Source organism: Accumulibacter sp., from assembly GCF_036625275.1.
In the GTDB taxonomy this organism is placed as follows: domain Bacteria; phylum Pseudomonadota; class Gammaproteobacteria; order Burkholderiales; family Rhodocyclaceae; genus Accumulibacter.
The window spans coordinates 1-55,760 of record NZ_JAZKUD010000014.1; the positions used below are offsets into that span (position 1 = coordinate 1).

At 59.5% G+C, this 55,760-nt stretch carries 59 protein-coding genes, 4 tRNA genes and 1 pseudogene (1 of these 64 running past the window's edge); 58 read left to right on the top strand and 6 right to left on the bottom strand.

The genetic code is table 11. The features are described from left to right. From V5B39_RS07530 to V5B39_RS07540, 3 genes and pseudogenes are all read right to left on the bottom strand, one after another. A pseudogene (locus V5B39_RS07530) lies at positions 1 to 547 on the bottom strand (hypothetical protein); the annotation flags it as partial. 39 nt (positions 548 to 586) lie between these two features. Further along, positions 587 to 934 (bottom strand): IS66 family insertion sequence element accessory protein TnpB, encoded by a 348-nt coding sequence (gene tnpB / locus V5B39_RS07535; RefSeq protein ID WP_332342300.1) that lies wholly within the window; start codon positions 932 to 934, stop codon positions 587 to 589. Further along, entirely contained in the window at positions 931 to 1,344 is a 414-nt protein-coding gene (locus tag V5B39_RS07540) for a hypothetical protein (RefSeq protein ID WP_332342301.1), read from the bottom strand. Before V5B39_RS07540 ends, tnpB begins: the two co-directional genes overlap by 4 nt. Before the next feature lie 158 nt (positions 1,345 to 1,502). Here V5B39_RS07540 and V5B39_RS07545 point away from each other — a divergent pair, with 158 nt between their 5' ends. The 4 genes from V5B39_RS07545 (at position 1,503) to V5B39_RS07560 (ending at position 4,945) form a co-directional block, all read left to right on the top strand. After that, positions 1,503 to 1,958 (top strand): Fur family transcriptional regulator, encoded by a 456-nt coding sequence (locus V5B39_RS07545; RefSeq protein WP_332342302.1) that lies wholly within the window; start codon positions 1,503 to 1,505, stop codon positions 1,956 to 1,958. 19 nt (positions 1,959 to 1,977) lie between these two features. After that, the gene (locus V5B39_RS07550) at positions 1,978 to 2,559 is read left to right on the top strand and encodes a DOMON-like domain-containing protein (RefSeq protein WP_332342303.1); all 582 of its coding nucleotides are present in this window, start codon (positions 1,978 to 1,980) and stop codon (positions 2,557 to 2,559) included. Positions 2,560 to 2,570: 11 nt separating this feature from the next. Further along, positions 2,571 to 3,782, top strand: a complete 1,212-nt coding sequence (locus tag V5B39_RS07555) for an exo-beta-N-acetylmuramidase NamZ family protein (protein WP_332342304.1) — start codon at positions 2,571 to 2,573, stop codon at positions 3,780 to 3,782. A gap of 365 nt (positions 3,783 to 4,147) precedes the next feature. Beyond that, positions 4,148 to 4,945, top strand: coding sequence for a PEP-CTERM sorting domain-containing protein (locus V5B39_RS07560; RefSeq protein ID WP_332342305.1), 798 nt, complete (start codon positions 4,148 to 4,150; stop codon positions 4,943 to 4,945). Between the two features lie 172 nt (positions 4,946 to 5,117). Here V5B39_RS07560 and V5B39_RS07565 read toward each other — a convergent pair whose 3' ends face one another. Further along, the gene (locus V5B39_RS07565; RefSeq protein ID WP_332342306.1) at positions 5,118 to 6,197 is read right to left on the bottom strand and encodes a DUF2914 domain-containing protein; all 1,080 of its coding nucleotides are present in this window, start codon (positions 6,195 to 6,197) and stop codon (positions 5,118 to 5,120) included. 79 nt (positions 6,198 to 6,276) lie between these two features. Next, entirely contained in the window at positions 6,277 to 7,950 is a 1,674-nt protein-coding gene (locus tag V5B39_RS07570; protein WP_332342307.1) for a methyl-accepting chemotaxis protein, read from the bottom strand. Positions 7,951 to 8,410: 460 nt separating this feature from the next. On the opposite strand from V5B39_RS07570, the gene V5B39_RS07575 reads away from it, so the two are divergent. The 50 genes from V5B39_RS07575 (at position 8,411) to rplQ (ending at position 48,624) form a co-directional block, all read left to right on the top strand. Beyond that, positions 8,411 to 10,123 carry an autotransporter assembly complex protein TamA gene (locus V5B39_RS07575; RefSeq protein WP_332342308.1) on the top strand — a complete coding sequence of 571 codons (1,713 nt, stop codon included), beginning with the start codon at positions 8,411 to 8,413 and terminating at the stop codon, positions 10,121 to 10,123. 26 nt (positions 10,124 to 10,149) lie between these two features. Continuing rightward, positions 10,150 to 14,178 carry a translocation/assembly module TamB domain-containing protein gene (locus V5B39_RS07580; protein WP_332342309.1) on the top strand — a complete coding sequence of 1,343 codons (4,029 nt, stop codon included), beginning with the start codon at positions 10,150 to 10,152 and terminating at the stop codon, positions 14,176 to 14,178. Positions 14,179 to 14,521: 343 nt separating this feature from the next. Continuing rightward, positions 14,522 to 15,319, top strand: a complete 798-nt coding sequence (locus V5B39_RS07585) for a lytic transglycosylase domain-containing protein (protein WP_332342310.1) — start codon at positions 14,522 to 14,524, stop codon at positions 15,317 to 15,319. 87 nt (positions 15,320 to 15,406) lie between these two features. Then, on the top strand, positions 15,407 to 15,910 hold the full coding sequence (locus V5B39_RS07590) for an inorganic diphosphatase (RefSeq protein ID WP_332342311.1): 504 nt from the start codon (positions 15,407 to 15,409) through the stop codon (positions 15,908 to 15,910). A 212-nt stretch (positions 15,911 to 16,122) separates the two neighbouring features. Further along, positions 16,123 to 16,204: transfer RNA gene (locus V5B39_RS07595), tRNA-Tyr, on the top strand. A gap of 53 nt (positions 16,205 to 16,257) precedes the next feature. Next, positions 16,258 to 16,331: transfer RNA gene (locus tag V5B39_RS07600), tRNA-Gly, on the top strand. 39 nt (positions 16,332 to 16,370) lie between these two features. Next, a tRNA-Thr gene (locus V5B39_RS07605) sits at positions 16,371 to 16,445 on the top strand. A 48-nt stretch (positions 16,446 to 16,493) separates the two neighbouring features. Next, complete coding sequence (gene tuf / locus V5B39_RS07610; RefSeq protein WP_332342312.1) at positions 16,494 to 17,684, top strand: elongation factor Tu; 1,191 nt, start codon at positions 16,494 to 16,496, stop codon at positions 17,682 to 17,684. A gap of 52 nt (positions 17,685 to 17,736) precedes the next feature. After that, positions 17,737 to 17,812 (top strand) — tRNA-Trp (locus tag V5B39_RS07615). Positions 17,813 to 17,835: 23 nt separating this feature from the next. Beyond that, positions 17,836 to 18,189: a preprotein translocase subunit SecE gene (gene secE / locus V5B39_RS07620; RefSeq protein WP_332342313.1), complete on the top strand. Its 354-nt coding sequence runs from the start codon at positions 17,836 to 17,838 to the stop codon at positions 18,187 to 18,189. Next, entirely contained in the window at positions 18,186 to 18,719 is a 534-nt protein-coding gene (nusG, locus tag V5B39_RS07625; RefSeq protein ID WP_034923868.1) for a transcription termination/antitermination protein NusG, read from the top strand. The genes secE and nusG overlap by 4 nt, the downstream gene beginning before the upstream one ends. 129 nt (positions 18,720 to 18,848) lie before the next feature. Beyond that, the gene (gene rplK, locus V5B39_RS07630) at positions 18,849 to 19,280 is read left to right on the top strand and encodes a 50S ribosomal protein L11 (RefSeq protein WP_332342314.1); all 432 of its coding nucleotides are present in this window, start codon (positions 18,849 to 18,851) and stop codon (positions 19,278 to 19,280) included. 1 nt (position 19,281) lies between these two features. Beyond that, positions 19,282 to 19,971, top strand: coding sequence for a 50S ribosomal protein L1 (gene rplA, locus V5B39_RS07635; protein WP_332342315.1), 690 nt, complete (start codon positions 19,282 to 19,284; stop codon positions 19,969 to 19,971). Positions 19,972 to 20,250: 279 nt separating this feature from the next. Then, positions 20,251 to 20,748 carry a 50S ribosomal protein L10 gene (gene rplJ / locus V5B39_RS07640; protein WP_332342316.1) on the top strand — a complete coding sequence of 166 codons (498 nt, stop codon included), beginning with the start codon at positions 20,251 to 20,253 and terminating at the stop codon, positions 20,746 to 20,748. Between the two features lie 41 nt (positions 20,749 to 20,789). Continuing rightward, on the top strand, positions 20,790 to 21,158 hold the full coding sequence (rplL, locus tag V5B39_RS07645) for a 50S ribosomal protein L7/L12 (RefSeq protein ID WP_034951968.1): 369 nt from the start codon (positions 20,790 to 20,792) through the stop codon (positions 21,156 to 21,158). Between the two features lie 287 nt (positions 21,159 to 21,445). Continuing rightward, a complete protein-coding gene (rpoB, locus tag V5B39_RS07650) occupies positions 21,446 to 25,729 on the top strand; it encodes a DNA-directed RNA polymerase subunit beta (protein ID WP_332342317.1) in 4,284 nt (1,427 codons plus the stop codon). 87 nt (positions 25,730 to 25,816) lie between these two features. Next, the gene (gene rpoC, locus V5B39_RS07655; protein ID WP_332342318.1) at positions 25,817 to 30,040 is read left to right on the top strand and encodes a DNA-directed RNA polymerase subunit beta'; all 4,224 of its coding nucleotides are present in this window, start codon (positions 25,817 to 25,819) and stop codon (positions 30,038 to 30,040) included. A 164-nt stretch (positions 30,041 to 30,204) separates the two neighbouring features. Continuing rightward, entirely contained in the window at positions 30,205 to 30,582 is a 378-nt protein-coding gene (gene rpsL / locus V5B39_RS07660) for a 30S ribosomal protein S12 (protein WP_034923848.1), read from the top strand. Positions 30,583 to 30,678: 96 nt separating this feature from the next. Continuing rightward, the gene (rpsG, locus tag V5B39_RS07665; protein ID WP_034923845.1) at positions 30,679 to 31,149 is read left to right on the top strand and encodes a 30S ribosomal protein S7; all 471 of its coding nucleotides are present in this window, start codon (positions 30,679 to 30,681) and stop codon (positions 31,147 to 31,149) included. 59 nt (positions 31,150 to 31,208) lie between these two features. Continuing rightward, on the top strand, positions 31,209 to 33,302 hold the full coding sequence (gene fusA / locus V5B39_RS07670; protein WP_332342347.1) for an elongation factor G: 2,094 nt from the start codon (positions 31,209 to 31,211) through the stop codon (positions 33,300 to 33,302). Positions 33,303 to 33,327: 25 nt separating this feature from the next. Further along, positions 33,328 to 34,518 carry an elongation factor Tu gene (gene tuf, locus V5B39_RS07675; RefSeq protein ID WP_332342312.1) on the top strand — a complete coding sequence of 397 codons (1,191 nt, stop codon included), beginning with the start codon at positions 33,328 to 33,330 and terminating at the stop codon, positions 34,516 to 34,518. Between the two features lie 59 nt (positions 34,519 to 34,577). Further along, positions 34,578 to 34,889, top strand: coding sequence for a 30S ribosomal protein S10 (rpsJ, locus tag V5B39_RS07680; RefSeq protein ID WP_034923830.1), 312 nt, complete (start codon positions 34,578 to 34,580; stop codon positions 34,887 to 34,889). A gap of 113 nt (positions 34,890 to 35,002) precedes the next feature. Next, positions 35,003 to 35,647, top strand: a complete 645-nt coding sequence (gene rplC / locus V5B39_RS07685) for a 50S ribosomal protein L3 (RefSeq protein ID WP_332342319.1) — start codon at positions 35,003 to 35,005, stop codon at positions 35,645 to 35,647. Beyond that, positions 35,648 to 36,268 (top strand): 50S ribosomal protein L4, encoded by a 621-nt coding sequence (rplD, locus tag V5B39_RS07690; RefSeq protein WP_332342320.1) that lies wholly within the window; start codon positions 35,648 to 35,650, stop codon positions 36,266 to 36,268. It abuts the gene before it with no gap. Continuing rightward, a complete protein-coding gene (gene rplW / locus V5B39_RS07695; protein WP_332342321.1) occupies positions 36,265 to 36,567 on the top strand; it encodes a 50S ribosomal protein L23 in 303 nt (100 codons plus the stop codon). Before rplD ends, rplW begins: the two co-directional genes overlap by 4 nt. Beyond that, on the top strand, positions 36,567 to 37,394 hold the full coding sequence (gene rplB / locus V5B39_RS07700) for a 50S ribosomal protein L2 (RefSeq protein WP_332342322.1): 828 nt from the start codon (positions 36,567 to 36,569) through the stop codon (positions 37,392 to 37,394). The genes rplW and rplB overlap by 1 nt, the downstream gene beginning before the upstream one ends. Positions 37,395 to 37,407: 13 nt before the next feature. Beyond that, entirely contained in the window at positions 37,408 to 37,683 is a 276-nt protein-coding gene (gene rpsS, locus V5B39_RS07705; RefSeq protein ID WP_332342323.1) for a 30S ribosomal protein S19, read from the top strand. A gap of 10 nt (positions 37,684 to 37,693) precedes the next feature. Next, positions 37,694 to 38,023, top strand: coding sequence for a 50S ribosomal protein L22 (rplV, locus tag V5B39_RS07710; RefSeq protein ID WP_332342324.1), 330 nt, complete (start codon positions 37,694 to 37,696; stop codon positions 38,021 to 38,023). Between the two features lie 9 nt (positions 38,024 to 38,032). Then, positions 38,033 to 38,881, top strand: a complete 849-nt coding sequence (gene rpsC, locus V5B39_RS07715) for a 30S ribosomal protein S3 (RefSeq protein ID WP_332342325.1) — start codon at positions 38,033 to 38,035, stop codon at positions 38,879 to 38,881. Further along, positions 38,865 to 39,278, top strand: coding sequence for a 50S ribosomal protein L16 (gene rplP / locus V5B39_RS07720; protein ID WP_034923808.1), 414 nt, complete (start codon positions 38,865 to 38,867; stop codon positions 39,276 to 39,278). The genes rpsC and rplP overlap by 17 nt, the downstream gene beginning before the upstream one ends. 2 nt (positions 39,279 to 39,280) lie before the next feature. Beyond that, the gene (gene rpmC, locus V5B39_RS07725) at positions 39,281 to 39,475 is read left to right on the top strand and encodes a 50S ribosomal protein L29 (RefSeq protein ID WP_332342326.1); all 195 of its coding nucleotides are present in this window, start codon (positions 39,281 to 39,283) and stop codon (positions 39,473 to 39,475) included. Then, on the top strand, positions 39,472 to 39,738 hold the full coding sequence (gene rpsQ / locus V5B39_RS07730) for a 30S ribosomal protein S17 (RefSeq protein WP_332342327.1): 267 nt from the start codon (positions 39,472 to 39,474) through the stop codon (positions 39,736 to 39,738). Before rpmC ends, rpsQ begins: the two co-directional genes overlap by 4 nt. A gap of 129 nt (positions 39,739 to 39,867) precedes the next feature. Beyond that, entirely contained in the window at positions 39,868 to 40,236 is a 369-nt protein-coding gene (rplN, locus tag V5B39_RS07735; protein ID WP_034914334.1) for a 50S ribosomal protein L14, read from the top strand. A 10-nt stretch (positions 40,237 to 40,246) separates the two neighbouring features. Next, positions 40,247 to 40,564, top strand: a complete 318-nt coding sequence (gene rplX / locus V5B39_RS07740) for a 50S ribosomal protein L24 (protein WP_332342328.1) — start codon at positions 40,247 to 40,249, stop codon at positions 40,562 to 40,564. Between the two features lie 9 nt (positions 40,565 to 40,573). After that, positions 40,574 to 41,113, top strand: coding sequence for a 50S ribosomal protein L5 (gene rplE / locus V5B39_RS07745; RefSeq protein WP_332342329.1), 540 nt, complete (start codon positions 40,574 to 40,576; stop codon positions 41,111 to 41,113). 6 nt (positions 41,114 to 41,119) lie between these two features. After that, the gene (gene rpsN / locus V5B39_RS07750) at positions 41,120 to 41,425 is read left to right on the top strand and encodes a 30S ribosomal protein S14 (protein WP_332342330.1); all 306 of its coding nucleotides are present in this window, start codon (positions 41,120 to 41,122) and stop codon (positions 41,423 to 41,425) included. A 15-nt stretch (positions 41,426 to 41,440) separates the two neighbouring features. Next, the gene (rpsH, locus tag V5B39_RS07755; protein WP_034944384.1) at positions 41,441 to 41,836 is read left to right on the top strand and encodes a 30S ribosomal protein S8; all 396 of its coding nucleotides are present in this window, start codon (positions 41,441 to 41,443) and stop codon (positions 41,834 to 41,836) included. Positions 41,837 to 41,845: 9 nt separating this feature from the next. After that, complete coding sequence (gene rplF, locus V5B39_RS07760) at positions 41,846 to 42,382, top strand: 50S ribosomal protein L6 (protein WP_332342331.1); 537 nt, start codon at positions 41,846 to 41,848, stop codon at positions 42,380 to 42,382. Positions 42,383 to 42,395: 13 nt separating this feature from the next. After that, positions 42,396 to 42,749, top strand: a complete 354-nt coding sequence (rplR, locus tag V5B39_RS07765; protein ID WP_332342348.1) for a 50S ribosomal protein L18 — start codon at positions 42,396 to 42,398, stop codon at positions 42,747 to 42,749. 27 nt (positions 42,750 to 42,776) lie between these two features. Next, entirely contained in the window at positions 42,777 to 43,301 is a 525-nt protein-coding gene (rpsE, locus tag V5B39_RS07770) for a 30S ribosomal protein S5 (RefSeq protein ID WP_332342332.1), read from the top strand. 3 nt (positions 43,302 to 43,304) lie between these two features. Next, complete coding sequence (rpmD, locus tag V5B39_RS07775; protein WP_034923777.1) at positions 43,305 to 43,487, top strand: 50S ribosomal protein L30; 183 nt, start codon at positions 43,305 to 43,307, stop codon at positions 43,485 to 43,487. Position 43,488: 1 nt separating this feature from the next. Next, on the top strand, positions 43,489 to 43,923 hold the full coding sequence (gene rplO / locus V5B39_RS07780; RefSeq protein ID WP_332342333.1) for a 50S ribosomal protein L15: 435 nt from the start codon (positions 43,489 to 43,491) through the stop codon (positions 43,921 to 43,923). A gap of 24 nt (positions 43,924 to 43,947) precedes the next feature. Next, positions 43,948 to 45,267 carry a preprotein translocase subunit SecY gene (gene secY / locus V5B39_RS07785; protein WP_332342334.1) on the top strand — a complete coding sequence of 440 codons (1,320 nt, stop codon included), beginning with the start codon at positions 43,948 to 43,950 and terminating at the stop codon, positions 45,265 to 45,267. Between the two features lies 1 nt (position 45,268). Next, the gene (gene infA, locus V5B39_RS07790) at positions 45,269 to 45,487 is read left to right on the top strand and encodes a translation initiation factor IF-1 (RefSeq protein ID WP_015767904.1); all 219 of its coding nucleotides are present in this window, start codon (positions 45,269 to 45,271) and stop codon (positions 45,485 to 45,487) included. Between the two features lie 101 nt (positions 45,488 to 45,588). Continuing rightward, positions 45,589 to 45,702, top strand: coding sequence for a 50S ribosomal protein L36 (gene rpmJ / locus V5B39_RS07795; protein WP_034923764.1), 114 nt, complete (start codon positions 45,589 to 45,591; stop codon positions 45,700 to 45,702). Between the two features lie 76 nt (positions 45,703 to 45,778). Then, positions 45,779 to 46,141, top strand: a complete 363-nt coding sequence (rpsM, locus tag V5B39_RS07800; protein ID WP_034923761.1) for a 30S ribosomal protein S13 — start codon at positions 45,779 to 45,781, stop codon at positions 46,139 to 46,141. 20 nt (positions 46,142 to 46,161) lie between these two features. After that, on the top strand, positions 46,162 to 46,557 hold the full coding sequence (gene rpsK / locus V5B39_RS07805; protein WP_034910014.1) for a 30S ribosomal protein S11: 396 nt from the start codon (positions 46,162 to 46,164) through the stop codon (positions 46,555 to 46,557). An 11-nt stretch (positions 46,558 to 46,568) separates the two neighbouring features. Continuing rightward, complete coding sequence (gene rpsD, locus V5B39_RS07810) at positions 46,569 to 47,198, top strand: 30S ribosomal protein S4 (protein WP_332342335.1); 630 nt, start codon at positions 46,569 to 46,571, stop codon at positions 47,196 to 47,198. A 40-nt stretch (positions 47,199 to 47,238) separates the two neighbouring features. Beyond that, positions 47,239 to 48,213 (top strand): DNA-directed RNA polymerase subunit alpha, encoded by a 975-nt coding sequence (locus tag V5B39_RS07815; protein WP_332342336.1) that lies wholly within the window; start codon positions 47,239 to 47,241, stop codon positions 48,211 to 48,213. 30 nt (positions 48,214 to 48,243) lie between these two features. Then, entirely contained in the window at positions 48,244 to 48,624 is a 381-nt protein-coding gene (gene rplQ / locus V5B39_RS07820; protein WP_034923752.1) for a 50S ribosomal protein L17, read from the top strand. A 64-nt stretch (positions 48,625 to 48,688) separates the two neighbouring features. Here rplQ and V5B39_RS07825 read toward each other — a convergent pair whose 3' ends face one another. Continuing rightward, positions 48,689 to 50,527 (bottom strand): ABCB family ABC transporter ATP-binding protein/permease, encoded by a 1,839-nt coding sequence (locus V5B39_RS07825; RefSeq protein ID WP_332342337.1) that lies wholly within the window; start codon positions 50,525 to 50,527, stop codon positions 48,689 to 48,691. Between the two features lie 204 nt (positions 50,528 to 50,731). Here V5B39_RS07825 and V5B39_RS07830 point away from each other — a divergent pair, with 204 nt between their 5' ends. The 4 genes from V5B39_RS07830 to V5B39_RS07845 all read left to right on the top strand — a co-directional run. Continuing rightward, complete coding sequence (locus V5B39_RS07830) at positions 50,732 to 51,466, top strand: TetR/AcrR family transcriptional regulator (protein ID WP_332342338.1); 735 nt, start codon at positions 50,732 to 50,734, stop codon at positions 51,464 to 51,466. A gap of 83 nt (positions 51,467 to 51,549) precedes the next feature. Beyond that, positions 51,550 to 53,889 carry an acyl-CoA dehydrogenase gene (locus V5B39_RS07835; RefSeq protein ID WP_434735666.1) on the top strand — a complete coding sequence of 780 codons (2,340 nt, stop codon included), beginning with the start codon at positions 51,550 to 51,552 and terminating at the stop codon, positions 53,887 to 53,889. A 74-nt stretch (positions 53,890 to 53,963) separates the two neighbouring features. Then, a complete protein-coding gene (locus tag V5B39_RS07840) occupies positions 53,964 to 55,280 on the top strand; it encodes an acetyl-CoA C-acetyltransferase (RefSeq protein ID WP_332342340.1) in 1,317 nt (438 codons plus the stop codon). Next, on the top strand, positions 55,277 to 55,760 hold the start of the coding sequence (locus V5B39_RS07845) for a 3-hydroxyacyl-CoA dehydrogenase NAD-binding domain-containing protein (protein WP_332342341.1). Its footprint extends 1,439 nt past the window's final position; 484 of the gene's 1,923 nt are visible here — the first part of the coding sequence; it begins with the start codon at positions 55,277 to 55,279; the stop codon falls past the right edge of the window. Before V5B39_RS07840 ends, V5B39_RS07845 begins: the two co-directional genes overlap by 4 nt.

The following is a 55,760-nucleotide window of genomic DNA, read 5'->3' on the forward strand; positions in this document are numbered from 1 at the left end:
CTTGGCTTACCAACACCCTGGAGAAACTCCCCTCTTGGCCGTATAGCCGCATCGACGAGTTGTTGCCTCTCAAAAAACCAGAGTGATTGTGCGCACCCAGAGGTGGGTGCGCTGAACGCTTACGCTCACCGACGCCCTGCATCGGGCCAAGGTCATGGGAGTCGGCGATCAGGTGGTCGAAGAGTCTCTCCAGCGGGGTGCGGCGAACCGCCAGTAGTTCAACCGGGCGCAGGGCGCCGAGACGGCATTCCAGCGGCGTGCTGTCCACCTCTACCGCCATCGGTCGGCGCCGGGCGATGGCGTTGTTCGGCGGCCGGTGGCGCACCGCGGGCAGTCGGATGGGCTCGGCCCGGTGCAGGGCGAGCAGCAGGCTGCGGCAGACCCTGTCGCGCAACGCGCCATGGGACTGGCGCCAGTCCCCGTGTTCGCACAGGCGTTGCGAGAACGCCCGACGACTGGCTTCGGGATGCGCTTCGAGCAGGGCACGGATGGTTTCCAGGTCGTCGGTGGTGACCGTACGGCCGCGGTCGCAAAGGATGGTGGGCACGCAAACCCTGATACCGGCTCCGGGTTTGGAACGTAAGCGTCAAGCGATTGCCCGCCACTGCGGCATCCCCCCGGCCGCCGCGTAGTCGCCTCCCGAGAGCAGCACCGCCCAGGCGTGCGGCGCGAGGACCTGTCCCGGCGACTCGTTGGGCCAGAAGCGGAAGCGGCCCTGCGACAGGCGCTTCTGACACAGCCAGAAGCCTTGACCCTCATCAACCAGGAGTTTGACCGCCGTGCGCCGGCGGTTGCGAAAGACGAACAGCGCACCGCTAAACGGGTCTTCGGTCAGTATCTGACGCACGCGTCGAGCGAGACCGTCGATGCCGCAGCGAAAGTCGGCCGGCTCGGCGGCGACCCAGACGCGCAGGCGCGGGGTCAGCGCGATCACGGCCGCGTCTGCCAGAGGCTGCGCGCGACCTCGGTGATGTCACGGCTGGCCGCACGCGGCAGCTCGATCCGCAGCGCCCGGCCGTGTCGGTCAGAGAGAACCATGACGCAAGCGGGCGTGGCAAGCGGCAAACCAAAGTTCAGTTCAACGAAGGCCGGTGACTGCGGCGATGTCCGCTCGCCTTCGGTCGGTCTCTGGGCCGTGGCGGTCAGCCGGCGCTTCAGGCTGGTGTAGTCGAGCTTCAGGGCACCAGCGACTTTGGCGACGCCGTGCCGCTCGGCAAGTTCGGTCGCTCGCGACCACAGGTCTTCCGGGATGCGAGAACTGCGAGGAAGGGTGCTCCGCCATTCGGCAAGAGCGGCCGCGGCATCGGCCAGCTGCGGGTCGGCGAAGGGAAGGGACTGCGGCATCGGGAGGCCTCTCGATCAGCAAACACGGGCCTACCACGCTACCAGACCGGCGCAGCGATTTCATGCAGCTTTGCCGAAAGGACACAGATTACTTGTTCCCTACACGACATTTGCAACGGTGTAGCCTCGATGGGCAGGCTGTGATTAAATTCGTAGCCATGATGCTTCCCCATGCCACCCCTGTCGAGACTGCGACAGAAGCAGAAACCGCCGTCCTGCTGATTCGCCGCACGGGCGCGCGCGCCACCCCGGCGCGGGTGCGGGTCCTGCGGCTGCTGCGCTCTGCGCCGGCGGCGCTGACCCACCACCAGATCGAGCAGGCGCTCGGCGATCTGGCCATCGATCGGGTGACGCTCTATCGGGTACTCGACTGGCTGGTCGAGAGCGGACTCGCGCACCGCACGACCGATGCACAGCGGACCTTCCGCTATTCGCTCGCCGCTGGCGGTGAGCATGCCGCCCATACCCATTTCCGTTGCGAAGACTGCGGGCGGGTATTCTGCCTCGACGCGGCTCCGCCGGTGCCGCCCAGTCTGCCGGAAGGCTTCTGTCTGTCGCGCATCGAACTCGATCTGTGTGGCCGCTGTGCCGAGTGTGCCGGCGAACGCCGATGAACCCTGTCGCCTCCCTTCGATGTTTCCAGGCGAATTCACGCTGACCCTGCGTCGCCATCCGGCAACCCCTGCTCCGGTGGTGCGCACGATCGAAGTGCATGCGGCGCGTACTGCCGATGGAGGCATTGCCCTGGCCTACTGCCTGCGCGGTGACCTGGCTCGCCTGCGGATTCCGGTGCCACAGCCTTCCGAACCTGTCGATGGACTGTGGGAGCACACCTGTTTCGAGGCCTTCGTCGGCGTCCTTGGCGAGACCGGCTACCACGAATTCAACTTTTCGCCGTCGGGTCAATGGGTGGCGTACGCGTTTTCCGGCTACCGCCAGCGCGACGACAGTCGGACCCTGCTGGTGCCGCCGCAGATCACCGCCAGGCTGTTCGCCGGCCGCCTGGAACTCGAAGCCGTCATTGCTGCTGCCGTGCTGCCGCCGCGAGCCGCCACGGCAACGCTTCAGATCGGTCTGTCCGCCGTGGTCGAAGCCGCCGACATCATCGACGGCAGTCATAGCTACTGGGCTTTGCATCATCCGGCGGCCTTGCCCGATTTTCACCACCGCGACGGCTTTGCTCTCGAGCTGGCGCCGCCGCACGAGTCAAGCTGAAGGAATCCAAAATGCCCGCCCTGCAATTCGGACTCGATCGCCTGCTCACCGACCCGGTCTTGCGCCGGCCCCTGCACGGCCGTCGTTTGGCCCTGCTGGCGCATCCGGCGTCGGTCAGCGCCGATCTGAGGCATGCCCTCGACGCCCTGGCCGCCTTGCCCGATCTGCAGCTTACCGCAGCCTTCGGCCCCCAGCATGGCTTGCGCGGCGACAAGCAGGACAACATGGTCGAGTCGCCCGAGTTTCTCGACCCGCTGCACCACATTCCGGTGTTCAGCCTGTACGGCGCCGTGCGGCGGCCGACGCCGGCGATGATGGCGACTTTCGACGTGCTGCTGGTCGACCTGCAGGACCTCGGCTGCCGCATCTACACCTTCATCACCACCTTGCGCTACGTTCTCGAAGCCGCTACCGAGCACGGCAAGGCGGTATGGATCCTTGATCGCCCCAACCCGGCAGGACGTCCGTTGGAGGGACTGCTGCTGCGTCCCGGCTGGGAGAGCTTCGTCGGCGCCGGGCCACTGCCGATGCGGCACGGTCTGACGATGGGCGAACTCGCCGGCTGGTTCATCCGCCGCCTTGCGCTCGACCTGGACTGCACGGTGATCACCATGCAGGGCTGGTGCCCCGATGCGGCGCCCGGTTATGGCTGGCCGCTCGGCGGTCGATGCTGGATCAACCCCAGCCCGAACGCCCCGAACCTGTCGATGGCGCGTTGTTATGCCGGCACGGTGATGCTCGAAGGCAGCACGCTCTCCGAAGGCCGGGGTACGACGCGTCCGCTGGAGCTTTTTGGCGCACCGGACATCGACGCGCGCCAACTGCTGCTGACCATGGAGTCGCTCGCAGGGCACTGGCTGCACGGCTGCCGACTGCGCGAATGCTGGTTCGAACCGACTTTCCACAAACACGCCGGGCAACTCTGCCACGGCGTGCAGATCCATGTCGACGATGGCGGCTACCAACACGCCAGTTTTCGCCCCTGGCGCCTGCAGAGCCTGGCTTTCAAGGCACTGCGGCAACTCCAGCCGGACTATCCACTGTGGCGCGATTTTGCCTACGAATACGAATTCGATCGCCTGGCCATTGACCTGATCAACGGTTCGCCCTTGCTGCGCGAGTGGGTTGATGACCCGGCCGCGACGCCAGCCGACCTCGACGCCCTGTGCCGCAGCGACGAGGAGTCCTGGGCGCAGACGCGTCAGGAATTCCTGCGGTATTGAACCGGATCGCTGGCCAACGTACAGTCTGCAGATCTGCCCAGCTCTGGCCCGTTACGCCATGAACGGCTTTTATCCGATCGACAACAACCCGGTCGAGAACGCGATTCCTCCGATTGACTCATGATGGCCTGATGCCAGCCGGGTGTCGGGATTTTTTACAGATCACCCGATGCTGCGTTGCACATGACCGTGATTCTTTATGGCAGGCAGACCCTAAGTACCTGCATTAAAGAACACGCAGAATAATTTTGTGAAAATGGCACAGTTCGTGCTTGACGGTTGATAGGACGGGGGAGCAGGTGCTTCTCTTGCCAATCGTCGCCAAGCGCGGCAGCATCTCAAACCAATACCGACGGAGATATTCCATGACATTCAATTTCGCGAACCTGATGCGCTGGACCGCGGTCGCTCTGACTGCAGGCACATGGGGACAAGCTGTGTTCGCAGCCCCTGTAATGCCTGACTTCGCCACGGCACCCACTGGTTGGGTGACAGACCGATACGCACCGGCAAGCTTTGGCAATGTCGGCACCTATCAGGGCCGCAGCAATGTGCTCGGCATCGGTATTGACAGCAGCGGTGATCTGAACAACCGTGCCGGTACGGGGCAGAACAGCACTTTCTACAACACGCAAGGCAAACAGACTGCAATCGCCGGTGGCGCGGGATCGGTCCTGAGCGCTGACCTATTCATCAACGCCAGTTGGCTCAACAGCCTCAATGGCTACGTGCGTACAGACATGTGGGCTGTCGGTTCTGACAGTGGAGGTGTGACGGACTACGGCATCATTGGATTCACCAATTATGGAAACAGCGCACGCCTGCGCGTTTGGGACGCTGATGCTGGTGGATGGGTCGACCTCGTCAACACGATCGCCCCTGACGCCTGGACCTCATTCGACATCGAGATGACCGCCACATCACTCCTCTACCGCGTGAACGGCGCCCAGGTCTACGAAGACACCACCATCGACGCCGATCACTTTTCGGCCACCATCATGCAGGCCTACAACTTTGCTGACCCCGCTCTAGGCAGCCCGACCCCGACAACCGTGCCGTACGTCGCCCACTGGTCAAACGCCCAAGTTCCTGAACCGGCGTCACTGGCACTGGTCGCAATAACACTGGCAGGGCTGGGCGTCATCCGACGCAAGGCCCACTAGGCTCCTTTCAGCCTGGATCGTAGCAAGCGGCCCGAGGGCCGCTTTTTGATGACCTGGATCGGGTTGCAGCACGTCATGAACTGCGTCTTCGGTCTCCAGTTCATCCGTCAGGCGGCTCCAGGGTAAATTGTGTATAAGGGTATGGGCTGATCTGCCGCCGGTCGGCGCAGATTCAGTTGAAATCCCGGATACGTACTTCTTCGCGAGGCGGCGCACCGCGCTCGACCGTCACGCGCAGAATGTCGATCGTCCGGCCATCCTGGGTGGCGACGATGAAACGCCAGTCGCCGGGCGGAGGGTTGAGTACCCATGAGTAGCCACGAAAGCCGCGATCACGGCCGCCCGTGCTCTGGAAAGGCCGGCGGTAGACCAGCCGCCAGCCCGTGGCGGCATGGACTTCCCAGCGGTGTTCGAGGTCTGCCGTCACGCCGAGTGGAGCGAACACCGCCGATACGCCGTACAGACGGCCGCCTTCCGGCACATGCACGGTGCTCGCCTGATCGCGCCACCCTTGCCACCACGCCGCCCGTTCGATTTGCAGCGTGTAACGGCCGTCCGCCTGTACGAACTCCTGTCCGACCGCCATCTGCCGCTTGACCAGCGGCACCGGCGCGATCATGTCGAGGCTGAAGGCCAGCGTCAACAGCGCAGCCAGGCTCCAGGCCGGGCCGCTGCGTCCCGGTCGTCCTGGCGCCAGCCAGCGCAGGAGCAGCGTCAGGATCAAGCCGGCGGCCGTCGATGCGTAGAACCAGAGGGGGTCCAGGCTGCCCAGGGCATGCGGCAGTGCGAAATTGAAGAGCAGGATCGCGTTCAGCGCAAACAAGGCCCAAGTCAGCGTGAAGCGCTGCCCGTAGTGGTCGCCGGCAAACTCGTTGCCGATTAGAAGGGCGCCGAGAAAGGCCGCGGTGAGCCAGGTGCCGAGGTGTCCGGAACTCTTGAAGTAGAGAATGAAAAGCGCCGAGAAAATCCCCCCGAAAAAGAACTGCAGCAGGAGATAGGGCGCCTGCCAGACGAGCGAGCGGCAGCGGCCGCGCAGCGACTGATCGGCCATCGGCGCCGCGACCCCGCGTGCTCCCCGGCGCGCCAGCCAGAGCGTCAGCAATGCGGCGCCGAGCAGAAAGGCTCCCAGACGCCAGAAATCGACGACCCGGATGCGCTGGCCGATGGTCAGCGCATCCCAGACGAAACCGCCGAGAAAGGCGGCCACCGGATAGAGTTGCCGCAGAAAAGTCCAGACCTGGATCGAATTCATGGGACCCCTGGCCCACCGGCGGGCCGGCAATGGTCACCACCCTGCCCGGTCAATCGCTGCTCCACGTGCCTGGCGTCGCCTACCTGACCCGGAAATAGGCAATCTGAGCGCGCAAGTCGCTGGCCATGGCGTCAAGTTCGGCGGCGCTGTCGGCATTGACGTGCATGGTGGCCGTCGTCTTTCCGGCCATCTGCGATACCTGCTCGACGTTGCAAGCGATGTCGTTGGCGGCAATCGCCTGCTCGCGGGTCGCGTTTGCGACTTCGCTGGCACGGCTGCGCGACTCGGCGGCTTCCCCGCTGATCGACTGGAGCATGTCGGCGACCGCATGGACTTTGGCGAGGGCACGGTCGATCTTCGGCGCCACTTCCTGCATGCCATCGACCGTCTGTCGGGTTTCCCCCTGGATCTGTTCGATCACGCGGGCGATTTCATACGTCGCTTTGGCGGTACGTTCGGCCAGCTTGCGCACCTCGTCGGCGACCACCGCGAAACCCCGGCCTTGCTCGCCGGCCCGCGCTGCTTCGATGGCTGCGTTGAGCGCCAGCAGATTGGTCTGGTCGGCAATCTCGCGGATCACGCTGGCGATGCCGCCCACTTCTTCCGAACGCTTGAGCAGTCCGCCCACCTGCTGCGACGAGGAAGCAACGGCCGCTGACATGGCGTCGATCTCGGTTTCCGCCTCGCCGATCGCGGCGACGCTCTGGCTGCTCAGCGTCGCCGTACGTTCCGAACCGGTTTCGGTCTGACTGGCCAGGGCCGACACTTCGTTGATGCTGACCGTAACTTCTTCCAGCGCCGCTGCCGACGCTGAAGTGGCCTGCGCCTGCGCTTCGGCGGCGCGGCCGATTTCGGCGGCCGCGCTGGACAGGGCGGTGGCGTTGCGCGACAGACCCACCGCGGCCTGGTCGAGCTGGCCGAAAACCTGCGCCAGCCGGCCCTGCATTTCGGCCAGCGAGGCCAGCAGGCTGGCCCCTCCGCGGCTTTCCAGGGTCACCTCCTGCGTCAGATCGCCGGCAGCAATGCGGCGCGTCACCTCGGCGGCGTAGCTGGGCTCGCCGCCGAGTTGCCGCAGGATGCTGCGACTGATCCGCCACGACAGCAGCCCGAGCATCAGCAGCAACGCCAGTGCAATGCCACCCAGCAGCATCGCACTGCGACGGTACGCGACATCGATGTCATCGATGTAAATACCTGTGCCGAGTACCCAGTTCCACGGCGCGAACAAGGTTACATAGGAGAGTTTCGGCTCGGCCACCTGCGACCCGGCCTTGGGGAACCAATAGTCCACGAAGCCGCCACCCGCGACCGCCGCCTTCACTAGTTCCTGAATCAGCAGCTTGCCGTGCGCATCCTTGAGATCGGCCTTGTTCTGGCCCTCGAATTCAGGTTTGGTCGGCAACAGATAATAAACGTGCTGGGTGTCAAAGCCAAAGTAATAGTCATTGCCGCCATAACGCAAACCTCGCAGCGTGGCGATCGCAGCGGCCTTGGCTTCGGCCTCGCTCAACTTCCCGGCCTGCGTCTGCTGCTGGAAATGCGTCAGCACGCCCACCCCGACTTCGACCAGATTCCTGGTCTTCTGCTTGCGGTCTTCCAGCATGCTGTCCTTGAGGTGCAGCAGCGCCACCAGGCAGAGCAGCAGCAGACCGAACAAGGTCAGCGCCGAGAGAATCTGCATGCGCGTGCGGACGCGTAGCGAATTGAAGCCACCCATGGTGGACGAATCCGGAGGATTGGACGGACCATTCATTTTTTTCTCTCCCTCGAACAGTGGCCAAATCTCGTTCGATCCCGAAAGGGAGATCGGCATTCGTGCGTCGGGCCACCAGCGTGCGCACAATCGTCAGATTGCCCGAATCTTAGGCGATTTTCATGCATAGAGATACCGTCATACCGTCTGCCGACCATTGCCAGGTCCCGTCATTCCCACGTCAGCGGGAATCTACAGAAACAGGGAATCGCGAGGAACGAATGGATTCCCGCTTTCGCCGGAATGACGCAAGCCGGGCGGCGCTGGCCGTCAGTGCCCGTCTTGCCCGAATCGTCTCGTGGAATCTCCGTAGTTGAACAATAGATGACGGCAGTCGTATGGTAGGTTTATCCTATGCCGATTGCGGTTGCAGCTTTCGGCTGCTCGGGCGGTGTCGCCTCCGCCCTCCGGCACCCTGACGAAAAGGCCGGGAGGCGGCCAGTCTGTATCTGATCAAGCGATGCATAAACCCCTTTCCCCCGTTGTACCCCTTTGCCTTGCCGCCATCTCGCCTGCCGCCGCCGTGGTGCCGCAGTTGCAGGCGCCTGCAGAAGTGCGCGAAGTGTTGAGCAGCTACCTGGAAATCGGTGATGTCGCCGACGTCCCGGCGCAGGCGGCGTTCGAGCGTCGGATGCAGCGCGAGGTCGCCAGGCTGCTGGCGACCGAAGGCTATTTCTCGCCGCGCGTCGTGCTACGCTCGCACGACGACAAGCTGCTGCTGGTGGTCGATCCCGGCCAGCGCTCGCTGATCGGCAGCGTACACATCGAGATCGTCGGCGATCTCGACCCCGAGAGGCAAAGGTCGTTGCAGCGAACCTGGAAACTGCCCGCTGGCCAGCCCTTCCGGCAAGCCGACTGGGACGAGGCCAAACAAGCCTTGCTGGCCGAGCTGCTGGCGGTCGATTACGCGGCTGCGCGCTTGCAGGACAGCCGTGCCGAGGTCGATCCCGAAGCGCACCGGGTCGAACTGACGGTCGTGGCAGCAAGTGGTCCACGCTACCGCTTCGGCGAACTGCAGATCAGCGGTCTCAAGCGCTACCCGGAGGAGTTGGTCGGGCGCTTTAATCGCAGCGTCAAGCCTGGCGAACCCTACCGTGAGGACAAACTGCTGGCTTTGCAAGCGGCCTTGCAGAGTACACCCTACTTCTCGTCGGTCAGCGTCACCCTCGAACGCGGTAGCAATGCCGCTGCGATGTCTGCAGATGGCCGGGTCAGCGCGCCGGTGCATGTGCACCTGCGCGAGCGTGCGCCTTACCAGTTGAGCTTGGGTGCTGGTTACAGCACCAACACCGGTGCTCGTGTCGAAGCCGCTTATCGGAGCAGTGATCTTTTCGGTCGCGCTTGGGAGTTGCATACCGGCATCCGTATCGAACAATTGCGTCAGACGGCCTACACCGACGTTTTCCTGCCGCCGGATGAAGAGCAGCGTCGTGACGGTGTCGGTACGGCAGTCGAGCACTCCGACATCGAGAACCTGGGCATTCGCCGTTTCGCCGTCGGGGCTACGCGACTGCAACAGTACGGCAGCGTCGAGCAGCGTCTGGGAATCAACTGGCAGGAGGAACAACAATCGCCGCAGGGTGCGCCGTCCACCACTGCGCGTGCACTGACCGCACAGCTCGGCTGGACCTGGCGGCACGCGAGGGATCCGCTCGATCCCGCCGAGGGTGTCTCCCTGCAGTTTCAGTGGGGTGGCGGGAGCAAGTCACTGCTTTCCGATCAGGACTTTGTCCGGACCTATCTGCGCTATAGCCAGGGAATTCCGCTCGGCACCAACGACGCGCTGCTCTTTCGCGGTGAGCTGGGGGTCACTTTTGCGTCATCCGTACAGGGCATCCCGCAGGATTTCCTTTTTCGTGCCGGTGGCAGCAACTCGGTACGCGGCTACGCCTATCAGAGCCTGGGCGTCAAACAGGGCAACGCGACTGTCGGCGGACGTTACCTGGCGACGATCAGCGGCGAATACACGCACTGGATCAACCCGACCTGGGGCGCGGCGGTTTTTGTCGATGCCGGCAACGCGGTCGACAATCGTCAGGCGATCGATCTCGCGGTCGGTTATGGTGTCGGCGCACGCTGGCGAAGTCCAGCCGGACCGCTCGGCATAGACCTCGCCTATGGCCAGCGCGAGGGCAAGCTGCGGCTGGATTTCTCGCTGGCGATTCCCTTTTGAACGACCTGGGAGAGATGAGCGAAGGAATGACTGCCACACCGCCCGTCGCGCCGCAGGAATCGCCGCCACGCTGCTCCAGGCGCTGCTGGCGGGCCGTGTTGTCGGCCTTGCTGGCGCTATTGGCCGGTACCGTCTGGCTGCTCGGCAGCGAGGGGGGGATGCGCGTCATCTGCCGGATGATCGAAGGGCTGGCTGCTGGCCAGCTCACGCTGATCGAGCCGGCAGGCACGCTGCGCGGGCCACTTTCCCTGCAGTCACTGCGCTGGCGGGATGAGACGCTGGATATCCAGGTGCAGGGCCTGCAGGTCGATTGGCACCCGGCCGAGCTGTTGCGCGGCCGTCTGGCGATGGGTCTTCTCAGGGTCACGAGCCTGCGGATAGCCCATGTCAGCAGCAGCGAAGCCACGCGGCTGCCCGATAACCTGGCATGGCCGCTGTCGGTCGAAGTCGGGCAATGGAGTGTCGGGCGCATCGAAGTCGGCGAGCACGCCCATCCGGACGGGAAAGCGGTGACAATTGCCGAAGCGATCGAGGCGCAACTGTCGAGCGATGGTCTGCTGCACCGACTGCCCCATTTGCAGGCGCGTATTGGCGGCCTGAGGGTCGTTGCCGAAGCATCGCTGGCCGCCAAGCCACCCTTCGCACTGACCGCCAAAGCCGGCATCGAAGGCGATGCAGCCGGGCGAGCGCTTGCTTTCGATTTGACTGCCGAGGGGCGGCTTGAGGACTTTGTCCTGCAAGGCCGTGCGCGTGCAGGCGTGACTCAGGCGAGTGAAAACTTCGCTGGCGAAATTGCCGCGCGGATCACGCCGCTTTCGCCACAGCCTTTTCTGGGTGCGGTGATCCAGCTTTCGGCCGTCGACCCTGCGGCCTGGATCGACGGTGCTCCACAGGCTGCGCTCGATCTGCGTGCCGAACTGCAGCCGCAGGGCAATGCCTCGGCGGGTCTGGGCGGGCGGCTGACAGTGGTCAATCGACGTCCGGGACCCGTAGATCGGCAGCGCCTGCCGGTGGCATTGCTGCAGGCCGACCTCGCTCTCGAGGAAAACGGGTGGCGTCTGGCGAATCTCGATGCCCGCGTGTCCGGTGGTGGGCGTCTGCAGGGTAGCGGCCGCCTGCATGCGGACGAACTGGCACTGCGTCTGGCGGTGACTTCGCTGGACGCCAGTGCGCTGTACAGCAGTCTGCGCCGTACGCAACTCGCCGGCCCGCTGCACGCCACGCTGGGTTTGCACAGCCAGCGACTCGAAACCGAATTGCACGATGCGCATTTCTCGATCCACAGCAAACTGGCGGTTCATCCCGACGCAATCACCGTCGAGACACTGCAGTTGCTCGCCGGCGACGCCCGCTTGCTTGCCAGCGGCCAGGTCGCGCTGTCGGAGAGTGGCAGGTTTGCCGTACAGGGAAGCTTGCAGAATTTCGATCCCAGTCGTTTCGCCAGGCTACCAGTAGCGCATCTCAATGCCGAGTTTGCCGGGCAGGGCAGCCGCCACCCACAGCTCGCGCTGGCACTCGGTTTTCAATTGAAGAACAGTCGCCTGGGAAAGGCAGCACAGTTGGCCGGCCACGGCGAAATCGATCTCGCCGGGCAACGCCTGCGCAAGGCGGATGTCGAGTTGACTGCAGCCGGCAACCGACTGTCGGCAAAAGGCACATTCGGCGCCGTCGGCGATCAACTGACCGTGCTGGTCGCCGCCCCCAAGCTCGACCCGTTGGGTGTCGCCGGCGAGCTCAACGGCCGCTTCGTTCTGAGCGGCAGCATGCAGGTGCCGGAAGTCTCGGCCGATCTGCAATCGGCGCACCTGGCACTGCCGGGCTTCGGACAGCTACGCGGGCTGACGCTCAACGCCCGCCTTGGCAACGGCCATCAGGGCGAGCTGTCTGGCATGCTGCGCCTGGTGGGGCTGGAGCTGTCGAACGGGGAAAGTGTCGTGCGCGACGTGCTGGTCGACGCTGAAGGCGTGCGCAGCCAGCACCGCCTGCACACACAGCTCAGCCTGCCGGTGCAAGGCCATCGACGCGAACTGCGCTTGTTGCTGGCCGGTGGTTTTACAGCGCAGCCTGTCGGCATGACCTGGGCCGGTACGTTGAACGAGTTGACGCTTTCTTCCCTGGTCGACAAGCATGCTCCCTTCCTCCGTCTGGCTGCCGCGCTGCCGTTGCAGTTGACCAGCGACAGCTTCCGTGCTGGCCCGGGCGAATTCATCGGCGCCGGCTGGTCCTTGCAACTCGATCGCCTGCGTTACCAGCAGTCGCACTGGCAGAGTGCCGGCAGTCTGCGCGCCTTGCCGGTGGGTGCGGTGCTGGCCGAGTTCCCGGAATGGTCCGAAGCGCTGGTCGTGCGGGGCAATGGTGAGTCGCTGCGTCTCAACGGCGAATGGGAGATCGGTGCTGGCGAAGCTGCCGGCAGCTCGTCTGCGACCTCACGAACGATCCTGCCGGTAACGCGTATCCGGTTGTGGCGAGATCGCGGTGATCTGACGATTGGCAACTTGCCGTTGGGTCTCGAAGAGGGCACCTTGAGTCTGCTGGCCAGTGGCGGTCGTTACGAAGGCCAGATCAAGCTGCGCGGCCAGCGGCTCGGCGAAATCGCCGTCGACTTCAGCGCCGCCAGTTCACCCGATGCCTGGCTCGACCGGCAGGCGCCATGGCGTGGAGAGCTGCGACTGAATGCCCCGGATCTAACCTGGGCCGGCCCGCTGGTTGGTGACGGCTGGCAACTCGGCGGTCGTCTGTCGGGCAGCATGCGGCTCGCCGGGACCCCGGCGCAGCCGCGCCTCAACGGCGAATGGCGTGGCGATGGGCTGGTTGTGCGCGCACTCGACCAGGGGATGCGCCTTGAGCGCGGCAAGCTGCTGCTGCAGTTGCGCAGTGAGGCCGCCGCGGATGTTCGCCTGCTGCTCAAGGAGCTCTCATTCGAGAGTGAGTTGCAGCCACTGCCGCGCGCCTTGCTGCTCGATTCCGGGATCGATGCCGGCAAGCTGCGCGCCGGACCCGGTCGCATCGAGGCCAGCGGCGAGTTGCGCGCAGGACATTCGGAGGGGGTTCTGCAACTGCATGCGGAACGTCTGGGCGTGCTGCAGCGCCCGGATCAGTGGGTGGTCGTCTCCGGAGATGCCGAGCTGAAACTCGGCGAGCGGGTGCTCGACGTCATCGGACGCTTGCAGCTCGACGCAGCTTACTGGGAGCTGGCCAGGAGCGGTACGCCGCAATTGTCGGACGACGTGCTGATCAAGCGTCAGGGTTCCGGCCAGGCGAAGGCTTCGGTGCCGGCGCGGCTGGTGTCGCTGAACCTCGAAGCCGACCTCGGGCGTCACTTTCACTTCCGCGGCGCCGGCGTCGAAAGCCGTCTGGTGGGCGCCCTGAAGGTTCGTTCCGAAGGCAGCGGGATGCCGCGCGCGACCGGTTCGATCCGTACCGAGGAGGGTCGTTTCGATGCCTATGGCCAGAAACTCGACATCGAGCGCGGCATTCTCAACTTCCAGGGTCTGCTCGATAACCCCGGTCTCAATATCCGCGCCATGCGCAGCAATCTGCCGGTCGAGGCCGGCGTCGAGGTGACCGGGACAGCCAGGCGGCCAGTCGTACGGCTGGTTTCCGACCCCGATGTGCCGGATGCCGAAAAACTGTCCTGGCTGGTCCTGGGGCATGCTCCCGATCAACAGCGCGGGCAGGACACGTCGGTATTGCTGGCCGCCGCGCAAACCCTTCTCGGCGGCCAGGATGGCGGGCCGCTGAAGGCCGTGCAGCGGGGTTTGGGAATCGACGAGTTCGGCATCAGCAGAGGCCGGCTCGACGGATCGGGACAGCGGCAGACCAGTCGGATTGCCAGCACGACCGGCTTTGGCGCCAGTGACACCACCACCGAACAGATTGTCAGCGTCGGCAAGCGCCTGTCGTCGAACATGTTGATCAGCTACGAACAGTCACTCACCACGGCTGGCAGCATCGTCAAACTGACTGTCAACCTGAGCCGGAACCTCTCGTTCGCCGGCTATACCGGTTCCGCGACCGGACTGGACCTGCTCTGGAGTTACCAGTTCGGGCGCTGATCGAAAAGGTTGCGTCAGCGACTTGCAGCTCCCTGCTTCGGCAGTCAGGAGAGGGTCAAGGGATGAAGGTGCGAAATCGCGATTGACAGCGACCGCCCGGACTGGGCATACTCGCCCGCTCGCCTGGATATTTCTGGAGATATCCTTTCCCTATTGGAAGCAATGCTGTCTCCTTTCCTCGCGCTGCACGGAGCGGAACGTCCGGGAAAGGGCTTGACGGTCATGACGCAGCGCTTTTTTCCAGGTACTCCCCGATCATGAAAAGTGATGACCGTTTCTCTCCCTTGCACGTCGGAATGATCGCCGGAATGGTGTATTCCGGCTGGCATGCCGAAATCGCCCGATGGGTACGGAGCTGATGCAACAACTGATGCAAATTTCCGGTTTCCTCCTCACGCTTGGCCTGGGCCTCGCTTCGGTGGGGGCTCACGCCAATATTTATGGCTATATTGACGAGCAGGGGGCAGCGCATTTTGCCGCCGAAAAGATTGATGCGCGTTATCAGTTGTTCATGCGCGGCCAACAGTTTGATGCGGTTGACTCTCCGGCGACTGGTCCGGCAAAGCCCGAGCTGTTGCGCTATCTGTCGAAACATCCCAACCTGAAGAAATTCGAGCCATTGCTGAAAGTGACCAGCAATGAATTTTCGATCGAGCCCGCCCTGCTCAAGGCCATCATGGCGGCCGAATCGGGTTTCAATCCCGGCGCGATTTCCCCCAGAGGGGCTGTTGGCCTGATGCAGGTCATGCCGGCAACAGCCGAGCGCTATGGCTTGCAAGGCGACAAGAACAAGACCATCGAGCAGAAATTGGCCGAACCGGAAACCAATATTCGTTTGGGCGCGCGTTATCTGCGAGACCTTCAGCGCATGTTCCCCAATCAGCAGGAATTGGTGCTGGCTGCCTACAATGCCGGCGAAGGCGCCGTGCAACAATACAGGAACAAGATTCCGCCTTACCCGGAAACACGCAACTACGTCCAGCTGGTTACCCAGATTTATCAACTGTATCAGGACAGACCCGCAACCAGAAAGGTCGAAGCGACCGTATTGGCCGGTTCCGGGTACAACGCTAAACGAATCTACCTGACGATTCCGGGGCGTCGCAACTTGCTGGCATCGGCAACCGTATCTACGGAGTGATCCGTTGTCCCGTAGACAAGGCCGGTGCGCGTTCCGGAAGTCGTCGCCGCCACCTGCCGGACCTGGATTTGCCGAGGGAACTGCCCAATGAATGTGAAGTACCTCCAGCCACCCGGCAGCGAAGATGAAGTGCCGGAAGTCGAGGTGGTAATCGAGGTTCCGCGTGGCAGTTTCCTCAAGCGCGGATCGAGCGGGTGCGTCGATTTCGTCTCGCCGCTGCCCTGCCCGTATAACTACGGGTCGGTGCCGAATTACCTGGGCCTCGAGGGAGACTTGCTCGACGCGCTGGTACTTGGGCCACGCCTGCCTTTCGGCACACGCCTCCGGGTTCGCGCGTGGGGAGCCGTGACCCTCACCGACCGTGGCATGAGCGACGACAAGCTCATCTGCAGCACCCACTCGCTGACTTTGGCCGAGCGCCGGAGAGTGCTGTGTTTCTTCCACTTCTACGCACGTTGCAAGGCGTTCCTGAACATCTGGCGCCGTCGCCCGGGTCGTAATGCTTGCGAGGGCTGGTGTGCAGCAACGCTGGCAATCGCCCGTGCAGAGCCATTGCAAGAAAATTGGCCAGGGCCACGGATCAGTTTCTGATCAGCAAGTGCATGCGCCGATCGGCCGGCCACTGCGAGAGACAGGATCGAGCGTCAATGGCATCCCGCGCTGTCCTCCGGGCCACGCCGCAAGACTCGCGCCGGTGTTTGATGGGGCGCCACAAAAGTCCTGGAAGGGGTATAATCTTTCTTTGCTCGAAAAATTTGTTTGACAGATGTCTAATCTGGCGTCAGAATTATGGGTTGTTAGTTGGAGGGATACCCAAGTGGCCAACGGGATCAGACTGTAAATCTGACGGCTCCGCCTTCGAAGGTTCGAATCCTTCTCCCTCCACAAAAATGCCGCTGTCGGTGATGTTGTCAAATCGTGCTTCGAGCAATGCTTTTGCGGGTGTAGCTCAATGGTAGAGCTGAAGCCTTCCAAGCTTATGACGAGGGTTCGATTCCCTTCACCCGCTCCAGGTTGGCCGCAGAAATTTGCTTTAAGCTTCTCGAGCGATGCCCATGTAGCTCAGCGGTAGAGCACTCCCTTGGTAAGGGAGAGGTCGACAGTTCAATTCTGTCCATGGGCACCACCGTTTGGTGCTGTAGATTATTAACTTCTATGTCTTGGGGACCGGTAAATGGCCAAGGGAAAATTTGAGCGTACGAAGCCGCACGTCAATGTCGGCACGATTGGGCACGTCGATCACGGGAAGACGACGCTGACGGCGGCGATCACGACGATTCTGGCGAAGAAATTTGGCGGAGTGGCGAAGGCTTACGACCAGATTGACGCGGCGCCGGAGGAAAAGGCGCGTGGGATCACGATCAACACCGCGCACGTCGAGTACGAGACAGCCAAGCGCCATTATGCGCATGTGGATTGCCCGGGGCACGCCGACTACATCAAGAACATGATTACCGGTGCGGCGCAGATGGACGGCGCGATTCTGGTGGTTTCGGCGGCGGATGGGCCGATGCCGCAGACGCGCGAGCACATTCTGCTGGCGCGACAGGTGGGTGTGCCGTACGTGGTTGTTTACCTGAACAAATGCGACATGGTTGACGACGCCGAGTTGCTGGAACTGGTCGACATGGAAGTGCGCGAGCTGCTGTCCAAGTACGATTTTCCGGGTGACGACACGCCGATCGTCCAGGGTTCGGCGCTGAAGGCGCTGGAAGGTGATACGGGTCCGCTGGGCGAGCAGTCGGTGATGGCGCTGGCGGATGCCCTGGATGCCTACATTCCGGCGCCGCAGCGGGCGATCGACAAGCCATTTCTGCTGCCGATCGAAGACGTATTCTCGATTTCCGGACGGGGCACGGTCGTCACGGGTCGTGTTGAGCGGGGAGTCATCAAGGTGGGTGAAGAAGTCGAGATTGTCGGCATTCGGCCGACCGTCAAGACGATCTGCACCGGCGTTGAAATGTTCCGCAAATTGCTCGATCAGGGTCAGGCCGGCGACAACGTGGGCATCCTGCTGCGTGGCACCAAGCGCGACGACGTCGAGCGCGGGCAGGTGTTGGCGAAGCCCGGTTCGATCAAGCCGCACACGCATTTCACCGGCGAGGTGTACTGCCTGTCGAAGGAAGAAGGAGGGCGCCATACGCCGTTCTTCAACAACTATCGCCCGCAGTTCTATTTCCGCACGACCGACGTGACGGGGGCCATCGCCATGCCGGAAGGGGTCGAGATGGTGATGCCGGGTGACAACGTGCAGATGACGGTCAAGCTGATTTCTCCGATCGCCATGGAAGAGGGCCTGCGCTTCGCGATCCGCGAAGGGGGTCGTACCGTCGGCGCCGGTGTGGTGGCGAAAATCATCGAATAAAGTCCAGCCAAGGTGCAGCGGTGGCTTTTCGGAGCTGCCGCAGTTCTGCCGCAGGGGCATAGCTCAACTGGCAGAGCGTCGGTCTCCAAAACCGAAGGTTGGGGGTTCGATTCCCTCTGCCCCTGCCATCCATGTAACCGAAGCGGACTCAATGGCCGATAAATTCAAGTTTGCGTTGGCAGTATTGCTGCTTGTAGCCGGCATCGCCGGCTTTTACCTGCTTGCCAACCAAGCGATGATCCTGCGTGTGCTCGCTGTCCTGGCCGGGACTGGGCTTGCCGCCGGAGTCGCCTGGAAAACGGAGCCGGGTCGCCTTTTTTTCGACTTTGCCAAAGAGTCGACGAATGAGGCAAAAAAGGTCGTTTGGCCTTCGCGCAAGGAAACCATGCAGACCACCGGGCTGGTATTCGCATTCGTAGTGGTGATGGCTCTCTTTCTCTGGTTGACCGACAAGAGCCTGGAGTGGCTCCTGTACGATATGGTTCTTGGGTGGAGAAAAGTATGAGCATGCGCTGGTATGTGGTGCACGCCTATTCCGGGTTCGAGAAGAGCGTGCAGCGGGCGTTGCTCGAGCGTATCCAGCGGCAGGCCATGCAGCATGCGTTTGGCCGTATTCTGGTGCCGGTGGAGGAAGTGGTCGAACTCAAGATGGGCCAGAAAAGCATTTCCGAGAGGAAGTTTTTCCCCGGCTATGTGCTGGTGGAAATGGAAATGAACGACGACTCCTGGCACCTCGTGAAAAGCACGCCGAAAGTGACTGGCTTCGTTGGTGGAACGGCCAACAAACCGACGCCGATCTCCGAAAAGGAAGTCGAAAAAATCATGCAGCAAATGCAGGACGGCGTCGACAAGCCGCGCCCGAAGGTTCTCTTCGAGCCAGGTGAGGTAGTTCGCGTTAAGGATGGACCCTTTACCGATTTCCATGGCGCAGTCGAGCAGGTCAATTACGAGAAAAACCGTTTGCGTGTCTCGGTGACGATCTTTGGTCGTCCAACGCCGGTAGAACTGGAGTTTGGGCAAGTCGAGAAGGCCTGATCCGGCGAGCATCAGTTGCGGCGCGGGAGAGTTTTCGACGTGCCGCAGTAGTGCGGCTACAAGGCCGCGTTTGTCGTTTGGGGAGCGCTGTTGCAAGGCGCGCTTGAACCCGCATAAAGGAGTCCCACCGTGGCAAAGAAAATCATCGGCTATATCAAGCTTCAAGTGCCGGCGGGGAAGGCTAATCCGTCTCCCCCGATCGGTCCGGCGCTGGGTCAGCGTGGTCTGAACATCATGGAATTCTGCAAGAGCTTCAACGCCCAGACGCAGGGCCTGGAGCCAGGCTTGCCCATTCCCGTGGTGATTACCGCTTTCGCGGACAAGAGCTTCACCTTCATCATGAAGACACCGCCGGCGACGGTGTTGATCAAGAAAGCCATCGGTATTCCAAAGGGTAGCCCAAAGCCCCATACCGCGAAGGTAGGTACGCTGACGCGCGCGCAATGCGAAGCCATTGCAACGCAGAAGATGCCCGACCTGACGGCCGCCGACATGGATGCAGCGGTGCGGACGATCGCTGGCAGTGCCCGTACGATGGGCGTTACCGTGGAGGGTGTCTGAAATGGCAACGCTGAGCAAACGTCAAAAAGCTCTCAAGGGCAAGATTGACCCGAGCAAGCTCTATCCCGCCAGTGAAGCGCTGAAGTTGAGCAAGGAATTCGCAGCAGCGAAGTTCGACGAATCGATTGATGTCGCGGTTTGTCTCGGAGTCGATCCTCGCAAGTCGGATCAGATCGTGCGCGGCTCGGTCGTCTTGCCGGCCGGGACCGGCAAGACGATTCGCATTGCCGTTTTTGCCCAGGGCGAAAAAGCCGCTGCTGCCAAGGCGGCTGGCGCCGATGTCGTCGGTTTCGAAGATCTGGCCGCCGAGATCAAGGCTGGCGTGATCAACTTTGATCGGGTCATTGCCACACCGGACGCCATGCGCGTGGTTGGCCAACTGGGTCAGATCCTGGGTCCGCGTGGCCTGATGCCCAATCCGAAGGTCGGCACGGTCACCATGGACGTGGTGACTGCCGTACAGAATGCCAAGGCCGGACAGGTCCAGTACCGTACCGACAAGGGTGGCATCATTCACAGTACGATCGGGCGAGCGTCCTTTGAAGCCGACAGACTGGCAATCAACCTCAAGGCGCTGCTTGACGCGCTGATCAAGGCCAAGCCGGCCACCTCAAGAGGGCAGTATGTCCGGAGGGTCGCGGTGTCGAGCACGATGGGGCCGGGTATCCGCGTGGATGCGTCTACGATTTAGAAATTCAGCGGATTACCTGGCGTGGTCCGCTCATGAACTTTGTTGGGTGATCGGCGGTGCATCCGCAGTGCCGATCGATCGTCAAAGACCGCAGGTGCTGGAGGCGTTTGCCGATGGCTTAAGTGTTGTGTTCGCGGCCTGCGTAGACGGTGTACTCCGAAAAGGATGGTCAGAGATGGGCTGCACGCCCCTCATTGCAACCCCTGATCAAGGTCGCCGTGGGTGCGGTGCATTCGACAGGATGTGCCGTTTGTTGACTTGATGGGAGGAGAAGGGCCTGTGGGTCTCAATCTTGATGAAAAGAAGGTCGTCGTCGCCGAGGTCTCGGCCAAGATGGCTAGTGCCCAGACGGTTGTGCTGGCCGAGTACAGCGGATTGCCGGTGGCTCATCTGACGCGTCTGCGAGCGCAGGCGCGTGCCTCGGGTGTCTATCTGCGGGTACTGAAAAACACCCTGGTACGGCGCGCGGTGCAGGGTACCCTGTTTGCCAGCCTCGCCGAGCAGATGACCGGGCCGCTGATCTATAGCGTCTCGGAGGATCCGGTCGCAGCAGCGAAGGTGCTCAACGACTTTGCAAAAACCAATGACAAGCTGATTTTACGAAGCGGCAGTTTTGCCGGCGAGCTTCTGGACAAGGCAGGCGTGCAAGCGCTCGCGTCGATTCCGAGTCGCAACGAACTGCTTGCCCAGCTGCTTGGCGTCATGCAGGCACCGGTCACCGGTTTTGCCTGTGCGCTTTCTGCTTTGGCCAAGCAACGTGAAGAGGCGGTTTCCTGATCGTACTGTTTTTGTCCACTCAGATTTAGGAGTTTTTAATTATGTCTATTACCCACGAAGACATTCTCGAAGCCGTTGGCGCGATGACTGTCATGGAACTGAACAGCCTGGTCAAGGCGTTCGAAGAAAAATTTGGTGTTTCAGCGGCGTCGATGGCCGTCGCTGCGCCGGGTGCGGCTGCACCAGTGGTTGAAGAGCAGACCGAGTTTACCGTCATCCTCGCGAGTTTTGGTGAGAAGAAGGTTGAAGTGATCAAGGTCGTTCGCGCAGCTACGGGTCTGGGGCTGAAGGAAGCCAAGGACCTGGTTGACGGCGCGCCGAAGGCCGTCAAGGAGTCGATTTCGAAAGCTGATGCCGAAGCTCTCAAGAAACTTCTCGAGGATGCCGGAGCGAAGGTCGAGATCAAATAGTATCGGTCGAGCACGCTGGGCTGACAGCCTTGCGGTTGTCAGCCCTTTTCTGCTTTTCCGGAAACAGCTTTGCGTAGCCCCATTGGGATATGGGTGGCACCTGTACTCCATGATCAGGGCAAGGCTGTGCAGCGCGCAAACGCAAGTACGAGTAGCGAAGACAGGGCAGGGCATCGCTCTCCTCTCTGTGTTGAGCTGGTCATTTTGCGTTTGTCCGTTGCGGACCGGCGGGTGTTGCGACCCTCGCCGGGGCGCTAGAGGATTTGCCTTCTGAGTTCGGAGCGACCATGACCTACTCCTACACCGAGAAAAAGCGTATCCGCAAGAGTTTTGCCAAGCGCTCTACCGTGCTTGACGTACCGTTCTTGCTGGCCACCCAGTTGGAGTCGTTCTCTGCCTTCCTGCAGGCAGGAGTGCCGCCGGCACAGCGCAAAAACCAGGGTTTACAGGCTGCCTTTTCCTCGATTTTCCCGATCGTCAGTCACAGCGGCAATGCACGGCTGGAGTTTGTCAGCTTTACGCTTTCCGACCCGGCTTTCGACGTTACGGAATGCCAGCAGCGTGGCCTGACTTTCGCGTCGGCCTTGCGGGCGAAGGTGCGCCTGGTCATTCTCGACCGCGAGGCGCCGGACACCATCAAGGAGGTCAAGGAGCAGGAAGTCTATATGGGCGAAATCCCGCTCATGACGACAACCGGTTCCTTTGTCATCAATGGTACCGAACGGGTCATTGTCTCGCAGCTTCACCGCTCACCGGGGGTATTCTTCGAGCACGACCGTGGGAAGACGCACAGTTCTGGCAAACTGCTCTTTTCTGCACGCGTCATTCCCTACCGCGGATCATGGCTGGATTTCGAGTTCGATCCCAAGGATCTCCTGTTTTTTCGCGTTGACCGTCGCCGGAAGATGCCGGTCACCACGTTGTTGAAAGCGATCGGTCTGACACCACAGCGCATCCTGCGCGAATTCTTCGAGTTTGATACCTTTTATCTGGGCAGGCGGATCGTCGAGTTTGCGCTCGTTCCGGAGCGTCTGCGTGGGGAAGTCGCGCGTTTCGACTTTAACGATCCGTCTGGAAAGTTGATCATCGGCAAGGACAAACGGATTACTGCCAAACACATTCGTGAACTCGATCAGGCTGGGATCAAGCAGGTCGCTGTTCCTGATGACTTTCTGATTGGCCGAGTGATTGCCGAGGACATCATTGACCAGAGTAGTGGCGAGATCCTGGCCAATGCCAATGACGAAATCACCGAGAGCCTGTTGGCAAAACTCTCCGAATCTGGGGTCGAATCGCTGCATACCCTGTATATCAACGACCTCGATCGCGGTGGCTTCATTTCGCAGACTTTGCGCACCGATGAAACCATCTCTCGGCAAGCCGCCCGCATTGCCATTTACCGAATGATGCGGCCCGGCGAACCACCCACCGAAGAAGCCGTCGAGATACTTTTTAACGGCCTGTTCTACTCGGACGACCGCTACGATCTGTCAGGGGTTGGCCGGATGAAGTTCAATCGCCGGGTTGCCCGGAAGGCGGTCATCGAATACAAGGTCATGGTCAAGCACGTGCCCTCCAAACGCGATGCGATCATCAAACTGATCAACGACCAGGTGGGTGATTCGGTCGCCAATGTCGAACAGATGATTGCCGAATTGAGCCATGGTCCGCGTGCGGTGGCGGAGAACCTGACTCAGGAAGCTGCGGTGACCTTGTTTGAGCAGTTGAAGGCGCTGGGGGTTTCTGGTGAGGTGCGCGAACAGCTGACGCTGTCGCCGCGTGATATCGTTGAAGTCATCAAACTGCTCGTCGAGCTGCGCAATGGTCGCGGAGAGATCGATGACATCGACCATCTGGGTAATCGCCGGGTTCGTTCGGTCGGCGAACTGGCCGAAAATCAGTTCCGCGCTGGGCTGGTGCGCGTCGAACGTGCCGTGAAAGAGCGTTTGTCACAGGCCGAATCCGACAATTTGATGCCGCACGATCTGATCAACGCCAAGCCGATCAGCGCTGCAGTCCGCGAGTTCTTCGGTTCCAGCCAGTTATCGCAGTTCATGGACCAGACCAACCCGCTTTCCGAGATTACCCACAAGCGTCGCGTCTCGGCACTCGGCCCAGGTGGTTTGACGCGCGAGCGAGCCGGTTTTGAAGTGCGGGACGTTCATCCGACCCATTACGGCCGCGTCTGCCCGATCGAAACACCGGAAGGCCCGAATATCGGACTGATCAATTCGCTGGCGCTGTATGCCCGTACCAATGAGTATGGTTTCCTGGAAACCCCCTACCGCAAGGTGGTCGACGGTCGGGTCACCGATCAGATCGAGTATCTTTCAGCCATCGAAGAGGGCGCCTATATCATCGCTCAGGCCAATTCCGATCTGGGTGATGGCGGCGTGTTGACCGATCAGTTGGTGACTTGTCGTGAGAAGGGTGAAACCATTCTCGCCGAGCCGGCGCGCGTTCAGTATATGGACGTGGCACCGAGCCAGATCGTCTCGGTTGCGGCGTCGCTGATTCCCTTCCTTGAGCACGATGATGCCAATCGTGCGCTGATGGGCGCCAACATGCAGCGTCAGGCGGTTCCTTGCCTGCGTCCGGAAAAGCCCTTGGTGGGAACGGGGATCGAGCGAACGGTGGCGGTGGATTCGGGTACTGCGGTACAGGCGCTGCGCGGGGGCCTGGTCGATTACGTCGATGCCTCGCGCGTCGTGGTGCGGGTCAATGACGACGAAACCGGGCCAGGCGAAGTCGGTGTGGACATCTACAACCTGGTGAAGTACACGCGCTCCAACCAGAACACCAATATCAATCAGCGGCCGCTGGTTCGCGTCGGTGATCACATTGCCAGGGGCGACGTGGTGGCCGACGGGGCATCGACCGACAAGGGAGAACTGGCGCTTGGCCAGAACATGCTGGTCGCCTTCATGCCCTGGAATGGTTACAACTTCGAGGACTCCATTCTGATCTCGGAGCGCGTGGTTGCCGAAGACCGCTTTACCTCGATTCACATTGAGGAACTGACCGTCGTCGCGCGTGACACCAAGCTCGGCCCCGAGGAAATTACCCGTGACATTGCCTCTCTGGGTGAATCACAGCTCTCCCGCCTCGACGAATCGGGAATCGTCCATATTGGTGCCGAGGTTGAAGCAGGCGATGTGCTGGTTGGCAAGGTGACGCCGAAGGGTGAAACACAGCTCACTCCAGAAGAGAAGCTGCTGCGCGCAATTTTTGGCGAGAAGGCGTCTGACGTGAAAGACACCTCGCTACGCGTTCAATCGGGTATTTCCGGGACGGTCATCGACGTGCAGGTGTTTACCCGTGAGGGGATCGAGCGCGACAAGCGGGCACAGTCGATCATCGACGATCAATTGCGAAGCTACAAACTGGACCTTGCCGATCAACTGCGCATCGTCGAACGCGACGCCTTCGCACGTGCCGCGCGAATGATCGTCGGCAAACCGGCGAATGGCGGACCGAAAAGGCTGGCCAAGGGCACGCTGGTCACCCAGGAATACCTCGACGGCATCGACCCGCATCACTGGTTCGATATCCGGATGGCCGATGAGGACGTCGCGCAGCAACTCGAATCGCTACGCGAGGGTCTCGAACAGACTCGCAAGGAATTCGACATCGCCTTTGAGGAAAAGCGCAAGAAACTCACCCAGGGTGACGAATTGCCACCGGGCGTGCAGAAGATGGTCAAGGTGTACGTTGCCGTCAAGCGCCGACTACAGGCTGGCGACAAGATGGCCGGACGGCATGGCAACAAGGGGGTGGTTTCGCGCATCGTACCGGTTGAGGATATGCCTTACATGGCTGATGGTCATCCCGTCGACATCGTGCTCAACCCGCTCGGCGTGCCTTCACGGATGAACGTTGGCCAGATTCTCGAGGTCCACCTCGGGCTTGCCGCCAAGGGTCTGGGCCATAAAATTGGTGACATGCTGCGCCGGCAGTCGACTGCCAGAGAGATGCGTGCCTTCCTCGACCGAATCTACAACAGCACCGGCAAATCTGAGGACCTCGATCAACTGACTGATAACGAGATTCTTGAAATGGCAGGTAACCTTGAAGCTGGAGTGCCTTTTGCGACACCGGTTTTCGACGGTGCCAAGGAGTCCGAAATCAAGTCCGTCCTGGCACTGGCGGGCATGCCGCAATCGGCCCAGATGACGTTGTACGACGGGCGTACCGGCGAGCAGTTCGAGCGCCAGGTCACCGTTGGTTACATGCATGTCCTGAAGCTGCATCATCTGGTCGATGACAAGATGCACGCGCGTTCGACCGGACCGTACTCTCTGGTGACCCAGCAGCCACTCGGAGGCAAGGCGCAGTTCGGTGGGCAGCGCTTCGGAGAGATGGAAGTATGGGCGCTTGAGGCCTACGGTGCATCCTACGTGCTGCAGGAAATGCTCACCGTCAAGTCCGACGACGTCAATGGCCGAACCAAGGTATACGAGAACATTGTCAAGGGTGACCACAAAATCGATGCCGGCATGCCGGAATCGTTCAACGTTCTGGTCAAGGAAATCCGTTCACTGGCGATCGATATCGATCTCGAACGCTTCTGATAGCTATGCGGCGAGCGAGGGGCAAGGTCAATTCTCCCGTCGCATGGTCCTTGACCCCTGACAGCGCACTCCTCACAGGAGCAAAAGATGAAAGCATTGCTGGATTTGTTTAGGCAGGTGACGCAGGAAGAGCAGTTCGATGCGATCACCATCGGTCTGGCTTCGCCGGACAAGATTCGTTCATGGTCTTACGGTGAAGTCAAGAAGCCCGAGACGATCAACTACCGTACCTTCAAGCCCGAGCGTGATGGGCTGTTCTGCGCCAAGATTTTTGGTCCGATCAAGGACTACGAGTGTCTTTGCGGCAAGTACAAGCGGCTCAAGCATCGGGGTGTCATCTGTGAGAAATGCGGCGTTGAAGTGACGCTGGCCAAGGTGCGACGCGAGCGTATGGCACACATCGAGCTGGCCAGCCCGGTCGCCCACATCTGGTTCCTGAAGAGCTTGCCGAGCCGTCTCGGCATGGTGCTTGACATGACGCTGCGTGACATCGAACGGGTACTGTACTTCGAAGCGTTCGTGGTCTTCGAGCCGGGCATGACGCCTCTGGCGCGCGGCCAGTTGCTGACCGAGGATGATTACACGGCCAAGGTCGAGGAGTACGGAGACGACTTCGAAGCCAAAATGGGTGCTGAAGGCATCCGCGAGTTGTTACGTTCGATCGATCTGGCGCGTGAAGTCGAAATGTTGCGTAGCGAACTGGAAACCACCACCTCGGAAACCAAGAGCAAGAAGTTCTCCAAGCGGCTGAAGATTCTTGAGGGCTTTCAGAAATCGGGCATCAAGCCGGAATGGATGGTGCTCGAAGTGCTGCCCGTACTGCCGCCGGATCTCCGCCCATTGGTGCCGCTTGACGGTGGGCGCTTTGCGACATCGGATCTCAACGATCTCTACCGTCGCGTCATCAACCGCAACAATCGTCTGAAGCGCCTGCTCGAACTGAAGGCGCCTGAAATCATCGTGCGCAATGAAAAACGCATGCTTCAGGAAGCGGTCGACTCGCTGCTTGACAACGGGCGTCGCGGCAAGGCGATGACCGGTGCCAACAAGCGTCCGCTGAAGTCGCTGGCTGACATGATCAAGGGCAAGGGGGGGCGTTTCCGTCAGAACCTGCTCGGCAAGCGCGTTGACTACTCGGGTCGTTCGGTGATCGTCGTCGGGCCACAGCTCAAGCTGCACCAGTGCGGTTTGCCGAAACTGATGGCGCTCGAATTGTTCAAGCCTTTCATCTTTAACCGTCTCGAAGTGATGGGTCTGGCGACCACCATCAAGCAGGCGAAGAAGATGGTCGAGACCCAGGAGGCGGTGGTCTGGGACATCCTCGAAGAAGTGATTCGCGAGCATCCGATCATGCTCAACCGCGCGCCGACGCTACACCGTCTCGGCATTCAGGCTTTCGAGCCGACACTGATCGAAGGCAAGGCGATCCAGTTGCATCCACTGGTGTGTGCGGCCTTCAACGCTGACTTCGACGGCGACCAAATGGCGGTGCATGTGCCCTTGTCGCTGGAAGCCCAGATGGAAGCCCGGACCCTGATGCTGGCGAGCAACAATGTCCTGTCGCCGGCAAATGGTGAGCCGATCATCGTGCCATCGCAGGATATCGTTCTCGGTCTCTACTACGCCACACGTGAGCGGATCAACGCCAAGGGGGAGGGAATGATGTTCCCCGACCTGGCAGAGGTGACACGCGCCATGCAGGCCGGCGAACTCGACATTCACGCGCGTATTGCGGTGCGCATTACCGAATACGAGAGTGACGGTGAGAACGGCTGGCAGGAGAAGATCACCCGTTACCACACCACTGCAGGGCGTGCGCTGCTTTCCGAGATTCTGCCGAAGGGTCTGCCATTCAGCCTGATCGACAAGAGTCTCAAGAAAAAGGAAATCTCGAAGCTGATCAATGCCGCCTTCCGCCGCTGCGGCCTCAAGGAAACCGTGGTCTTTGCCGACAAGCTGATGCAGAACGGCTATCGTTTGGCGACCCGCGCCGGTATTTCGATCTGTTCCGACGACATGCTGGTGCCGGCACAGAAGCGCGAGATCATCGCTGCTGCTGAGGCGGAAGTGAAGGAAATCGAGAACCAGTACACCAACGGTCTGGTCACCAATGGTGAGCGCTATAACAAGGTGGTCGATATCTGGGGCCGTACCGGTGACCAGGTTGCCAAGGTGATGATGGATCAGCTTGGTCACGTTGAGGTGAAGAATCGCCGCGGGGAGATGGAAAAACAGGAATCGTTCAACTCCATTTTCATGATGGCCGATTCTGGCGCTCGCGGTTCGGCAGCGCAGATTCGCCAGTTGGCGGGCATGCGCGGCCTGATGGCCAAACCGGACGGATCGATCATTGAAACGCCAATCACAACCAATTTCCGAGAGGGACTGAACGTCCTTCAGTACTTCATCTCGACTCACGGTGCGCGCAAGGGCCTTGCAGATACAGCCTTGAAAACCGCCAACTCGGGTTACCTGACGCGGCGACTGGTCGACGTGACCCAGGATCTGGTAGTCATCGAGGACGACTGTGGAACCAGTAACGGGGTGACGATGAAGGCGTTGATCGAAGGTGGAGAGGTCATCGAGGCCTTGCGCGAGCGTATCCTCGGTCGGGTCACGGCCTCCGAAGTCGTGCATCCGGACACGCAGGAGACGGTCATCGAGCCAGGGACGCTGATCGGTGAGGATCATTGTGACCTGATCGATCAGTTAGGTATCGATGAAGTCAAGGCACGTACGCCACTGACCTGCGAAACCCGTTACGGACTGTGTGCCAAGTGTTATGGCCGTGATCTCGGTCGTGGTACGCCGGTCAATGTTGGTGAGGCGGTCGGCGTTATCGCCGCACAATCGATCGGCGAGCCGGGGACGCAGTTGACCATGCGGACCTTTCACGTCGGGGGGGCTGCGTCACGTGCTGCCGTGGCGAGCCAGGTCGAGACGCGAAGCACTGGCGTGGTGCGCTTCACCGTGAGCATGCGCTATGTCACCAGCGCCAAGGGCGAGAAGATTGTCATTACCCGTTCCGGTGAGATACTGATCACCGACGATAACGGGCGGGAACGTGAAAAGCACAAGGTGCCCTACGGCGCGACACTGCAGGTCGCTGACGGTCAAGCCGTCAGGGCAGGTGCCCGGCTGGCCAGCTGGGATCCGCACACGCGCCCGATCATTGCTGAGTACTCGGGTCTCGTAAAGTTCGAGAATGTCGAGGAAGGGGTCACTGTCGCCAAACAGATCGATGAGGTCACTGGGCTTTCAACACTGGTGGTGATCGATCCGAAGCGCGGCGGCAAGGCGCCCAGCAAAGGCCTGCGCCCGCAGGTCAGGTTGTTCGAGCCCGATGGCCAGGAAGTCAAGATGCACGGCAGCGATCACCCGGTCACCATCACTTTCCAGGTCGGGGCGATCATCAATGTTCTCGATGGGCAACCGATTTCAGTAGGTGACGTACTCGCTCGCTTGCCGCAGGAATCGGCCAAGACGCGTGACATTACCGGCGGTCTGCCACGGGTTGCCGAACTTTTCGAAGCACGCACGCCCAAGGATGCCGGAATGCTTGCAGAATATACTGGCACGATGTCCTTCGGCAAGGATACCAAGGGCAAGCAGCGGCTGGTGATTACCGACCTTGACGGGGCCACCCACGAATATCTGATTCTCAAGGACAAGCATGTCCTGGTACATGACGGGCAAGTGGTGAACAAGGGTGAATCAATTGTCGATGGGGCGCCGGATCCGCATGACATTCTGCGGCTGCTGGGGGTCGAGGCGCTGGCCATCTATATCACCGATGAGGTGCAGGACGTTTATCGCCTGCAGGGCGTCAAGATCAACGACAAACATATCGAAGTGATTGTTCGCCAGATGTTGCGCCGGGTCAATGTGCTGGACCCGGGTGATACCAAGTTCATCAAGGGAGAGCAGGTGGAGCGTGCGCATCTGCTCGACGAGAATGACCGGATGATCGCCGAGGGCAGGCTGCCGGCGACCTATGAGCATGTGCTCCTGGGCATCACCAAGGCCTCCTTGTCCACCGATTCGTTCATTTCGGCGGCGTCCTTCCAGGAAACGACGCGGGTGTTGACCGAAGCGGCGATCATGGGCAAGCGGGATGAGTTGCGCGGACTCAAGGAGAATGTCATTGTTGGCCGTCTAATTCCGGCGGGTACGGGCCTTGCCTATCACAGTACGCGCAGGAAGAACGCTGCTGGCGAGGATATCGCTGGCGGGGGGGAGCTACAGACCGACGATGAGGCATCGCGTAGCGAAGAGAGTTCCGAGAATGCCCAAAATGCTTCGGTAGCTTGACTTGAAATGTAATAGACCCTAAAATCGCCGGTCTTTGTCGCCGATGCCTGCAGCGCTTCGGTTAATCATCATTATTGCCAGGGCGGCCTTTGGTCCGCCTTGGTTTTTTGGCAGAAGCCCTGTGCTTGCACGGCGCTTGCTGAACTGAACATAGGGGTAGAAACATGCCGACCATTAACCAACTGGTGCGCAAGCCTCGCGAGGCGATACGCAGCAAAAGCAAAGTCCCGGCGCTGAGTAATTGCCCTCAGAAACGGGGCGTGTGCACCCGTGTCTATACCACCACGCCGAAGAAGCCGAACTCGGCGCTGCGGAAAGTCTGCAAGGTGCGACTGACGAATGGCTTCGAGGTCATTTCGTACATTGGCGGTGAAGGCCACAATCTGCAGGAACACTCCGTGGTTCTGATCCGGGGTGGTCGCGTCAAGGACTTGCCGGGCGTCCGTTACCACACCATTCGCGGCTCGCTTGACACACAGGGCGTCAAGAAGCGCAAGCAGGGCCGTTCCAAGTACGGTACCAAGCGCCCGAAAGCTGCTTGAGTTCCGTCCGAGTAAGGGCTGCTCCTGATGGGTGGCCGGGAAGGTCGGGTCTTTTGCCCTGACTCTTCGACTGAATTGTGACTATGAGAGGTTGCTATGCCCCGTCGTCGTGAAGTGCCGAAGCGCGATATTCTGCCGGACCCAAAGTTCGGCAATGTCGAAGTGTCGAAGTTCGTGAATACGATCATGAAGAGTGGCAAGAAATCCGTTGCCGAACGAATTGTCTATGGTGCTTTTGACCAGATTGTCAGCAAGACCGGCAAAGATCCGCTGGAGGTGTTCGGCTTGGCTTTGGGAAATATCAAGCCCCTGGTCGAAGTGAAAAGCCGTCGTGTCGGTGGCGCCAATTACCAGGTCCCGGTTGAGGTCCGACCGAGTCGCCGTATGGCGCTAGCCATGCGCTGGCTGCGCGAGTCGGCGCGCAAACGTTCTGAAAAGTCGATGGGTCAACGCCTGGCAGCAGAAATGCTGGAAGCGTCGGAGAGTCGCGGCGGTGCGGTCAAAAGGCGTGACGAAGTGCACCGTATGGCCGAAGCCAACAAGGCATTCGCTCACTTCCGGTTCTAAGATGCACCACCGGCGCCAACGGTGCTGGAGATCGTTCTTTATTAGTGAAGGTTTATACTGTGGCACGCAAAACTCCCATTGAGCGTTACCGGAACATCGGCATCAGCGCTCACATCGATGCCGGTAAGACGACGGCGACCGAGCGTATCCTGTTCTATACGGGTATCAACCACAAAATCGGTGAAGTGCATGACGGCGCCGCGACCATGGACTGGATGGCGCAAGAGCAGGAGCGTGGCATCACCATTACTTCGGCGGCCACGACCTGCTTCTGGAAAGGGATGCAGTTTGATCGCCCGGAGCATCGGATCAATATCATCGATACACCCGGTCACGTTGACTTCACGATTGAGGTTGAGCGCTCAATGCGGGTTCTCGATGGTGCGTGCATGATTTATTGCGCAGTCGGTGGTGTGCAACCGCAGTCAGAGACCGTTTGGCGGCAGGCAACAAAATACAAAGTGCCTCGCCTGGCCTTCATCAACAAGATGGATCGCCAGGGTGCGGATTTTCTCAAGGTCGTCGATCAAATGCGGACCCGTCTCAAGGCTAATCCGATCCCGATCGTCATCCCGATTGGCAAGGAGGACTACTTTGAAGGCGTCGTCGACCTGATCAAGATGAAGGCGATCTATTGGGATGAAGCCTCTCTGGGGATGAAGTTCGACTATCGCGAGATCCCTGCCGCATTGCAAGCCGAGGCCGATGAGTGGCGTAGCAAGATGGTTGAAGCTGCTGCCGAGTCCTCCGAGGAATTGATGGACAAGTATCTTGACGCGGGGGATCTGACCGAGGCCGAGGTCATCAGGGGTCTGCGTGAGCGTACGATTGCCTGCGAGATTCAACCGGCACTTTGTGGCACGGCTTTCAAGAACAAGGGTGTGCAGCGCATGCTTGATGCGGTGATTGATCTCTTGCCGTCGCCGGTCGATATTCCGCCGGTGACCGGGGAAGATGACAATGGTGAGCCGGATGTGCGTGAGGCTTCCGATACTGCCAAGTTTTCCGCGCTCGCCTTCAAACTGATGACCGACCCCTACGTCGGCCAGTTGACCTTTATCCGGGTCTATTCAGGTATCCTGAAGTCCGGTGACACTATCTACAACCCGATCAAGGGTCGTCGCGAACGCATCGGGCGGGTTTTACAGATGCACGCCAACAATCGCGAAGAGCTCAAGGAAGTTCTTGCCGGCGACATCGCTGCTTGCGTAGGCCTCAAGGATGTCACTACTGGCGAAACGCTCTGCGATCCCTCGGCGGTCATCACCCTCGAGCGCATGGTTTTCCCGGAGCCTGTGATTCACGTGGCTGTTGAGCCGAAGACCAAGCAGGATCAGGAAAAGATGGGCATCGCTCTCGGCCGCCTGGCGCAGGAGGATCCTTCTTTCCGCGTGCGCACCGATGAGGAGTCGGGGCAGACGATCATCTCGGGAATGGGTGAGCTGCATCTTGAGATTATCGTTGACCGCCTAAAGCGCGAGTTCGGTGTGGACGCCAATGTTGGAGCGCCGCAAGTCGCGTATCGCGAGTGCATCAAGAAATCGGTCGAACAGGAAGGAAAGTTCGTCAAACAATCGGGTGGGCGCGGTCAGTATGGCCATGTCTGGTTGAAAATCGAGCCCAACGAGCCAGGCAAGGGCTACGAATTCATCGACGCCATCAAGGGCGGTACGGTGCCTCGCGAGTACATTCCTGCGGTCGACAAGGGGCTGCAGGATGCTGTCACCAGTGGCGTGCTCGCCGGATTCCCGGTGGTTGACATCAGGTTCACCCTGTTCGAAGGCTCCTACCACGACGTCGACTCCAACGAGAATGCCTTCCGTCAGGCTGCAGCCATTGCCTTCAAGGAAGGCATGCGGCGGGCGTCGCCGACTTTGCTGGAGCCGATGATGGCGGTCGATGTCGAGACTCCGGAGGACTACATGGGCAACGTGATGGGCGACCTCTCGAGTCGGCGTGGCATGATTCAGGGGATGGAGGATCTGCCGGGCAACATCAAGGCGATCAAGGCAGAGGTGCCGCTGGCCGAGATGTTTGGTTACTCGACTACTCTTCGCTCACTGAGTCAGGGCCGCGCGACCTATTCAATGGAATTCAAGCACTATGCCGAGGCGCCAAAGAATGTCGCCGAAGCGGTCATCAACAAGAAATGACTGATCGAGGATATAAGGTAAAGGTATGGCCAAGGGAAAATTTGAGCGTACGAAGCCGCACGTCAATGTCGGCACGATTGGGCACGTCGATCACGGGAAGACGACGCTGACGGCGGCGATCACGACGATTCTGGCGAAGAAATTTGGCGGAGTGGCGAAGGCTTACGACCAGATTGACGCGGCGCCGGAGGAAAAGGCGCGTGGGATCACGATCAACACCGCGCACGTCGAGTACGAGACAGCCAAGCGCCATTATGCGCATGTGGATTGCCCGGGGCACGCCGACTACATCAAGAACATGATTACCGGTGCGGCGCAGATGGACGGCGCGATTCTGGTGGTTTCGGCGGCGGATGGGCCGATGCCGCAGACGCGCGAGCACATTCTGCTGGCGCGACAGGTGGGTGTGCCGTACGTGGTTGTTTACCTGAACAAATGCGACATGGTTGACGACGCCGAGTTGCTGGAACTGGTCGACATGGAAGTGCGCGAGCTGCTGTCCAAGTACGATTTTCCGGGTGACGACACGCCGATCGTCCAGGGTTCGGCGCTGAAGGCGCTGGAAGGTGATACGGGTCCGCTGGGCGAGCAGTCGGTGATGGCGCTGGCGGATGCCCTGGATGCCTACATTCCGGCGCCGCAGCGGGCGATCGACAAGCCATTTCTGCTGCCGATCGAAGACGTATTCTCGATTTCCGGACGGGGCACGGTCGTCACGGGTCGTGTTGAGCGGGGAGTCATCAAGGTGGGTGAAGAAGTCGAGATTGTCGGCATTCGGCCGACCGTCAAGACGATCTGCACCGGCGTTGAAATGTTCCGCAAATTGCTCGATCAGGGTCAGGCCGGCGACAACGTGGGCATCCTGCTGCGTGGCACCAAGCGCGACGACGTCGAGCGCGGGCAGGTGTTGGCGAAGCCCGGTTCGATCAAGCCGCACACGCATTTCACCGGCGAGGTGTACTGCCTGTCGAAGGAAGAAGGAGGGCGCCATACGCCGTTCTTCAACAACTATCGCCCGCAGTTCTATTTCCGCACGACCGACGTGACGGGGGCCATCGCCATGCCGGAAGGGGTCGAGATGGTGATGCCGGGTGACAACGTGCAGATGACGGTCAAGCTGATTTCTCCGATCGCCATGGAAGAGGGCCTGCGCTTCGCGATCCGCGAAGGGGGTCGTACCGTCGGCGCCGGTGTGGTGGCGAAAATCATCGAGTAGTCGGGCACACACTTCTGGTGGGGCTGCTACGGCCCCACCGATCGCTCTTTGGAAAAAAAATGCACAGCCAGAAAATTCGTATTCGCCTGAAAGCCTTTGACTATCGCCTGATCGATCAGTCCGCACAGGAAATTGTTGAAACCGCCAAGCGCACCGGCGCCGTTGTCCGCGGTCCGGTGCCGTTACCGACCCGCACCGAGCGTTTTGATATTCTGCGTTCGCCGCATGTAGACAAGACCTCGCGCGACCAGTTTGAAATCCGTACTCACCTGCGCTTGATGGATATCATCGATCCCACCGACAAGACCGTCGATGCCTTGATGAAACTCGATCTTCCCGCCGGTGTTGACGTCGAAATTAAGTTGCAGTAAGCACCTGCGAGCGGCTATAATCGCCGCCTTTCGTCGGGCAGTCGCGTAGTGATACTGCCTGTTTTTTAAGCAGCGCTCGCCGGCCAATCGTAGCCGGTCAGAGGAGAATAAACATGAGTCTAGGCCTTGTTGGGCGCAAGGTCGGCATGACGCGCATCTTTACCGAGGATGGTGTGAGTGTTCCGGTAACCGTGCTCGATGTGTCGAACAATCGCGTTGCCCAGATCAAAACGCCGGAGAAAGACGGCTATTCAGTCGTGCAGGTGGCTTTCGGCAAGCGCCGCGCCTCGCGCGTGAATAAGCCCCTCGCGGGGCATCTTGCCAAGGCGGGTGTCGAAGCCGGTCACGTCTTGAAGGAGTTTCCCGTTTCCGTCGCCGACCTCGCTGCACTGCAGCCTGGCGATCAGATCAGTGTAAGCATCTTCGCGGTCGGGCAGAAGGTTGATGTCACTGGTCAGACCATCGGCAAGGGCTTTTCGGGTGGAATCAAACGGCATCAATTCAGGTCTCAGGGTGCTGCTCACGGCAATTCGGTCTCGCATCAGGCCCTCGGTTCAACCGGAATGGCACAGGATCCGGGTCGTGTTTTTCCGGGCAAGAAAATGGCGGGTCATCTGGGTGCTGTCAAACGTACTCAGCAAAACCTTGAAGTCGTTCGCGTTGATGCTGAACGCCAGTTGCTGTTGCTCAAGGGTGCGGTCCCCGGTTCCAAAGGGTCGGACGTAATCGTGCGTCCTGCAGTCAAGGCGGGGGCATAAATGGAACTCAAACTGATCAATGAACAAGGCCTGGAAGCGAGTCGCCTGGAAGCTTCCGACACTCTGTTTGGCCGCGAATACAATGAAGCGCTGGTGCATCAGGTGTTGGTTGCCTACCAGGCCAATGGTCGTAGCGGCAACCGCGCCCAGAAAAGCCGGCATGATGTCCGGCATACCACCAAGAAGCCGTGGCGCCAGAAGGGTACTGGTCGCGCCCGCGCTGGCATGTCTTCTTCACCAATCTGGCGAGGCGGTGGCCAGGTCTTCCCAAGTTCCCCGGATGAGAACTTCGCCCATAAACTGAATCGCAAGATGTATCGCGCCGGGATGGCCTCGATCCTCTCGCAGCTTGCTCGCGAGGATCGTCTGGCGGTGGTCGACAGTTTTACCATCGAAGCTCCGAAAACGAAGATTTTTGCGTCCAAGATCAAAGGGATGGGCTACGATTCGGTGCTCCTGATCACGGATGATCTCGACGAAAACGTATTCTTGGCAGCACGCAATCTGCCGAACATTCTGGTTGTCGAGGTTCAGCAAGCAGACCCGGTGTCACTGGTCCGGTTCCGGAAGGTGCTGATGACCAAAGGGGCGCTCGCCAAGTTTGAGGAGATCCTGGGATGAATCAAGAACGTCTGATGCAAGTGTTGCTCGCTCCTCAGATCTCCGAAAAGGCCACTTTTGTTGCCGACAAACACGAGCAGGTGATCTTTCGTGTGGCATCCGATGCAACCAAGCCTGAGATCAAGGGGGCTGTTGAGTTGCTGTTCAAGGTCTCGGTGAAGTCGGTACAGATTGCGAACGTGAAGGGCAAGCACAAGAAATTCGGCCGTAGGATGGGTCGCCGAAACAACTGGAAAAAGGCCTACGTCTGCCTGCAGCCGGGCCAGGAGATTAATTTTGTCGATGGAGGAGGCGTCTGATGGCACTCGTCAAAGTCAAACCGACCTCGCCGGGTCGCCGTGCCGTCATCCGGGTCGTGAGCACCGACCTGCACAAGGGCGAGCCTGTTGCTGCATTGCTTGAACCACAATCCAAGAACGCTGGTCGCAATAACAACGGTCATGTCACGACCCGGCACCAGGGTGGTGGGCATAAGCAGCACTATCGGCTGATTGATTTCAAGCGCAACAAGGATGGAGTTCCGGCAAAGGTCGAACGTCTCGAGTACGATCCGAACCGGACTGCAAACATTGCCCTGCTTTGTTACGCTGATGGTGAACGCCGCTACATCATTGCCCCGAAAGGCCTGACCGTTGGTCAACAGGTCTCGAGTGGTTCTGAAGCACCGATCAAGACGGGCAATTCTTTGCCGATCCGTAATATTCCGGTCGGTACGACAATCCATTGCGTCGAGATGGTGCCGGGAAAGGGTGCGCAGTTGGCACGATCCGCCGGGACCTCGGTACAGTTGCTGGCCCGTGAAGGTGTGCATGCGCAGCTTCGCCTACGTTCCGGCGAGATTCGTCGAGTGCATGTCGAGTGCCGTGCGACCGTCGGCGAGGTGGGTAACGAAGAACATAGCCTGCGTTCCATAGGCAAAGCCGGCGGCAATCGTTGGCGTGGTATTCGACCGACTGTTCGGGGCGTCGCGATGAATCCGATCGACCACCCGCACGGTGGCGGTGAAGGCAAGACAGCAGCAGGGATGCATCCGGTCAGTCCTTGGGGTACCAAGACCAAAGGTTATCGTACTCGTCGCAACAAGCGCACAACGTCGATGATCGTGCAGCGCCGTCAAAAACGCTAGGGGATAGATAACCATGGGACGTTCCATTAAAAAGGGCCCGTTTGCTGATGCCCATCTGATTAAAAAAGTGAGCGTGGTGCGCGCGACGGGCGACAAGCGCCCGATCAAGACGTGGTCGCGCAGGTCGACCGTGCTGCCGGATTTCGTGGGTCTCACCATTGCCGTTCATAACGGCAAGCAGCACGTACCGGTGTACGTCACCGAGAATATGGTTGGGCACAAACTGGGCGAGTTTTCACTGACCCGTACCTTCAAGGGCCACACCGCTGGCAAGAAGGCCAAGAAGTAAAGGAATGAATATGGAAACTCGTGCTGTTTTGCGTGGGGTTCGGCTGTCGAGTCAGAAAGGTCGGCTGGTGGCCGATCAGATTCGCGGTTTACCAATCGATAAGGCGCTCAACATTCTGACCTTCAGTCCCAAGAAAGGCGCCGCAATCATCAAGAAGGTGCTCGAATCGGCTATCGCCAACGCCGAGCATAATGTCGGTGCGGATATTGACGAGCTGAAGGTAACGACTATCTGTGTCGAAAAGGGCATGGTGCTCAAGCGCTTTGCAGCGCGAGCCAAGGGGCGCGGCAACCGGATCGTCAAGCCGACCTGTCATGTTTTTCTGACCGTCGGCAACTGAGGAACAAGAATGGGACAAAAGATTCATCCTGCTGGTTTTCGTCTGGCCGTTACGCGTGATTGGTCGTCGCGCTGGTACGCCAACAGCAAGAACTTTGCCGGCATGCTCAACGAAGATGTTCGCGTTCGCGAATACTTGCGGAAAAAGCTGAAACATGCTTCGGTCGGGCGCATCCTTATCGAGCGTCCAGCCAAGAATGCACGTGTGACTGTATTCTCGGCTCGTCCGGGTGTGGTGATCGGCAAGAAGGGGGAAGAGATCGACCACTTGCGGGTGGCCCTGCAGAAGATCATGGGCGTCCCGGTGCATGTGAGCATCGAAGAAATCCGCAAGCCTGAGCTGGATGCTCAGCTAATTGCCGACTCGATTACACAGCAGCTTGAGAAACGCATCATGTTCCGTCGAGCCATGAAACGGGCCATGCAGAATGCAATGCGGTTGGGTGCGCAAGGTATCAAGATCATGAGTTCCGGTCGTCTCAACGGGGTCGAGATTGCCCGGCGGGAATGGTATCGAGAAGGCCGCGTGCCGCTGCACACCTTGCGCGCCGATATTGACTACGCAACCTCGGAAGCGCTGACCACCTATGGCCTGATCGGTGTCAAGGTCTGGGTTTTCAAGGGTGAAATTCTCAATCGCCAGGAACCGGCTACTGTTTCTGCCGAACCGGCACTTGATGATCAGCGGCGGCCTCGCCGTTCTCCTCGCCCTGGTGAGGCGGCTGACCGGCCGCGTACGGTAAGGACCAGGCTCGACGCTCAGGAAGACCTTGTGAAGGCCGAGGGTGCTGCTGCGGAAGCGAAGGCACCCGTGAAACGAGTAAGAAAGGCAGGAACCACAGATGCTGCAGCCAACTAGAAGAAAATACCGCAAAGAGCAGAAAGGCCGCAATACCGGCTTGGCGCTGCGGGGTGCCAAAGTCAGTTTTGGTGAGTACGGGCTAAAAGCGATTGGTCGTGGGCGGTTGACCGCTCGCCAGATTGAAGCAGCGCGGCGGGCCATGACTCGTCACATCAAGCGCGGTGGCCGGATATGGATCCGCATTTTCCCGGACAAGCCGATATCAAAGAAACCTGCCGAAGTCCGGATGGGGAGTGGCAAGGGGAGTCCGGAGTACTACGTGGCTGAGATCAAACCGGGTAAGGTTCTCTACGAGATGGATGGGGTTGCCGAAAGTCTGGCGCGTGAAGCTTTTGCGCTTGCTGCTGCGAAGCTCCCGATTCCAACGGTTTTCGTTACGCGTATGGTGGGTTGATCATGAAAGCCAGTGAACTCAGAGCAAAAACGGTCGACGAATTGAACAAAGAGTTGCTCGACTTGCTGAAAGCCCAATTTGGCCTGCGCATGCAGCTTGCTACGCAGCAGTTGTCGAATAACAGTCAGATTGGCAAAGTGCGTCGTCAGATCGCGCGCGTGCGCACGCTTCTTCGTGAAAAGGCAGTTCAACAATGAGCGAGACCACCAGCAACACGCGCACCTTGGTCGGGCGCGTCGTCAGTGACCGAATGGAAAAGACCGTCACGGTGATCGTCGAGCGTCGCGTCAAGCACGCCATGTATAACAAGATCATCATTCGTTCGAGCAAGTACCATGCACACAACGACAACAACCAGGCAAAGGTCGGCGATGTCGTTGAAATTCAGGAGTCTCGTCCGCTTTCCAAGACCAAGACATGGATGGTCACGAGATTGCTGGAACGTGCTGTTGCGATTTAAGGTTTGCTTTTTCTGGCGAATCCGCTATAATCTCCGGTTTTCCCGCGCTCAACAGCGCAGCGTGTTGAGCGTTCCTCCCCTCGCGGGTTCCAAGACTGACCGCCACAGCGGGCCAAGTTGGAGTGACAGATGATTCAAGTGCAGAGTACTCTCGACGTTGCCGACAACACCGGCGCACGTTCAGTAATGTGTATCAAGGTGTTGGGCGGATCGAAGCGCCGCTATGCTGGTGTCGGTGACATTATCAAGGTCACTATCAAGGATGCGGCGCCGCGTGGGCGCGTCAAGAAGGGTGATGTCTATAGCGCCGTAGTGGTGCGTACCGCCAAGGGCGTTCGCCGCCCTGATGGGTCGCTCGTCAGGTTTGACCACAATGCGGCTGTACTCCTAAATAACAAGATGGAGCCGATTGGCACGCGCATCTTTGGGCCGGTGACACGCGAGTTGCGTGGTGACCGTTTCATGAAGATTGTGTCCCTGGCGCCGGAAGTGCTGTAGGAAGAAGGCGATGGAAAAGATTCGTAAGGGCGACGACGTCCTCGTCATCGCAGGTAAAGACAAGGGCAGGCGCGGAACCGTGCTTCGCCGTACCGATGCCGAGCATGTTCTTGTTGAAGGTGTCAACCGCGCCAAGAAGCATGTCAAGCCGAATCCGGTCAAGGGTGTCGCCGGCGGTATTGTCGAAATGGAAATGCCGCTGCACATCTCGAATGTTGCGATCTACAACCCGGCGAGCAGAAAAGCGGATCGTATCGGGTTCAAAACGCTTGAAGACAATACCAAGGTGCGTTTTTTCAAGTCGACTGGTGAAGTGTTGGGGGCCTAAGGAGTAGTCATGGCGCGTTTGCTGGATTATTACAACACCACGGTGGTGGACGAGTTGACCCGCAGGTTTGGGTACAAGTCGAGAATGGAAGTGCCGAGAATCACCAAGGTTACCCTGAACATGGGGGTGGGTGAAGCGGTTGCTGACAAGAAAGTTCTTGAGAATGCAATGAGCGACCTGGTCAAGATTGCCGGGCAAAAGCCGGTGACTACCAAGGCTCGCAAGTCGATCGCCGGTTTCAAGATCCGTACGGGTTATCCGATCGGCTGCATGGTCACGCTTCGTGGTCCGCGCATGTTCGAGTTTATCGATCGCTTGGTGACTGTTGCGTTGCCGCGGGTTCGCGATTTTCGCGGCATTTCCGGAAAAGGTTTCGATGGCCGTGGCAACTACAACATGGGTCTCAAGGAGCAAATCATCTTTCCTGAAATCGAGTACGACAGGATTGATGCGCTGCGAGGTATGAACATCAGTGTCACGACTACGGCCAAGACCGATGAAGAGGCGCGTGCCTTGCTTGGCGCGTTTAAATTTCCTTTCAGGAACTGAGACGAAATGGCGAAACTTGCTGTGATCAACCGTGGTGAGAAGCGGCGCAAGATGGTTGAGAAGTATGCCAAGAAGCGTGCCGAGCTAATGGCTGTTGTATCCGACCAGAGTCGTTCTGTGGAAGAGCGCTTCGAGGCGCGCTTGAAGGTGCAGGCGTTGCCGCGCAATGCCAGTCCAGTCAGGCTCCGTAACCGCTGCCTGCTCACCGGCCGTCCGCGTGGCGTATTCCGGAAGTTTGGTTTGGGGCGTGGCAAACTGCGCGATTTCGTGATGCAAGGCGAGGTGCCGGGAATGATCAAGGCTAGCTGGTAGGCAGGAGATAACATAATGAGTATGAGTGATCCGATCAGCGACATGCTGACACGCATCCGAAATGCCCAGATGGCAAGCAAGGGCTCCGTCGCCATGCCGTCTTCCAAGGTAAAAATCGCCATTGCCCAGGTCTTGAAGGACGAAGGCTATGTTGAGGACTTTGCTGTGAGTCCGAACGATGGTAAGCCGGTTCTCGAGATTGGTCTGAAATATTACGCTGGCCGGCCGGTGATTGAACGCATTGATCGGGTTTCGAGGCCAGGTCTCCGCATTTATCGAGGTGTCAGTGATATTCCGCAGGTCATGAATGGGCTGGGGGTGGCAATTGTATCGACCCCCAAAGGTGTCATGACTGATCGTAAGGCGCGCGCTAGCCATGTCGGTGGCGAAGTGCTGTGCTTCGTCGCGTAAGGGTTAGCCATGTCCCGCGTTGCAAAAAAACCAATCGTTCTCCCGCCGGGTGTCACCGTCGGTCTTTCAGCAGAACTCATCTCGGTCAAGGGACCGCTAGGGGCTCTCGATTTTGCCTCCCACCCTGCGGTGATCGTCGAACAGGAAGGTGGTAGTCTGCTGTGCAAACCTGTCGAGGGGGTGGCTCAGTCCGATGCGCTTTCCGGGACCATGCGTGCCGTGGTTGCCAATATGGTCACCGGAGTCAGCAAGGGCTTCGAGCGTAAGCTCAATCTGGTTGGCGTTGGCTACCGCGCTCAGGTGCAAGGTGATACGCTCAACCTGAGTCTCGGGTTCTCGCATCCCGTGGTTTACCAGTTGCCAGACGGCATCAGTGCCACAGTGCCGACGCAGACCGAGATTGTAATCAAGGGAGTTGACCGGCAACTCGTTGGCCAGGTCGCGGCAGAGGTTCGCGCCTATCGTAAACCGGAGCCCTACAAGGGCAAGGGCGTGCGTTATGCGGACGAAGTGGTCGTGATCAAGGAAACGAAGAAGAAAAAGTAAGGGTGCTCAGATGATTGACAAAAAACAGGCGCGTTTGCGCAGATCTCGCCAGACCCGTGCCAAGATTGCCGAACTCAAAGCAGTACGTTTGTCGGTTCACCGCAGCAACTGCCACATCTACGCACAGGTGATTTCGGTTTGTGGGACGAGGGTTCTGGCAGCGGCATCGTCGCTGGAGCCAGAAGTGCGCAAGAATCTGCCCAACGGCGGAGACATCAGTGCGGCAAAAACGATCGGTCAATTGATCGCTGAACGCGCGAAACAAGTCGGAATTGACCAAGTGGCGTTTGATCGTTCCGGTTTCCGGTACCACGGGCGGATCAAGGCGCTGGCAGATGCGGCGCGTGAAGCCGGTCTCAAGTTCTGATCGCTCGGCAAAGAATTGGAGTAATCAATGGCTAAACCGCAAAGCAGGAAACCTCAGCAGGCCGAAAAGCCGGACGACGGCATGCGTGAGAAGATGATCTCAATCAACCGCGTGACCAAGGTGGTGAAAGGTGGTCGCATTCTCGGTTTTGCCGCACTGACCGTGGTGGGTGACGGTGACGGTCGGGTGGGAATGGGCAAGGGGAAGTCGCGAGAAGTTCCGGTGGCAGTCCAGAAGGCCATGGAAGAAGCGCGCCGCAATCTGATCAAGGTCAGTCTCCGGAGTGGGACCTTGCAGCACACGGTCGTTGGTCATCATGGGGCGTCGAAAGTGATGATGCAGCCGGCACCCGAAGGTACCGGGATCATTGCTGGCGGCGCCATGCGGGCGGTCTTCGACGTGATTGGCATGACCAATGTGGTTGCCAAGGCGCATGGGTCAACCAATCCTTACAATATTGTGCGGGCGACGATCAATGGTTTGCGGGCGATGACCACGCCGGCCGAGGTTGCTGCCAAACGTGGCAAAACCGTTGCCGAAATCTTGGAGTGAGCAATGTCTGAGAAGAAAGTGAAAGTGACGCTTGTCAGGAGCCTGATCGGTACCAAGGAATCGCATCGCGCAACGGTACGCGGTTTGGGGCTGCGGCGTTTGAATAGTACTTCGCTCCTTGAAGATACGCCGGCGGTTCGCGGGATGATCAACAAGGTTTCCTACCTCCTGAAGTGTGAGGGCTGAGATGGAACTTAATACTATTCAACCCGCCAATGGGGCTCGAACGGATAGAAAGCGTGTCGGCCGAGGTATCGGCTCAGGTTTTGGAAAGACTTGTGGCCGAGGCCACAAAGGTCAGAAATCACGCGCTGGCGGCTTCCAGAAAGTAGGCTTTGAAGGCGGGCAGATGCCACTGCAGCGCCGTCTGCCCAAGCGTGGGTTCAAGTCGATGACCAATGCCCGCAATGCCGAGGTCCGTTTGTCGGAGATCGCGCGTTTGCCGGTTGATGAAGTCGACCTGGCGACGTTGATGCAGGCCAATCTGGTTTCGCAGCATGCGCTGTCGGCAAAGGTGGTGCTCTCTGGCGAAATTAACCGTAAGCTGACCCTCAAGGGTGTCGGGGCAACTGCTGGCGCGCGCGCAGCGATCGAAGCTGCCGGCGGCAGCGTTTCGGAATAACAAGCAAGTAAAAGGTGGCCTTTTTTGGTAACGAGTTCCAACACGGTCAGCAAGGGTGGAAAGTTCGGCGATCTGAAACGTCGGCTGTGGTTCCTGCTTGGTGCCTTGGTCGTGTATCGGATCGGCGCGCATATTCCGGTTCCGGGCATTGACGCCCAAACCTTGAGCATGCTGTTCAACAATCAGCAAGGTGGCATCCTGGGCATGTTCAACATGTTCTCGGGTGGAGCGCTTTCCCGTTTTACGATCTTTGCACTCGGGATCATGCCATATATTTCCGCATCGATCATCATGCAATTGATGACTCACGCCAGCCCGCAACTCGAGGCGCTGAAAAAGGAAGGGGAAGCCGGGCGTCGCAAAATCACGCAGTACACGCGCTATGGAACCGTTTTTCTCGCCTTGTTTCAGGGAATTGGTATTGCTGTCGCGGTCGAATCACAGCCTGGATTGGTGATTGAACCGGGAATGCTGTTTCGCTTCGTAACCGTGACCACACTGGTCACCGGTACGATGTTTCTGATGTGGTTGGGAGAGCAGGTCACCGAACGCGGGCTTGGGAATGGGATCTCGATCATCATTTTTGCGGGGATCGCAGCCGGGTTGCCAAATGCCATAGGCGGCCTCCTTGAGTTGGTTCGAACCGGCGCCATGCATCCTCTGACGGCAATCGTGATTTGCATACTGGTCGTTCTGGTCACCGCGTTTGTCGTTTTCGTTGAACGGGGACAGCGCAAGATCCTGGTCAACTACGCGAAACGTCAGGTGGGTAACAAGATTTATGGTGGGCAAAGTTCGCACCTGCCGCTGAAACTGAACATGGCTGGTGTGATCCCGCCGATTTTTGCTTCGTCGATCATCCTGTTTCCGGCAACGATCGCCGGCTGGTTTGGCTCTGGAGAGTCGGTGCGTTGGCTGAAGGACATTGCGGATGCGCTGTCTCCGGGGCAACCGATTTATGTGATGTTGTATGCTGCGGCGATCATCTTTTTTTGCTTCTTCTATACAGCGCTGGTGTTCAATTCCAAGGAAACTGCCGACAACCTGAAGAGAAGCGGTGCATTCGTTCCCGGGATTCGGCCGGGTGATCAGACCGCACGCTACATCGACAAGATCCTGATGCGACTGACCTTGGTTGGCGCGGGCTATATCACCATCGTCTGTCTGTTACCAGAGTTTCTGATCCTGAAATGGAACGTGCCGTTCTACTTTGGCGGTACCTCCCTCCTGATCATCGTCGTCGTCACCATGGATTTCATGACCCAGGTGCAGGCGTATGCCATGTCACATCAGTACGAAAGCCTGTTGAAAAAGGCTAACTTCAAAGGCTCACCGGCGAAATAGAATGGCGAAGGAAGACTTGATTGAAATGCAGGGCGAGGTTATTGAGAACCTTCCCAATGCCACCTTCAGGGTGAAGCTCGAAAACGGCCATGTCGTGCTGGGTTTCATCTCCGGGAAAATGCGCATGCACTATATTCGCATCCTGCCGGGCGACAAGGTAACCGTGCAACTGACACCCTATGATCTGAGTCGTGCACGCATCGTCTTCCGTGCCAAGTGAATGGCATGGTTTTTAAAAGAATCTAGGATCTACGCAGCAATCTACGCAACAACCCGACAAAAGGCAGGCTGCGCCTCAGGCCGGGAAATCAGGAGTGAATCATGAAAGTGCTGGCATCTGTGAAACGCATCTGCCGCAAGTGCAAGATTATTCGGCGCCATGGCATTGTGCGTGTGATCTGTACGGATCGACGTCACAAGCAGCGTCAGGGTTGATCGCTGCGACCACCATGGTGAGTTGTCAGTCGGTTGAAGGCATAAACATTAAGTTCTCATTATTTGGGGTGAATCGATGGCACGCATCGCAGGGGTAAACCTCCCGAACCACCAGCATGCCGAGATCGCATTAACTGCCATCTACGGTATCGGACGGCCGCGCGCACAGAAAATCTGTGATGCTGCTGGAGTTCTACGTTCAACAAAAATGAAGGACCTGACCGAGGCTGAACTGGAGCGTTTGCGCGACCAGATCGGAAAATTCAGTGTCGAGGGTGACCTGCGTCGCGAAGTCACGATGAGCATCAAGCGCTTGATGGACCTGGGCTGCTATCGTGGCCTTCGCCACCGCAAGGGCCTGCCGTCGCGTGGCCAGCGGACGCGCACCAATGCGCGTACTCGTAAAGGACCACGGAAGCCGATCGCCGGCAAGAAATGATGAAAGACTAGGACCTGACCATGGCCAAGACTGCTGCAAAAGTTCGTAAGAAAGTCAAAATCAGAAAGAACGTCGCTGAGGGTGTTGCTCACATCCACGCTTCTTTCAACAATACGATCATTACCATCACCGACCGTCAGGGTAACGCGCTGTCTTGGGCGACCTCGGGTGGCGCCGGCTTCAAGGGTTCACGCAAGAGTACGCCGTTTGCTGCACAGGTTGCCGCTGAAGCTGCCGGCCGGGTTGCTGTCGAGTGTGGCGTCAAAAACCTCGAAGTTCGCATCAAGGGTCCCGGCCCTGGGCGGGAGTCGTCGGTGCGTGCGCTCAATGCACTCGGGATGAAGATCACCGCGATCACCGATGTCACGCCGATCCCGCATAATGGTTGTCGGCCACCCAAGAAGCGTCGGATTTAAGGAGAAAAATAGTGGCTCGCAATCTCGATCCGAAGTGCCGCCAGTGCCGCCGTGAAGGCGAAAAGTTGTTCCTCAAGGGGGAAAAGTGTTTCACCGACAAGTGCGCGATCGAACGTCGTTCATACGCACCCGGGCAGCATGGCCAGAAGTCCGGGCAGCGCTTGTCCGACTACGGTGTTCACCTGCGGGAAAAGCAGAAGATTCGGCGGATCTATGGCGTTCTTGAAGGACAGTTCCGCAAGGTTTACAAAGAGGCTGACCGTCGCAGGGGCGTGACCGGTGAAGTGCTGCTGCAATTGCTCGAGGCGCGTCTCGATAGCGTTTGTTATCGCATGGGCTTCGCGGCGTCACGCGCGGAGTCGCGCCAGGTGGTCAGGCACAACGGCGTCCTCGTTAACGGTCAGCGTGTAAACATTCCATCATACCAGGTTCGCCCCGGTGATGTCGTTGAAGTCTGCGAGAAGGCAAAAGCACACCTTCGCGTCAAGGCTGCTCTGGCTGCTGCCGAGGCACGGGGTTTCCCCGAGTGGGTTGAAGTGGATGCCAAGGCTGCAAAGGGTACCTACAAGGCACACCCGGAGCGCAGTGAACTGCCGCCGACGATCAACGAGAGTCTCGTCATCGAACTCTACTCGAAGTAGTAGCAGCGAGGCTTGACGGAATCAGGCAAAGGGACAGTACATGCAAAGCAGTGGACTATTTAAACCGCGCATCATCGATGTGCAGAGCTTGTCGCCGGTGCATGCACGAGTGGTCATGGAGCCGTTTGAACGCGGTTACGGGCACACTTTGGGCAATGCGCTGCGCCGGATTCTTCTGTCATCAATGCCTGGCTATGCACCGACCGAGGTCAGCATCGAAGGCGTACTGCATGAATACTCGACCATTGATGGTGTTCAGGAGGATGTGGTGGATATCCTCTTGAACCTCAAGGGGGTCGTCTTCAAGCTGCACAATCGGGAAGAGGTTGTCCTGCAACTTCGCAAGGAAGGCAAGGGGGTTGTTCGGGCTGCTGACATCAACGTCTCTCACGACGTCGAGATCATCAATCCCGAGCATGTCATCGCCCACCTCTCTGCTGGCGGTAAGCTGGCAATGGAAATGAAAATCGAGCGGTCGCGGGGTTATGTGGCAGGCAACCTGCGCGAGATGGGTGACGGCAGCAAGAATATCGGCAAGCTGGTCCTCGATGCATCGTTCAGTCCGGTGCGCCGGGTCAGCTACGCAGTCGAGAGCGCGCGGGTCGAACAGCGAACCGATCTGGACAAGCTGATCATGGACATCGAGACCAACGGTGCCATTGATCCGGAAGATGCCATTCGAACGGCCGCGCGCATCCTGATGGAACAGCTTTCGGTATTCGCCGACCTCGCCGGGACGGCGTTGCCCATCGAGTATCAGAAGACGGTGCAGGTTGATCCCCTGCTGCTGCGTCCGGTGGATGACCTGGAGCTGACGGTTCGTTCGGCCAACTGTCTGAAGGCGGAAAACATCTATTACATTGGCGATCTGATCCAGCGCACCGAGAACGAGTTGCTCAAGACCCCCAATCTGGGTCGCAAGTCGCTGAATGAAATCAAGGAAGTGCTGGCCGCGCGCGGTCTGACACTGGGCATGAAGCTTGAGAACTGGCCTCCCGCCGGCCTCGAGAAGTGAGCAGCCGGACAAGAACAGGAAGGAATTGATATGCGTCACCGTTTGGGTCTTCGTAAACTGAATCGTACCAGCGCCCATCGTCTGGCGATGTTGCGTAACATGACCGTTTCCTTGCTTCGTGAAGAAGCCATCAAGACGACCTTGCCGAAAGCCAAGGAGCTTCGGCGCGTCATTGAGCCGATCATCACCCTCGGCAAGAAGCCGAATCTCGCCAACCGTCGCCTGGCCTTTGACCGGCTGCGTGATCGGGAGATGGTGGTCAAGGTGTTCGACGAACTCGGACCGCGTTATGCAACCCGCAATGGCGGTTATCTGCGGATTCTGAAGTGTGGTTTCCGAGATGGTGACAATGCGCCGATGGCGTTTGTCGAGTTGATGGATCGGCCGGAGGGCAGTGCTGTCACCGAATAGGTGCCGGCGGCAGACGCTGCATCCGCAAAAGCCAGGCTGAGCCTGGCTTTTTTTCGCTCGCCGGCTATTGACCGCGTTTGACGAGCGGTTCGGTTGCGACGCTTTTGCCGGACTCCTCCAACTGTTGGAGGGCCCACATCTGCGCGTACAGGCCGCCAGCGTCGAGCAGGCTGAGGTGTGAGCCGCGTTCGACGATGCGACCGGCGTCCATCACCAGGATCTCGTCGGCATTCATGATCGTCGATAGGCGATGGGCGATCACCAGCGTCGTGCGGCCGCGCGCCGCGTTGTCGAGACTCGCCTGGATGGCTTTTTCGGTTTTCGAGTCGAGTGCCGAAGTCGCTTCATCGAAGATCAACACCTGCGGGTTCTTGAGCAGCGCACGAGCGATAGCAACCCGCTGCTTTTCTCCTCCCGAAAGTTTCAGTCCGCGTTCGCCGACCCGCGTTTCATAGCCATCGGGAAGCAGGTCGATGAATCCCGCGAGTTGTGCCGCGGTGGCTGCGGCAAGCACCTGTTCGCGGCTGGCTTCGGGTCGGCCGTACTGAATGTTGTAGTAAATGGTGTCGTTGAACAACACGGTATCCTGCGGCACGATGCCGATGGCTGCACGCAGGCTCGCCTGGGTGAGTTGGCGAAGATCGTACCCATTGATTCGGACATGACCGCTGCTGATGTCATAGAAGCGGTAGAGCAGCCTTGCCAGGGTCGATTTTCCGGAACCGGACTCGCCGACCACGGCGAGGGTGCGCCCAGCCGGAATCACAAAATCAACGCCGTACAGAATTTGCCGGTTGCTTTCGTAGAAAAAGTCCACATCAGAAAAATGGATCTCCATCGGACCAGCCGGCAGGATCATGGCGTCCGGCGCATCGGCGATCTCCCGGTGCACTGCGAGCAGGTCGAACATGCGCTCGATGTCCGCCAGCGACTGGCGAATCTCGCGGTACACCACGCCGAGAAAGTTCAATGGCATATAGAGTTGAATCAGGAAGGCGTTGACCAGCACTAGATCGCCGAGGGTCATCGAGCCCGCGACCACACCACTGGCTGCTCGCCACATCATCAAAGTGACCCCCAAAGCAATGATCATCTGTTGGCCGAGGTTGAGCCAGGACAGGGAGACCTGGCTTCTGGTCGCCGCGTCTTCCCACAGGTGCATCTGCTGATCGTAACGGCTGGCCTCGTACTGCTCATTGTTGAAGTATTTGACCGTTTCGTAATTGAGCAGGCTGTCGATGGCGCGAGTATTTGCTGCCGAGTCCATTTCGTTGAGTTTTCGGCGAATGCCGATCCGCCAGTTGCTGACCTTGACCGTGAATACCACATAGGCCGTCAACGAAGCCAGGGTGATCAGGACAAAGGCACTGTCGTAGCTCACCAGCAGGATCGTCAGGACGAGCGTGATTTCGACCAGGGTCGGGAGAATCGAATAGAGCGTGTAGCTGATCAGACTGGAGATCGATCGGCTGCCACGCTCGATGTCGCGTGAAACGCCACCGGTTTGCCTTTGCAGATGAAAGCGCAGCGAGAGTTCGTGCAGGTGCCGGAAGACTTCCAGCGCGATCCGGCGTACGGCGCGCTGCGTGACGCGGGCAAAGAGAATCTCGCGCAACTCGGTGAACAGCGAGGTCGAAAAACGCAGTGTGCCGTAGAGCAGCAGCAGCAGGGTGGGCAAGGCGAGTGCCTGTTGCATGCTGCTCAGGCCGTCGATCATCTCCTTGAAAACCAGCGGCACGCAGACATTGGCCAGTTTTGCACTGAACAAACACGAGAGGGCCAGGAAGACTCGCCATTTGTATTGCCACAGATAGGGCAGCAACTTGTTCAGAGTCAACCAGAGATGACTGTCGGCGGTTTCAGGCCGCTCGGCTGCAGGGTAGAGGGAAGCGGCTCGGCGCATGGCTTGGGCGTGTCGATCGGGTTTCTGATCCTTGGAGTATGCCCTGTTGTCGAGTGAGGTCTCAAGGATCGGTGCAGAAAGCGGCAAAAAAACTTGCATTTGGGAAGCGATGGCCCTAACATCAAAACGAACGTTTGAACTACATGTTTTTGCCAAGCGTTCGAAGCGCATATTTCAGCATTTCCTGGGTCAGCGAGCGATTCTATGTCCGATCAGAAAACCACAAGCGATACCCGTGAGCGCATCCTGGACGTTGCCGAACGTCTGTTCATGGACAACGGCTACGAAGCGACGTCAATGCGGGCCATCACCAGCGCGGCGGAAGTCAACCTGGCGGCGGTGAACTACCATTTCGGTTCGAAAGAGGCGTTGTTGTGCGAAGTCTTCCGGCGTCGGCTGACCTGGCTCAACGACCAGCGCCTGCAGGCCCTCGACAAGCTCGAAGCGCAGGCTGCCGGCGCACCGATCAAACCGTCGCAGATACTCGAAGCGTTTTTCGGTACCTTGTTGCGGATGGGTGAGGACCCGTCACTCGGTGGCATGACCTTTCTGCGTCTGCTCGGGCGAACCCTGACCGAGCCGGCCGAGTTCATTCGAACCTTTTTTGCCGGTGAGTATGCGCAAGTGATCGATCGTTACAAGCGGGCGCTATTTCGTGCCTTGCCGGACGTTCCCAAAGCGGAGATTGTCTGGCGCCTGCATTTCATGCTGGGCGCCATGTCTTACGCAATTGCCGGTACCGACGTGCTGCAGGTCGTCACCGGTTGCGAAGTGGGAGACCTCGCGGGTGAAGCCAGTTGCGATGACCCGGATACGGTGCTGGCCAGACGCCTGGCAGAACGGCTGATGCCATTTCTGCTCGGTGGCCTGCGGGCACCCTTGCCTCAGTTTCATGAGGAAGCCAATAAACAACAAGAGCCGTCTTCGAAGACGGTCTAATCTTCCAGGGACAAGGCGCGAAGCGCAAGGTCCAACATACAAAACACCCAGGACCAGCAATAGGAGAAGCAGCAATGATCACAATGGTCGTCTCGATCATCATCGGTATCACACTGGTGAGTCTGGTCGTGCTATTCGGCGTTCGCCCCTTGCGGCGAGCACTGATCAGCCGGCCAATTTTCAATACCTACAAACGGATTCTGCCACAGATGTCGGATACCGAGCGCGTCGCGCTCGAGGCCGGCACAGTATGGTGGGACGGCGAACTGTTCCGCGGTAATCCTGACTGGGAAAAGCTGCTCGCCTATCCGGTGCCAACGCTCAGGCCGGAAGAGCAGTCCTTCATGGACAACGAGGTCGAGCAGGCCTGTGCGCTGGTGGATGACTGGCAGGTGACGAACGAATTATACGATCTGCCCCCACAGGCATGGCAGTACATCAAGGACAAGGGCTTCCTCGGGATGATCATCCCGAAGAAGTATGGCGGTCTTGAATTCTCGGCCTACGCCCACTCGCAGATCGTCACCAAACTGTCGACACGTTGTTCGGCGTTGTCGGTATCGGTGATGGTGCCCAACTCGCTCGGTCCTGCCGAACTGTTGCTGCACTATGGAACCGAAGCGCAGAAGAACCACTACCTGCCACGATTGGCCAAGGGGATCGAGATTCCTGCCTTCGCCCTGACCAGCCCCTGGGCCGGTTCAGACGCCGGCTCGATCCCTGACGTCGGCATTGTCTGCAAGGGCATGTGGCAAGGCCGGGAAGTGCTCGGCATGCGTGTGACCTGGGACAAGCGTTACATTACCCTCGGTCCGGTGTGCACCATCCTCGGTCTGGCTTTCCATCTCTACGATCCGGATGGTCTGCTCGGCAGCAGGAAGCATCTCGGCATCACCTGCGCGCTGGTGCCGCGTGACACGCCGGGCGCAGAAATCGGTCGTCGCCACTTCCCGCTCAACGCCATGTTCATGAATGGTCCGACGCGCGGCAAGGACGTCTTCATGCCACTCGACTACGTGATCGGAGGCCCGGCGATGGTGGGCCAAGGCTGGCGGATGCTGATGGAGTGTCTGGCGGCTGGCCGCTCGATCTCGCTGCCGTCGTCGAACGCCGGCATGGCGCAACTGACCGCTCGCACGGTCGGTGCTTATGCGCGTGTTCGCAGCCAGTTCAAAATGGCGATCGGGCGTTTCGAAGGCGTTGAAGAGCCGCTGACGCGCATCGGCGCCTACACCTACATGATGAATGCCGTGCGTACGATGACGGCTGGTGCCATCGACCTCGGCGAGAAGCCGTCGGTGGTCTCGGCGATCGCCAAATACCATGTCACCGAGCGCGCTCGCCAGGTCGTCAATGATGGCATGGACATCGTCGGCGGCAAGGGGATCTGTCTTGGACCGTCGAATTTCATTGGCCGAGCCTATCAGCAACTGCCGATTGGAATTACCGTCGAAGGTGCAAACATCCTGACGCGCAGCATGATCCTGTTTGGCCAGGGAGCCATCCGCTGTCATCCGTATGTCCTCAAGGAGATGAAATCGGCTTTCAACCCGGATGTAGAACAGGGTCTGCGCGATTTCGACAAGGCCTTTTTCGGTCACCTCGTGTTCACCATTGGACATGCTTTCGGGGCCCTGAGAAAGGGCCTGACCGGATCGCATTTCGTCTCCGTGCCAGCCAACGTCGCTCCGGAAACCCGGCGCTACTACCAACAGCTGACGCGTTTTGCCTCGGCTTTCGCCTTCCTTGCCGACATCTCGATGCTGGTCCTGGGCGGTGAATTGAAGCGTCGGGAAAAGCTCTCGGCGCGGCTTGGTGACATCCTGTCGATGCTGTATCTGTGTTCGGCAACACTCAAGCGCTATGAGTCGGAAGGGCGTCAGCAGGCCGACGCTCCGCTGATGCACTGGGCGATGTGGGATGCGATGTACAAGGCGCAGATGGCGTTTGACGGGGTGATTGCCAATTTCCCGGTGCGCTGGATCGCGCGCATGCTCTACCGTCTCGTCTTCCCCCTTGGCCATCCATACGACGTGCCTTCGGACCGGATTGGTCATCAGGTGGCCAAGTTGCTGATCGAACCCTCGGCTGCGCGCGACCGTCTGACCGCCGAATCCTATCTGCCCAAGATCGAAAGCGAAGCTGTCGGCGCACTCGAACTGGCGTTGGCGGCAACCATTGCTGCCGAACCGATCGAAGCCAAGATTCGCGCTGCTGAAAAGAGTGGCGTACTGACCGACAATCCCGATGCCAACGTCCGCGACCTGGCGCATGCGGCTTTTGCCGCCGGCATCGTGACCGCGGCAGAGTACGCCGTGCTCAAGCGACGTAACGAACTGCGCGACATGGTCATCCGCGTCGACGATTTCCCGCATGACCTCGGGCATGTGCGGCAACAGCCGCTGTTGCACAAAGCCGCCTAGACCGCCGGTCAAAGATTTCGGGAAGGTGCGGAGCAGGGGTTCCGCGCCTTCCGTATTTGGCAGAAGGAGAACCCATGGGATGCCAGCCCGTGTATGTCGTCGATGGCGCGAGAACGCCTTTTCTCAAAGGCCGCAACGCACCCGGGCCGTTTTCGGCGAGCGATCTGGCGGTGCAGGCCGGACGTGCACTGCTGATCCGCCAGCCGTTTTTGCCGACTGACCTTGATGAGGTCATTCTGGGTTGTGTCAGTCCGTCGCCCGACGAAGTCAACATCGGCCGTCTTGTCGCCCTGCGTCTGGGTTGCGGCCATCAGGTACCGGCCTGGACCGTGATGCGCAACTGCGCCAGCGGCATGCAGGCGATCGACTCGGCGATGGCCAACATCCAGAATGGACGTTCGCATCTGGTGCTGGCCGGTGGTGTCGACGCGCTGTCGCATGCACCGCTGTTATACAATGAAACGATGGTGCGCTGGTTTGCACAGATGATGCAGGCCCGGGCGCTCAGCCAGAAGATCGGCGTGTTCACCCGGCTGCGTCTGTCGCAGGCGCTGTCACCGGTCATCGGCCTGTTGAAGGGTCTGACCGACCCAGTTGTGGGTCTGCTGATGGGGCAGACTGCCGAAAACCTTGCCTGGCGCTTCGGTATCTCGCGCCAGCAGATGGACGAATACAGCGTTCGCAGCCACCAGCGCGCAGTCGCTGCGCGCACCGCCGGATACCTTGGCGAGATCGTTCCGCTCGTTGACGGCAAGGGCAAGGTCTACAACGATGATGACGGGGTGCGTGCCGATTCGAGCATGGCCGGACTCGCCAGGCTCAAGCCGTTTTTTGACCGCAGGTATGGCCGCGTGACTCCAGGCAACAGCTCGCAAATCAGCGATGGGGCCGCATGGTTGCTCCTGGCTTCGGCGGCCGCGGTCGAAGAGTGGCAGCTCGAGCCGCTTGGCGCCATTATCGACAGCCAGTGGGCTGGCCTGGATCCGGCACAGATGGGCCTCGGCCCGGTACATGCCGCAACGCCGATCCTGCAGCGCCATCAGCTTGGGTTGGCGGACATCGACCTCTGGGAAATCAATGAGGCCTTTGCTGCGCAGGTGCTCGGCTGTCTCGCCGCCTGGGAGTCGGACGATTACTGCCGCGAGCAGCTCGGCCTGCCGGGCGCGCTTGGTCAGATCGCGCCGGAGCGTCTCAACATCGACGGTAGTGCCATTGCAATCGGTCACCCGGTCGGCGCTTCCGGTGCTCGCATCGTCCTGCATCTGCTGCAGGCCCTGCGTATTGCCCGGGCGAAGCGCGGTATCGCCGCAATCTGCATCGGTGGTGGCCAGGGAGGGGCGATGTTGCTGGAAACCCTCGATCCAGCACAGGTAAGACGGGGAACTTCATGAATATCAATGGTTTTCAGAACTGGCGGGTGTCGGTGGACGCGGCAGGTATCGCCTGGGTGACGCTCGACCGCGTCGGCGAGTCGACCAATGCGCTTTCCAGTTGGGTCATGAACGAACTCGCGCAGCTTCTCGACCAGTTCGATAGCAAACCACCGAAAGGGCTGATCTTCCGGTCGGGGAAGGCGGCCGGCTTCATCGCCGGTGCCGACATCCAGGAGTTTACTCAGCTTGATACTGCCGAGAAGGGCATCGAATTGGTGGCGCGTGGCTGGCATCTCTTCAACCGTCTGGCAGCCGTTTCTTATCCGACGCTGGCGCTGGTACGCGGCCACTGCCTGGGTGGCGGGCTTGAACTGGCGCTGGCGTGTCGTTATCTGCTGGTGGTTGACGAGCCATCGACCCGGATGGGGTTGCCGGAAGTGATGCTCGGCATCGTTCCGGGTTGGGGGGGCATGTTGCGCCTGCCGGAACGGATTGGCC

Excerpts from the sequence above, each read along its gene's own strand:
- V5B39_RS07540 (WP_332342301.1), bottom strand. The coding sequence starts at position 1,344 with ATGCCGCAGTCCCTTCCCTTCGCCGACCCGCAGCTGGCCGATGCCGCG.
- V5B39_RS07545 (WP_332342302.1), top strand. The coding sequence starts at position 1,503 with ATGATGCTTCCCCATGCCACCCCTGTCGAGACTGCGACAGAAGCAGAA.
- V5B39_RS07550 (WP_332342303.1), top strand. The coding sequence starts at position 1,978 with ATGTTTCCAGGCGAATTCACGCTGACCCTGCGTCGCCATCCGGCAACC.
- V5B39_RS07555 (WP_332342304.1), top strand. The coding sequence starts at position 2,571 with ATGCCCGCCCTGCAATTCGGACTCGATCGCCTGCTCACCGACCCGGTC.
- V5B39_RS07560 (WP_332342305.1), top strand. The coding sequence starts at position 4,148 with ATGACATTCAATTTCGCGAACCTGATGCGCTGGACCGCGGTCGCTCTG.
- V5B39_RS07565 (WP_332342306.1), bottom strand. The coding sequence starts at position 6,197 with ATGAATTCGATCCAGGTCTGGACTTTTCTGCGGCAACTCTATCCGGTG.
- V5B39_RS07570 (WP_332342307.1), bottom strand. The coding sequence starts at position 7,950 with ATGAATGGTCCGTCCAATCCTCCGGATTCGTCCACCATGGGTGGCTTC.
- V5B39_RS07575 (WP_332342308.1), top strand. The coding sequence starts at position 8,411 with ATGCATAAACCCCTTTCCCCCGTTGTACCCCTTTGCCTTGCCGCCATC.
- V5B39_RS07580 (WP_332342309.1), top strand. The coding sequence starts at position 10,150 with ATGACTGCCACACCGCCCGTCGCGCCGCAGGAATCGCCGCCACGCTGC.
- V5B39_RS07585 (WP_332342310.1), top strand. The coding sequence starts at position 14,522 with ATGGGTACGGAGCTGATGCAACAACTGATGCAAATTTCCGGTTTCCTC.
- V5B39_RS07590 (WP_332342311.1), top strand. The coding sequence starts at position 15,407 with ATGAATGTGAAGTACCTCCAGCCACCCGGCAGCGAAGATGAAGTGCCG.
- tuf (WP_332342312.1), top strand. The coding sequence starts at position 16,494 with ATGGCCAAGGGAAAATTTGAGCGTACGAAGCCGCACGTCAATGTCGGC.
- secE (WP_332342313.1), top strand. The coding sequence starts at position 17,836 with ATGGCCGATAAATTCAAGTTTGCGTTGGCAGTATTGCTGCTTGTAGCC.
- nusG (WP_034923868.1), top strand. The coding sequence starts at position 18,186 with ATGAGCATGCGCTGGTATGTGGTGCACGCCTATTCCGGGTTCGAGAAG.
- rplA (WP_332342315.1), top strand. The coding sequence starts at position 19,282 with ATGGCAACGCTGAGCAAACGTCAAAAAGCTCTCAAGGGCAAGATTGAC.
- rplL (WP_034951968.1), top strand. The coding sequence starts at position 20,790 with ATGTCTATTACCCACGAAGACATTCTCGAAGCCGTTGGCGCGATGACT.
- rpoB (WP_332342317.1), top strand. The coding sequence starts at position 21,446 with ATGACCTACTCCTACACCGAGAAAAAGCGTATCCGCAAGAGTTTTGCC.
- rpoC (WP_332342318.1), top strand. The coding sequence starts at position 25,817 with ATGAAAGCATTGCTGGATTTGTTTAGGCAGGTGACGCAGGAAGAGCAG.
- rpsL (WP_034923848.1), top strand. The coding sequence starts at position 30,205 with ATGCCGACCATTAACCAACTGGTGCGCAAGCCTCGCGAGGCGATACGC.
- rpsG (WP_034923845.1), top strand. The coding sequence starts at position 30,679 with ATGCCCCGTCGTCGTGAAGTGCCGAAGCGCGATATTCTGCCGGACCCA.
- tuf (WP_332342312.1), top strand. The coding sequence starts at position 33,328 with ATGGCCAAGGGAAAATTTGAGCGTACGAAGCCGCACGTCAATGTCGGC.
- rpsJ (WP_034923830.1), top strand. The coding sequence starts at position 34,578 with ATGCACAGCCAGAAAATTCGTATTCGCCTGAAAGCCTTTGACTATCGC.
- rplC (WP_332342319.1), top strand. The coding sequence starts at position 35,003 with ATGAGTCTAGGCCTTGTTGGGCGCAAGGTCGGCATGACGCGCATCTTT.
- rplD (WP_332342320.1), top strand. The coding sequence starts at position 35,648 with ATGGAACTCAAACTGATCAATGAACAAGGCCTGGAAGCGAGTCGCCTG.
- rplW (WP_332342321.1), top strand. The coding sequence starts at position 36,265 with ATGAATCAAGAACGTCTGATGCAAGTGTTGCTCGCTCCTCAGATCTCC.
- rplB (WP_332342322.1), top strand. The coding sequence starts at position 36,567 with ATGGCACTCGTCAAAGTCAAACCGACCTCGCCGGGTCGCCGTGCCGTC.
- rpsS (WP_332342323.1), top strand. The coding sequence starts at position 37,408 with ATGGGACGTTCCATTAAAAAGGGCCCGTTTGCTGATGCCCATCTGATT.
- rplV (WP_332342324.1), top strand. The coding sequence starts at position 37,694 with ATGGAAACTCGTGCTGTTTTGCGTGGGGTTCGGCTGTCGAGTCAGAAA.
- rpsC (WP_332342325.1), top strand. The coding sequence starts at position 38,033 with ATGGGACAAAAGATTCATCCTGCTGGTTTTCGTCTGGCCGTTACGCGT.
- rplP (WP_034923808.1), top strand. The coding sequence starts at position 38,865 with ATGCTGCAGCCAACTAGAAGAAAATACCGCAAAGAGCAGAAAGGCCGC.
- rpmC (WP_332342326.1), top strand. The coding sequence starts at position 39,281 with ATGAAAGCCAGTGAACTCAGAGCAAAAACGGTCGACGAATTGAACAAA.
- rpsQ (WP_332342327.1), top strand. The coding sequence starts at position 39,472 with ATGAGCGAGACCACCAGCAACACGCGCACCTTGGTCGGGCGCGTCGTC.
- rplN (WP_034914334.1), top strand. The coding sequence starts at position 39,868 with ATGATTCAAGTGCAGAGTACTCTCGACGTTGCCGACAACACCGGCGCA.
- rplX (WP_332342328.1), top strand. The coding sequence starts at position 40,247 with ATGGAAAAGATTCGTAAGGGCGACGACGTCCTCGTCATCGCAGGTAAA.
- rplE (WP_332342329.1), top strand. The coding sequence starts at position 40,574 with ATGGCGCGTTTGCTGGATTATTACAACACCACGGTGGTGGACGAGTTG.
- rpsN (WP_332342330.1), top strand. The coding sequence starts at position 41,120 with ATGGCGAAACTTGCTGTGATCAACCGTGGTGAGAAGCGGCGCAAGATG.
- rpsH (WP_034944384.1), top strand. The coding sequence starts at position 41,441 with ATGAGTATGAGTGATCCGATCAGCGACATGCTGACACGCATCCGAAAT.
- rplF (WP_332342331.1), top strand. The coding sequence starts at position 41,846 with ATGTCCCGCGTTGCAAAAAAACCAATCGTTCTCCCGCCGGGTGTCACC.
- rpsE (WP_332342332.1), top strand. The coding sequence starts at position 42,777 with ATGGCTAAACCGCAAAGCAGGAAACCTCAGCAGGCCGAAAAGCCGGAC.
- rpmD (WP_034923777.1), top strand. The coding sequence starts at position 43,305 with ATGTCTGAGAAGAAAGTGAAAGTGACGCTTGTCAGGAGCCTGATCGGT.
- rplO (WP_332342333.1), top strand. The coding sequence starts at position 43,489 with ATGGAACTTAATACTATTCAACCCGCCAATGGGGCTCGAACGGATAGA.
- infA (WP_015767904.1), top strand. The coding sequence starts at position 45,269 with ATGGCGAAGGAAGACTTGATTGAAATGCAGGGCGAGGTTATTGAGAAC.
- rpmJ (WP_034923764.1), top strand. The coding sequence starts at position 45,589 with ATGAAAGTGCTGGCATCTGTGAAACGCATCTGCCGCAAGTGCAAGATT.
- rpsM (WP_034923761.1), top strand. The coding sequence starts at position 45,779 with ATGGCACGCATCGCAGGGGTAAACCTCCCGAACCACCAGCATGCCGAG.
- rpsK (WP_034910014.1), top strand. The coding sequence starts at position 46,162 with ATGGCCAAGACTGCTGCAAAAGTTCGTAAGAAAGTCAAAATCAGAAAG.
- V5B39_RS07815 (WP_332342336.1), top strand. The coding sequence starts at position 47,239 with ATGCAAAGCAGTGGACTATTTAAACCGCGCATCATCGATGTGCAGAGC.
- rplQ (WP_034923752.1), top strand. The coding sequence starts at position 48,244 with ATGCGTCACCGTTTGGGTCTTCGTAAACTGAATCGTACCAGCGCCCAT.
- V5B39_RS07825 (WP_332342337.1), bottom strand. The coding sequence starts at position 50,527 with ATGCGCCGAGCCGCTTCCCTCTACCCTGCAGCCGAGCGGCCTGAAACC.
- V5B39_RS07830 (WP_332342338.1), top strand. The coding sequence starts at position 50,732 with ATGTCCGATCAGAAAACCACAAGCGATACCCGTGAGCGCATCCTGGAC.
- V5B39_RS07835 (WP_434735666.1), top strand. The coding sequence starts at position 51,550 with ATGGTCGTCTCGATCATCATCGGTATCACACTGGTGAGTCTGGTCGTG.
- V5B39_RS07840 (WP_332342340.1), top strand. The coding sequence starts at position 53,964 with ATGGGATGCCAGCCCGTGTATGTCGTCGATGGCGCGAGAACGCCTTTT.